The organism is Pseudofrankia coriaricola (assembly GCF_032027725.1).
Lineage (GTDB): Bacteria > Actinomycetota > Actinomycetes > Frankiales > Frankiaceae > Pseudofrankia.
Genome location: NZ_JASNFO010000012.1, coordinates 1 through 57,671, shown reverse-complemented (window position 1 = coordinate 57,671; position 57,671 = coordinate 1). Strand labels below are relative to the sequence as shown.

At 71.2% G+C, this 57,671-nt stretch carries 44 protein-coding genes; 20 read left to right on the top strand and 24 right to left on the bottom strand.

Going from position 1 to position 57,671, the window contains the following annotated elements; translation table 11 throughout:
• Positions 1-11: 11 nt before the first annotated feature.
• The 7 genes from QOZ89_RS08370 to QOZ89_RS08340 all read right to left on the bottom strand — a co-directional run bounded on the left by QOZ89_RS08370 (position 12) and on the right by QOZ89_RS08340 (position 8,301).
• Complete coding sequence (locus QOZ89_RS08370; RefSeq protein ID WP_071054556.1) at positions 12-776, bottom strand: hypothetical protein; 765 nt, start codon at positions 774-776, stop codon at positions 12-14.
• Between the two features lie 38 nt (positions 777-814).
• Entirely contained in the window at positions 815-1,339 is a 525-nt protein-coding gene (locus tag QOZ89_RS08365; RefSeq protein ID WP_083420118.1) for an OmpA family protein, read from the bottom strand.
• A gap of 449 nt (positions 1,340-1,788) precedes the next feature.
• Positions 1,789-2,592, bottom strand: coding sequence for a class I SAM-dependent methyltransferase (locus QOZ89_RS08360; RefSeq protein WP_083420122.1), 804 nt, complete (start codon positions 2,590-2,592; stop codon positions 1,789-1,791).
• Positions 2,593-3,091: 499 nt separating this feature from the next.
• A complete protein-coding gene (locus tag QOZ89_RS08355; protein ID WP_241842451.1) occupies positions 3,092-5,029 on the bottom strand; it encodes a protein kinase domain-containing protein in 1,938 nt (645 codons plus the stop codon).
• A 389-nt stretch (positions 5,030-5,418) separates the two neighbouring features.
• Entirely contained in the window at positions 5,419-7,170 is a 1,752-nt protein-coding gene (locus tag QOZ89_RS08350; RefSeq protein ID WP_312623464.1) for a hypothetical protein, read from the bottom strand.
• Positions 7,171-7,600: 430 nt separating this feature from the next.
• Positions 7,601-8,098 (bottom strand): hypothetical protein, encoded by a 498-nt coding sequence (locus QOZ89_RS08345; RefSeq protein WP_071054541.1) that lies wholly within the window; start codon positions 8,096-8,098, stop codon positions 7,601-7,603.
• Positions 8,095-8,301, bottom strand: a complete 207-nt coding sequence (locus QOZ89_RS08340; RefSeq protein ID WP_071054543.1) for a hypothetical protein — start codon at positions 8,299-8,301, stop codon at positions 8,095-8,097. Before QOZ89_RS08340 ends, QOZ89_RS08345 begins: the two co-directional genes overlap by 4 nt.
• Before the next feature lie 408 nt (positions 8,302-8,709).
• On the opposite strand from QOZ89_RS08340, the gene QOZ89_RS08335 reads away from it, so the two are divergent.
• A complete protein-coding gene (locus tag QOZ89_RS08335; RefSeq protein WP_312623463.1) occupies positions 8,710-9,408 on the top strand; it encodes an AMP-binding protein in 699 nt (232 codons plus the stop codon).
• A gap of 252 nt (positions 9,409-9,660) precedes the next feature.
• Positions 9,661-10,542, top strand: a complete 882-nt coding sequence (locus QOZ89_RS08330; RefSeq protein ID WP_071054547.1) for a TIGR03854 family LLM class F420-dependent oxidoreductase — start codon at positions 9,661-9,663, stop codon at positions 10,540-10,542.
• Here QOZ89_RS08330 and QOZ89_RS08325 read toward each other — a convergent pair.
• Both QOZ89_RS08325 and QOZ89_RS08320 read right to left on the bottom strand, forming a co-directional pair.
• Positions 10,539-11,300, bottom strand: coding sequence for an SDR family NAD(P)-dependent oxidoreductase (locus QOZ89_RS08325; RefSeq protein ID WP_312623461.1), 762 nt, complete (start codon positions 11,298-11,300; stop codon positions 10,539-10,541). The two genes, QOZ89_RS08330 and QOZ89_RS08325, sit on opposite strands and share 4 nt — an antisense overlap.
• 382 nt (positions 11,301-11,682) lie before the next feature.
• Positions 11,683-12,861 (bottom strand): YncE family protein, encoded by a 1,179-nt coding sequence (locus QOZ89_RS08320; protein WP_312623460.1) that lies wholly within the window; start codon positions 12,859-12,861, stop codon positions 11,683-11,685.
• A gap of 232 nt (positions 12,862-13,093) precedes the next feature.
• On the opposite strand from QOZ89_RS08320, the gene QOZ89_RS08315 reads away from it, so the two are divergent.
• The gene (locus tag QOZ89_RS08315) at positions 13,094-14,023 is read left to right on the top strand and encodes an LLM class F420-dependent oxidoreductase (protein WP_071047100.1); all 930 of its coding nucleotides are present in this window, start codon (positions 13,094-13,096) and stop codon (positions 14,021-14,023) included.
• A gap of 63 nt (positions 14,024-14,086) precedes the next feature.
• Here the strand turns inward: QOZ89_RS08315 and QOZ89_RS08310 are convergent, their stop codons facing one another.
• The gene (locus QOZ89_RS08310) at positions 14,087-14,518 is read right to left on the bottom strand and encodes a hypothetical protein (protein WP_198543092.1); all 432 of its coding nucleotides are present in this window, start codon (positions 14,516-14,518) and stop codon (positions 14,087-14,089) included.
• A 384-nt stretch (positions 14,519-14,902) separates the two neighbouring features.
• On the opposite strand from QOZ89_RS08310, the gene QOZ89_RS08305 reads away from it, so the two are divergent.
• The gene (locus tag QOZ89_RS08305) at positions 14,903-16,291 is read left to right on the top strand and encodes an ABC transporter substrate-binding protein (RefSeq protein WP_312623459.1); all 1,389 of its coding nucleotides are present in this window, start codon (positions 14,903-14,905) and stop codon (positions 16,289-16,291) included.
• Between the two features lie 110 nt (positions 16,292-16,401).
• Positions 16,402-17,178, top strand: coding sequence for an SDR family oxidoreductase (locus QOZ89_RS08300; RefSeq protein ID WP_116271425.1), 777 nt, complete (start codon positions 16,402-16,404; stop codon positions 17,176-17,178).
• Between the two features lie 91 nt (positions 17,179-17,269).
• Here QOZ89_RS08300 and QOZ89_RS08295 read toward each other — a convergent pair whose 3' ends face one another.
• Entirely contained in the window at positions 17,270-18,703 is a 1,434-nt protein-coding gene (locus tag QOZ89_RS08295; protein WP_241841525.1) for an adenylate/guanylate cyclase domain-containing protein, read from the bottom strand.
• Positions 18,704-19,213: 510 nt separating this feature from the next.
• On the opposite strand from QOZ89_RS08295, the gene QOZ89_RS08290 reads away from it, so the two are divergent.
• Positions 19,214-20,863 carry an ATP-binding protein gene (locus tag QOZ89_RS08290; protein ID WP_312623456.1) on the top strand — a complete coding sequence of 550 codons (1,650 nt, stop codon included), beginning with the start codon at positions 19,214-19,216 and terminating at the stop codon, positions 20,861-20,863.
• Here QOZ89_RS08290 and fdxA read toward each other — a convergent pair.
• Together fdxA and QOZ89_RS08280 are read right to left on the bottom strand one after the other, a co-directional pair.
• A complete protein-coding gene (fdxA, locus tag QOZ89_RS08285; protein WP_312623455.1) occupies positions 20,828-21,199 on the bottom strand; it encodes a ferredoxin in 372 nt (123 codons plus the stop codon). The genes QOZ89_RS08290 and fdxA overlap by 36 nt on opposite strands.
• 12 nt (positions 21,200-21,211) lie before the next feature.
• Complete coding sequence (locus QOZ89_RS08280; protein ID WP_071047110.1) at positions 21,212-22,552, bottom strand: amidohydrolase/deacetylase family metallohydrolase; 1,341 nt, start codon at positions 22,550-22,552, stop codon at positions 21,212-21,214.
• A 449-nt stretch (positions 22,553-23,001) separates the two neighbouring features.
• On the opposite strand from QOZ89_RS08280, the gene QOZ89_RS08275 reads away from it, so the two are divergent.
• Positions 23,002-23,889 (top strand): LysR family transcriptional regulator, encoded by an 888-nt coding sequence (locus tag QOZ89_RS08275; protein WP_241841526.1) that lies wholly within the window; start codon positions 23,002-23,004, stop codon positions 23,887-23,889.
• 66 nt (positions 23,890-23,955) lie between these two features.
• Here the strand turns inward: QOZ89_RS08275 and QOZ89_RS08270 are convergent, their stop codons facing one another.
• The gene (locus QOZ89_RS08270; RefSeq protein ID WP_131803791.1) at positions 23,956-25,032 is read right to left on the bottom strand and encodes a hypothetical protein; all 1,077 of its coding nucleotides are present in this window, start codon (positions 25,030-25,032) and stop codon (positions 23,956-23,958) included.
• A gap of 149 nt (positions 25,033-25,181) precedes the next feature.
• On the bottom strand, positions 25,182-25,820 hold the full coding sequence (locus tag QOZ89_RS08265; protein ID WP_241841527.1) for a response regulator: 639 nt from the start codon (positions 25,818-25,820) through the stop codon (positions 25,182-25,184).
• 811 nt (positions 25,821-26,631) lie between these two features.
• On the opposite strand from QOZ89_RS08265, the gene QOZ89_RS08260 reads away from it, so the two are divergent.
• From QOZ89_RS08260 to QOZ89_RS08250, 3 genes are all read left to right on the top strand, one after another.
• Positions 26,632-28,305, top strand: coding sequence for a long-chain fatty acid--CoA ligase (locus QOZ89_RS08260; RefSeq protein ID WP_071047113.1), 1,674 nt, complete (start codon positions 26,632-26,634; stop codon positions 28,303-28,305).
• 390 nt (positions 28,306-28,695) lie between these two features.
• A complete protein-coding gene (locus QOZ89_RS08255; RefSeq protein ID WP_071047115.1) occupies positions 28,696-29,523 on the top strand; it encodes a histidine phosphatase family protein in 828 nt (275 codons plus the stop codon).
• Between the two features lie 114 nt (positions 29,524-29,637).
• Positions 29,638-31,389, top strand: a complete 1,752-nt coding sequence (locus tag QOZ89_RS08250) for an acyl-CoA dehydrogenase family protein (RefSeq protein WP_241841528.1) — start codon at positions 29,638-29,640, stop codon at positions 31,387-31,389.
• Positions 31,390-31,660: 271 nt separating this feature from the next.
• Here the strand turns inward: QOZ89_RS08250 and QOZ89_RS08245 are convergent, their stop codons facing one another.
• From QOZ89_RS08245 to QOZ89_RS08235, 3 genes are all read right to left on the bottom strand, one after another.
• Positions 31,661-32,644 carry a hypothetical protein gene (locus QOZ89_RS08245; RefSeq protein ID WP_312623445.1) on the bottom strand — a complete coding sequence of 328 codons (984 nt, stop codon included), beginning with the start codon at positions 32,642-32,644 and terminating at the stop codon, positions 31,661-31,663.
• A gap of 592 nt (positions 32,645-33,236) precedes the next feature.
• Positions 33,237-34,466, bottom strand: coding sequence for a PLP-dependent transferase (locus tag QOZ89_RS08240; RefSeq protein WP_312623466.1), 1,230 nt, complete (start codon positions 34,464-34,466; stop codon positions 33,237-33,239).
• 119 nt (positions 34,467-34,585) lie between these two features.
• Positions 34,586-36,145, bottom strand: coding sequence for a cystathionine beta-synthase (locus QOZ89_RS08235; RefSeq protein ID WP_312623444.1), 1,560 nt, complete (start codon positions 36,143-36,145; stop codon positions 34,586-34,588).
• 1,012 nt (positions 36,146-37,157) lie between these two features.
• Between QOZ89_RS08235 and QOZ89_RS08230 the strand changes: the two genes are divergently transcribed.
• Entirely contained in the window at positions 37,158-37,415 is a 258-nt protein-coding gene (locus tag QOZ89_RS08230; RefSeq protein WP_071047127.1) for a UBP-type zinc finger domain-containing protein, read from the top strand.
• Between the two features lie 253 nt (positions 37,416-37,668).
• Here QOZ89_RS08230 and QOZ89_RS08225 read toward each other — a convergent pair whose 3' ends face one another.
• Positions 37,669-38,451 (bottom strand): hypothetical protein, encoded by a 783-nt coding sequence (locus QOZ89_RS08225; RefSeq protein ID WP_071047159.1) that lies wholly within the window; start codon positions 38,449-38,451, stop codon positions 37,669-37,671.
• 62 nt (positions 38,452-38,513) lie between these two features.
• Complete coding sequence (locus QOZ89_RS08220; RefSeq protein ID WP_349307996.1) at positions 38,514-38,744, bottom strand: DUF397 domain-containing protein; 231 nt, start codon at positions 38,742-38,744, stop codon at positions 38,514-38,516.
• A 1,666-nt stretch (positions 38,745-40,410) separates the two neighbouring features.
• Here QOZ89_RS08220 and QOZ89_RS08215 point away from each other — a divergent pair.
• Positions 40,411-41,277 (top strand): Sco1979 family transcriptional regulator, encoded by an 867-nt coding sequence (locus QOZ89_RS08215; RefSeq protein WP_071047130.1) that lies wholly within the window; start codon positions 40,411-40,413, stop codon positions 41,275-41,277.
• A 1,030-nt stretch (positions 41,278-42,307) separates the two neighbouring features.
• Positions 42,308-44,599, top strand: a complete 2,292-nt coding sequence (locus tag QOZ89_RS08210) for an EAL domain-containing protein (protein ID WP_312623443.1) — start codon at positions 42,308-42,310, stop codon at positions 44,597-44,599.
• 111 nt (positions 44,600-44,710) lie between these two features.
• Here QOZ89_RS08210 and QOZ89_RS08205 read toward each other — a convergent pair whose 3' ends face one another.
• The 3 genes from QOZ89_RS08205 to QOZ89_RS08195 all read right to left on the bottom strand — a co-directional run bounded on the left by QOZ89_RS08205 (position 44,711) and on the right by QOZ89_RS08195 (position 48,074).
• Positions 44,711-45,784, bottom strand: coding sequence for an SAM-dependent methyltransferase (locus QOZ89_RS08205; RefSeq protein WP_198543095.1), 1,074 nt, complete (start codon positions 45,782-45,784; stop codon positions 44,711-44,713).
• 216 nt (positions 45,785-46,000) lie between these two features.
• The gene (locus tag QOZ89_RS08200; protein ID WP_241841531.1) at positions 46,001-46,333 is read right to left on the bottom strand and encodes a metallopeptidase family protein; all 333 of its coding nucleotides are present in this window, start codon (positions 46,331-46,333) and stop codon (positions 46,001-46,003) included.
• 370 nt (positions 46,334-46,703) lie between these two features.
• Complete coding sequence (locus QOZ89_RS08195; RefSeq protein ID WP_312623442.1) at positions 46,704-48,074, bottom strand: peptidylprolyl isomerase; 1,371 nt, start codon at positions 48,072-48,074, stop codon at positions 46,704-46,706.
• A gap of 845 nt (positions 48,075-48,919) precedes the next feature.
• Here QOZ89_RS08195 and QOZ89_RS08190 point away from each other — a divergent pair.
• The 6 genes from QOZ89_RS08190 to QOZ89_RS08165 all read left to right on the top strand — a co-directional run bounded on the left by QOZ89_RS08190 (position 48,920) and on the right by QOZ89_RS08165 (position 53,733).
• Positions 48,920-49,561: a sulfotransferase family protein gene (locus tag QOZ89_RS08190; protein WP_071047137.1), complete on the top strand. Its 642-nt coding sequence runs from the start codon at positions 48,920-48,922 to the stop codon at positions 49,559-49,561.
• 361 nt (positions 49,562-49,922) lie between these two features.
• Entirely contained in the window at positions 49,923-50,186 is a 264-nt protein-coding gene (locus QOZ89_RS08185) for a hypothetical protein (protein ID WP_312623439.1), read from the top strand.
• A gap of 450 nt (positions 50,187-50,636) precedes the next feature.
• Positions 50,637-51,152, top strand: a complete 516-nt coding sequence (locus QOZ89_RS08180; protein WP_312623437.1) for a DUF6082 family protein — start codon at positions 50,637-50,639, stop codon at positions 51,150-51,152.
• Between the two features lie 48 nt (positions 51,153-51,200).
• Positions 51,201-52,652: a helicase-associated domain-containing protein gene (locus QOZ89_RS08175; RefSeq protein WP_312623436.1), complete on the top strand. Its 1,452-nt coding sequence runs from the start codon at positions 51,201-51,203 to the stop codon at positions 52,650-52,652.
• Positions 52,653-53,083: 431 nt separating this feature from the next.
• A complete protein-coding gene (locus QOZ89_RS08170; protein WP_312623435.1) occupies positions 53,084-53,341 on the top strand; it encodes a hypothetical protein in 258 nt (85 codons plus the stop codon).
• Positions 53,338-53,733, top strand: a complete 396-nt coding sequence (locus tag QOZ89_RS08165; protein ID WP_312623434.1) for a hypothetical protein — start codon at positions 53,338-53,340, stop codon at positions 53,731-53,733. Before QOZ89_RS08170 ends, QOZ89_RS08165 begins: the two co-directional genes overlap by 4 nt.
• 136 nt (positions 53,734-53,869) lie before the next feature.
• Here the strand turns inward: QOZ89_RS08165 and QOZ89_RS08160 are convergent, their stop codons facing one another.
• The gene (locus tag QOZ89_RS08160) at positions 53,870-55,255 is read right to left on the bottom strand and encodes an ATP-binding protein (RefSeq protein ID WP_312623433.1); all 1,386 of its coding nucleotides are present in this window, start codon (positions 55,253-55,255) and stop codon (positions 53,870-53,872) included.
• A gap of 333 nt (positions 55,256-55,588) precedes the next feature.
• Between QOZ89_RS08160 and QOZ89_RS08155 the strand changes: the two genes are divergently transcribed.
• Complete coding sequence (locus QOZ89_RS08155) at positions 55,589-57,529, top strand: DNA cytosine methyltransferase (RefSeq protein WP_312623432.1); 1,941 nt, start codon at positions 55,589-55,591, stop codon at positions 57,527-57,529.
• Positions 57,530-57,671: the final 142 nt, after the last annotated feature.

Genomic DNA, 57,671 nt, shown 5'->3' with positions numbered 1-57,671 from the left:
CCGCCGAGCGGCTAGCTGCAGTCACTGCTCAGCCGCCGACACAGTTCGCCCCTCAGATAGCGCGAGAGATCCTGCTGGGGTGCCGTCAGATCACCCTGGTTCGTGCCGATGAAACGGATCTTGGTGTCCTTGACGGCACTGATCTGTGAGGTAGCGAAACAGCGCTCGACGATGCCCTCGGCCACGCTCACGGTCGCCTGCTTGTCGTCCAGGTTCATGCAGTCGCCCTGCTCGCCGGTGCCCATCAGGTCGCTCCAGACGACCACGGTGACGTCGCCGAGGTTCACACCGGGGGTGTTGCGCAGGGACTGGACGTCGTCGTTGACGGCGCCGAGCAGGCTCGTGACGCTGCCGGTCGCGCTGACCGGGGTCTCCTGCACGACGTGGCTGAACTCCGTCTGCAGCGCCTCGCCGCCCTTGGTGCGGTCCTTGGTCTGCCGAGTGCTGTTGGCGCGCTTGACGAGGAACGGCGTGTCGCCGGTGAAGCATGGGAAGGTCTTCACGCCGGCGCCGGTGCCGCCGTTGGCGATGACCTTGACGTACTGGCCGTCGGTGAGCGCCGTGTCGATGTAGGGCCGCATGGCCGTCGCGACCTGCTCCCCGGTCGCAGCGGAGTTGTTGGACAGGTCGAGCAGGACGAGCAGGAGAGGCGTGGCCGCGTTCTTCTTTGGCTTCTCCTGGTAGGTCGAGCAGTCGCCGGCCTTCTTGCCGAGAAGGCTGTTCATGTCACAGCCGGCCAAGACCGGCACCAGGACCAGCAGACCGGCCAAGGCCATGGCGAGCCGGCTACGGAGGTGAGGGGTGCTGAGGGTGATCACTTGAGGACGATCTCCACCTTGCGGCGGGTGGAGTCCGGCACGCCGTCCTGCGCGCCATCCTCACCCTTCGGGACAACCTGAAGGACCGAGCCGTCGATGCCGTCCCCGACCAGGACCGCCTTCACCGCTTCCCCGCGGTGCCTCGACAGCTCCAGGTTCGCGTCGGTGGAGCCGAGACCGTCGGTGTAGCCGACGATCTCGATCCTTCCCGCGTGCTCGCGCAGGGTCGGCACGATCTCGGCCAGGGCCTGGGTCGCCTCCGGCAGCAGCTGGTCGCTGCCGACGTCGAACAGGTAGTCCGAGCTGACGGTTGTCACCTGGCTGCCGTCGGACTGCCTGATGAACTTGCCGATCGGTGGCAGCTCGTTGGGGATGACGGTGGGCTTCGCCCTTGTGCCCGCCGCGGCCGGGGTGAAGGTCGTGTCGTCGCCGCTGGTGGAGCACCCGGCCGCCGTGACGACAAGCGCGCCAGCAGCCAGGATGGCCGCGGCGCGTAGACGAGCTACCGGGGTGAGCCGCATCGTGGGCGATTCCTCCCCGGTAGTGAGGTTGGCGTGGTACACAGTCAGCCCCTAACTGCGAACGCGGGGCCAAACATAACGGGGCAAGCCGGATCGACCTGCGGCAGGCCGGCTCGTTGTTCTCCAAGTGGGGCGGAAGCGTGCGGCGTTGTCGAATAGGTCACTCATGGGTTGAGTGGTGCCAGTGCGACTCTTCGCCATCAAGCACCTTAGTCGGGCGTTTGGGGCCACCGTTCGTGAGGACCCCGCATCCTGGGTGACCTGGCGCGACCCTTTGCGGCGGGTCGGGGTGATCCCGCGTGACACGGCCGTGGCCGCGCCGGGCGCCCCGCGCCGCTGCGCGGCCTATCGATCGGTCCTGTCGCCGGGACCTTTGGCCTTGTTTGATCGCCCAAACGCCCGCGACGCCGGGCCGCTCGCCCGGCGGTGCTGAGGCCGAAGCGACTGGGCTACAGCGGCCTGGCGGTGACGAAGATCGCGGTGGAGGGGAGGTAGTGGCCGCGGACGGGCCCCCACTGGCCCCAGACCTCGTGGTTGTCCTCCGGCCACTCCGGCTCGACGACGTCGAGCAGAGTGAGCCCGGCGGCCACGATCTCGCGGACCCGGTCGCCCATGGTCCGGTGCGTCTCGACGTAGGCCGGCTGTCCGGACCCGTCGCGCTCCAGGTAGGCGCGCCGGTCGAAGTAGCTCTGAATGACCCGCATCCCGGCCTCGTCCGGCTCGTCGGGCAGGCACCAGATCATCGGGTGGTTGGTCGAGAACACCCAGCGCCCGCCGGGCCGCAGCACCCGGGCGACCTCGCGCATCACCGCCCCGCTGTCCGCGACGAACGGCACCGCGCCGAACGCCGAGCAGGCGAGATCGACAGACTCGGAGGCGATGGGCAGCGCGGCCGCGTCCGCCTGGGCGAGCGGCACCGGGATCCCGGTACGCCGGCTGAGCTCGACGCCATGGGCGAGCTGGCCCGCGGAGATGTCGACGCCGACTACGTGGGCGCCGTGCGCGGCGAGCCAGCGGGCGCACTGCGCCGCCCCGCAGCCGACCTCGAGCACCCGGCGGCCCGCGACGTCGCCGAGCAGGCGGACCTGGGACTCGCGCAGCCCCTCCGGGCACCAGCAGAAGTCGACGTCGCCGAGGAACGCGCCGTGCTCGCGCTGGTAGTCGCTCGCCTCGTCCTCCCAGTAGCGCCGGCTCGCGGTCCGCGCCGTCGCCTCGTCGACCTGCTCGTACCGCACCAGCGCCGCGTCACTCACCACGCCAGTCTCCCGCCCAGCCATGACCTGCGTCCGATCAGCCTGTGCATTGCACGCCGGGCCGGAAAGCGATGCGTTCACGCGACCCAGCCACCGCTGGCGACAGCGCGTCAGCGCACCGCTGACCCGGCCGCCTCTTCTACCCCGGAGCGGACCAGCCACCGCTCCATGCCTCACCCCAAAACCAGCGCGGGCCGGGCGCCCCCGGCATCCCACGGTTCTAACCGTCAAGCGACGAGGTCGGGCGCAACGCCCCTCTGGTGAGCTGCCACCGCGACCCAGCCACAGCAAGTGACGGCGCATTGGCGCACTGCCAACGCGACCACATCCCGACCCCGATCGACACCAGCCCCGGCCGTACACCTGGACTCAGCCCCGAAATCAGGCTAGGAGGGCGCCCTAGGCGCCCGATGGCGAAGCCGGGGTTCCTGCCGGATCTGCGGAGCAGATCTGGGAGGTCCGGAGCGGTCGCGCAAGCGACCTTCGAGCCGGCTTCGCCTTATGTCTGCATGACGGCCGCGCCGATGACGGCACGGTCGCCGGCGACGCTGACCGGGGTGTAGACGACCTCGGCGCCGCCCTCGTTGTCGACGAACCGGCCGCGCCGGCTCTCACCGACGAGCCGGGCACGGCCCTCCAGCGAGCCGACGCGTACCTCGTGGCCCGCGGGCCCGAACGGCCCCGTGCCGGACAGGCCCGACCCCGTCGCGACCGGTGTGGCGTATATCCGGACGACGGCGCCGGGCACCGTCGTCCAGCGCAGCACGGTGCCGCCGAGGGTCGCCCGGCTCTCCAGGTCGGTCACGGGACGCGGGCGGGGCACCGCGGTCACGGTCACCTCGGCGCAGCTGGACGGGTCGAACATGGCGCTGGCGACGGGCGGGGCCACCCAGACGCGGTAGCGATAGGTCGCGCCGGCCTGGACGTCGTTGTCGAGGTACTGCCCGCCGGAGCCGCGAAACCGGCGCATCGCCCCCTGGAAGGACGACGACTCGTCGAAGATCCGCTCGATGACGACCCTGTTGTGGCCGGGAATCGGACGCCAGGACAGGGCCACCGCGTCGCCGTCGAGGTCGGCGCGCAGCGCCGTCACGCTGGGCACCAGGATGCGGGGCATGGTGCTGACCGGGGTCGACGCGGCCGGCGACGGTTCCTGGCCGGTGCCGCCACCGCCGCCCGAGTGCCCGGTCGCGTCGCGGAACGTCGCGACGACCTGGTGGCGGAAGGGCACGCCCTTGGGCACGCCGGCGTCGAACAGCTCGGTGACCCCGGTGGTGCCCAGCCCGCGGGAGCGCCAGCCGCCCGGGGCGGCCGGGTCGGCGATCAGCCGGAACACCCGGTAGACGACGCCGGGCGTGGGCGACGGCGCCCAGCGCAGCGCGATCGCGCCGTCCTCCTCGAGGGCGGTGAGCTCCGCGGGCGGCAGCGGCCGGCTTTCCGTCGGCTGGGAACGAGCGCTGTCGGCCCGGGCGTCCCGGCTGGTCTCCCGGGGCTCCCGGACCTGCCGGATCGACTCCGCGGGCCCCGTTCCCACTCGCCCGGGCTCCGGTCGGCCCGTCGCGGGCCGACCCGTCGGTGGGAGGCTGGCGTCGCTGTCCGACCGGCTGGGCGGGACGTCGACGGTCGTGCCGCGGAGGCGGCGCGGCGTGGTGGCCGTCGCGTCGACGTCCACGTAGCTCGGGTCGACCGCGCGGATCGTGTCGAGGAAGATCTGCCGAGCGGCGGCGGGGCGCATCCGCGTCTTCGGGTCTTTCTCCAGCAGGCCGAGCAGCGCGGCGGTGATCGGCCCGGCGTTCCGCGGCGGTGGCGCCGGGGCGAGCACGATCGCCGCGAGCATCGCGCTGAAGCTCTCCCGCGCGAACGGTGCCTGACCTTCCACAGCGAAGTAAAGAGTGCCGCCAAGACTGAAAAGGTCGGCTTCCAACGTCGCTGGCTCGTTGTTCAGCCGTTCTGGGGCCATGTAAAGCGGGGTACCGATAACACCGGTCACGGTCAGTGTCGGATCGCCGTCGCCGGTCGCGATCCCGAAGTCGGTGAGGACGACCCGGCCGTCGTGCGCCATCAGCACGTTCGACGGCTTGACGTCGCGGTGGATGACGCCGAACTCGCCCGCGGCCGAGAGCGCGTCAACCATCGCGAGGCCGACGCGGGCGACCTCGGCGGGCGGCAGGGGCCCGTCCTGGCGGATGACGTCGAACAGCGACCGCGACTGCACCAGCTCCATGACGATCCAGGGCAGGCCGTCCTCCAGGACGACGTCGAGGATCGTCACGACGTGCGGGTGCGCGCGCAGCTTCGCGGCGTGCTTGGCCTCGCGCAGCGCGCGCTCGACCCGGTCGGCACGCTCCTCGTCGGGCACACCGCCGGCGAACTCGATCTCCTTGAGCGCCACCTCGGCCTCTAGGAGCTTGTCGAAGGCACGCCAGACGGTCCCCATCGCGCCCGCGCCCAGCGGAGCGAGAAGCCGATAGCGTCCCGCCACTACTCGGACTGCGGCTGGACCGGCCGTCACGTCACCCCCATAACCCCGTTGGGACGTGTGCCGCCGCGGGCACGGAGGGCGAGCATTTCCCCGCCCCTCCGGCCCGAACGGGCGTTCCCCCGGCCATTCCATCATCCCGGACGGCAATCTGGGCAGCCGTCTCGAACAGCTTCTCGCGTCTACCGCGGCCGGTCGTCAGCACCCATCCCGGCTCTCCCGGCACACTGACTCGCGTCTACAGAATGAATCTGGGTCGTCACTCAAAGACGTCGCTCGCCGCGCGCTACCGGCAGGCCTTTTGACCGTCCGAGTCACCGTAAGCCCGCGGGACGGGAGGGACCGCCTCAAGGCCGGAAAGTCTCGGCCCAGAGCGCGACGCCACCAGGCTCGTCGACCGGGCGGTGGCCGGTGAGGCCGTCCACCAGCTCGACCAGCGCGGCCCGATTGCGCGCCGGGCCGATGAGGACGGCGTCGGGATGCAGCGCCGCGTACGCCTCACGCAGGCCGGGCAGCGCCAGCGCCTCGGCGGGGGTCAGCGTGCCCGCCTCCACCCGCAGCATCGCGGTCGTCAGCGGGCTCGGGGCGCCGTGGAACTGCGCCCCGCCGTTCGGCGCGGGCACGGTGCAGTAGCAGCCCGCCAGCCTGAACCGGTAGTCAGCGTGGGCCTGCCAGAGCATCGCGGCCGGCGTGTCCGGCCGCGGGTAGGGCGCCACCAGCACCGTCGAGCCGCGCGGGATCACGTCCACCGCCGCCGTCGTGAAGAACTCCGGCGCCCGCATCTCGCGGGCGTGCAACGACGCCGGGACGAGCGGGAGCAGCGCGGCCGCGGCGAGCACCGCCGCGCCCGCGCGGCGCGGCGACGGCCGGAAGCGAAGCTGCTCCAGCCAGATGGCGAGCGCCAGCCCCGCGAACATCGTCAGGTAGAGCGACAGCCGGGACGGCAGCGCGCTGCCCAGCAACGGCAGCCTCTCGACGGCGGCCCACGGCAGCGGGACGCGGGTGATCCGGCCGTCGACGTGCAGGTGCCCGCCGAGCGAGAGCAGCGCGACGAGGACGAACAGCGGGATGAGGACCCGGACGAGCGGATCCCGGCGCAGCCGGACGGCGAGCACCGCGAGCAGCACCAGCAGGGGAACGCCGAGGTAGCCGCTGACCTCCACGGCGTTGCCGGTGAACCCGAGGCTGTGGTCGAGCACCTGGCCTGGCGCCAGCCACTGCAACGGCGTCGGCACGACGAAGGTGAACAGGTCGGCGACCGCGACGTCGTGCGGCTGGATCGCGCCGTGGACCCGGTGCGGCCCGAAGAACTGCACCGCCAGCGGCCAGGCGAGCAGCACGCCGGCGACGAGCGCGCACCAGCCCAGCATCCGCGCGATCTGGCCGGCCTTCGCCAGCGCCACCGACGGGTGATAGACGGCCAGGATCAGCAGGCCAAGCGCGCCCACCAGCGCGGATGTCGCCAGCAGCTCCTCGCTGATGAGGGCCTGCGCGGCGACGGCGAGGCCGAGCAGCAGCCCGGTGCGCCGCGCGCTGCGTCGGCCAGGGTGCCCGCGGTCGCGCGAGGCTTCGCCATCGTCGCGCGACCGCGGGCCGGGGCCGCGGACGAGCAGGTCATGCAGCAGCGCCAGGAGCAGCGGCGGGAACGGGGCGAACGTCAGATGCAGGTGGCCGAGGGAGGCGCCGACCATGTACGGGCTGAAGCCGTAGAGCAGGCCCGCGACCGCCGCCGGCCCGGTTCCCGCCCAGCGGCGGGCCACGCCGTACATCGCGATCGCCGAGACGGCCGGGGCGAGCGTGAGCAGGGTGTTCAGCGCGGCCACCGGGCCGGCGAGCAGCGTCACCGGCGCGACGAGGACACCGAGCAGCACCACCGGGGTGCTCCACAGGATGCTGACGCCGTCCGGCGCGTTGATCATGTCGGTGACGAACGGGTTCATCCCATGGCCGATGGCGTGCGGGACCCAGCCGATGTACCAGGTGAACAGCGTCGCGTCCGAGACGCCGTAGCCGCGGGCACCCGGGTCCACCCACAGCGAGCGCAGCATCAGCACGGCCAGCGCACAGTAGGCGGCGAACAGTAACAGCCAGCGCGGCACTCGTCGCGGCTCGTGGCGGCGATGCCCGGGCCCAGCCCCCCGGCGCCCCGTTCTGCCCGGGAAGCGGCTGCCAGGCTCGGACGCCGGCGAACTTGGCGACAACGGTGACGTTGGCGACAACGGCGACAAGGGCGCGGTGGATGTTGACGTCGGGGCCTCTGCCGGGCCAGCGGTGGCCGAGGAGCCACGCCCGTCGCGGGCAGAGGCGATCGGACGCTCGTCGGTGGCGGACATATCACCCCTAGACCGGCCCAGCGTGGCCATGCCGCGCCGTCACCCACGACGCGTCGTCCGGAACTTTACCGGTAATGGGGGATTGGTCGCTTTCGGTAAACCACCATCGATCAGGCCGTCTCTGACCGAGCATGGTCACGAATGGCCCGTACCGTGCCGCCGTAAGCGGATCAGTGGGGCGGTCCTGAGACGTACTTCAGGCGGCCTCGGACGAGGTGCCCGGGTGCCACTCCGAGACCAGGGCGCGCCATTCGCGGTAACGGGCCAGCTGGTAGGTGGTGGCGACGACACCGGCGGAGTCGAGGACGGCGACGGGGTACCCGAGCTCGGCGCGGTAGCCGCGCTCACCGACTATGACCCGCCCGCCGAGCCGGACGACACCGACGACTATCGGTAGCGACGTCCAGCGGGGATGCGGCGCCGCGGCCAGCTCCGCGGGGTCGCGCCAGGCATACAGCCCGCAGCCGCACTCCGCCTCGGGGATGCCACCTGAGCCGGTCTCGTCGCGAGCTCCGGGCGGCCTGTCGTGCTCACCCGGTGGCCTGTCGTGCGGGCCACGCAGACAGTGGGCGCGGGTGAGGCCGTCCGGTCGCCACAGCAGCAGCTCGGGCGGATAGGGCGACCAGGGCGTCCAGGCCGGCCGGAGCAGCCCGGCGCGGTCGACGGCCCACTGTCGCCAGCCCAGCAGGCTCATCGCCCGCGGGTGCCAGCCGTCGCCCCGGCCGGGACGGGCTCCGCCGGCTCGAGCGGTTCGGCCGGCACGGTCAGCGGTTCCTCATCCGGCCAGGAGATCGGCTCGTCCTCGACGATGCGTTCCGGCTTGCCGATGTCACCCATGCCTCCAGGGTCGGTCCCGGCCGGTGGCCGGTCAATCGCCTTCTCCCATCGGTCCCTCATCTCCCATCGACTTCTCCCACCGGCCCTTGCGCTCGGGGCGGAACCGACAGGCCCAGCCCGCCGGGTGACCGGGACGCCGGGCGGGTGCGGCCGGGGGGCGAGGCTTGGCCGCTGGCCCCGCGCCGAAGTTTGCGCGAAACATGTTCTTTACATGTGTTGCGGGTCTGGGAGTGCGCTGGGCGGCTGTGTGCGGGCTCCAGGTTCTACATCGTAATAGGACTTGATGGGCGGTGGCCGGATAGTTGAGGTCGTTTCCACAATGAACCGCCTGTGCTATATCTAGCCGTCAGCTCTGGTTAAGAAGAAACGGGAGAACTGCGGAGGTCCAGCGTGACGGCGACGTCGAGGCCGGCGGCTCCGAGGGGCACGCGCCCGCGGGTGTGAGTGCCACCAACCACCGCGGACGAGGTGGACGCGAACGTTCTCGAGCGGTTTCATTTCGTCGTTCGCCAATGCGCTGATGAAGTGGCACTTCGCTCACACAGAGGAACTCTCACCTTCGGTGAGATTGACCGTTGGTCGGATGATCTGGCCAACCGGCTGCTGGATCGCGCCAACACGACAACGGACGCCTCTCGTCCGGTTGCGCTGCTTTTCGGGCACGACCCGGCCGCCGTTGTCGCGATGATCGGCATTCTCAAGGCGGGTCGGCCATTTGTGCCGCTTGACGCGTACCTGCCGGCCGAGCGGATGGCCAAGATCCTCGAGCTCGCCGGCGCCGACCTGTGCGTGTGCGCGGGCCCGTCCACAGGGCCCACCGTCGGGGGCACCGGCGGCTTGGCCGACGGATCGGACGCGGCGCCCGACCCGGCCAGCCTGCTCCCGTTCTGGGTCGAGCCGTTCCCGATCGGCGACCGCCCCGGCGCCGGCTACGAGGCCCAGGACGCCCGCGCGCCCGACGATCTCGGCGGCCTCGATGATCTCGACGCGGTGGCCACCGCCGCGCGCCCGGCGGCCCGCGCGCCCCGCCGACGGGGCCATGACCCGGCAATGCTGATCTTCACGTCCGGCTCCACCGGGATCCCCAAGGGCGTGGTGTGGAACCACGCCACCTTTAGTCCTCAGCTCCTCGTCGATCCGCGTCATCGCGGCGGCTGCGCGGGTTAGCGTAGGCACGGGATCTGGCAGCTAGTTGAGAAGGCTGTGGATCTGCCTTCGCCCGGTGGGGTTCTTCGAGGCTTAGCCAGGCCCGGGGTCCCCCGGGGTCCCTGCCGGATCGGCGGACGGGGTCCCTGCCGGATCGGCGAAGCCGATCTGGGAGGTCGTGATCTGGGAGGTGCGGATCTGCCAAGTGGTCGGATCAGCGCCGAACGTATGGATCGGCGATGGGCGGAATCTGGCAGATCGGTGGGGAGGCATATGAAGGTCCGGATCGGGGTCGGGTTCGCCGGGGCGGCGGGGGATGAGCTGTCCGGGCTGGTCAAGCGGATCGCTCAGCTTGGCATCGACTCGCTGTGGCTGTCCGAGCAGCTCTCGTCGCCCGCCGTCGACCCGATGATGGGGATGGCCTGGGCGCTGGCGCGCACGAACCGGCTCAAGGTCGGCACCGGCGTCGCTGTGCTGCCCGGCCGCAACCCCGCGCTGTTCGCCAAGCAGATCGTCTCGCTCGCCGCGCTCGCACCGGGCCGTGTACTGCCGGTCGTCGGGCTGGGCCCGGCGCGCGCCTCCGAGCGCAGCGCCTTCCCGGTGCCGCCAGGCCGCCGCGGCGACGTCTTCGACGAGGCACTGACGGTGGTGCGCCGGCTCCTCACCGAGGAGTCCGTCACCCACCAGGGCGAGTTCTTCCACCTGGACGCCATCGGGATCGGCGAGTTGCCGGCCCGCCCGCTCGACCTGTGGCTCGGGGGCGCCGCCCCGGCGGCGCTGCGCCGGATCGGCCGGCTCGGCGACGGCTGGCTCGCGAGCCTCGTCACCCCGGCCGACGCGGCGGCGGGCATCGAGGTCATCAACGCGACGGCGGCTGAGGCGGGCCGCGAGGTCGATCAGGAGCACTTCGGGCTGAGCCTGCGGGTCGCCTTCGACGAGCTCCCACCGGCGCAGCTGGCCGGCATCCGGGCACGGCGCCCGGACGTCGACCCCGGCGTGTTCGTCCCGGTCGGCTGGGACGCCGCTCGCGCGTCCATCGCCAACCACGTCGCCGCCGGCGTCAGCAAGTTCGTGATCTACCCCATGATCCGGCCCGAGGGCCTGCCCGCCTTCCTGGACGACTTCGCCCGCGAGCTCATGCCGCTGCAGACTTAGGTGATGGAGAAGCCGCCGTCGACGGTGAGGACCTGGCCGGTGACGAAGCCGCCGGCGTCGCTGGCGAGGAAGATCAGCGCCGCGGCAAGCTCCTCGGGGTCGCCGGTGCGGCCCAGCAGCCGTCGGGGCGACTGGGCCTCCAGATAGCCAGGGCGGTACTGGTCGGTCATCTCGCTGGCGAAGAAGCCGGGAGCGAGCGCGTTCACCCGGATGCCCTTGCGGGTGCCCCACTGCTGCGCCAGGTCCCTGGTCAGGCCGAACAGGCCCGACTTGCTGGCGGAGTATGCCGCCTGCGGCAGGCCCGCGGTCGTGATGCCGAGGACGCTGGAGATGTTGACGATGCTGCTGCCCGGCTTCATGACCCGGCCGCATGCCTGCGCCATCCAGTAGCAGCCGTTCAGGTTGAGGTCGACGACGGAGCGGAACTCCTCGGGGGTCTCCCGGGTGGCTGGCACAGCGGTGCCGATGCCGGCGTTGTTGACAAGGATGTCCACCCGGCCGAACTCGGCCATCGCCGCGGCGACGAGCGCCTGGCAGTCGGCCGGCTCGGTGACGTCGGTCCGCACCGCGACAGCCCGCTGGCCGACGCCCTCCACCAGCGCCTTGGTCTCCTTGAGCCGGTCCTCCCGGCGAGCCCCGAGGGCGACGTCCGCGCCCGCCTCGGCGAGCGCCTTCGCGAACGCGACGCCGAGGCCGGCCGACGCACCGGTGACGATGGCGACTCGGCCATCCAGCCGAAAACGGTCAAGCACGGTCATGAATGCTTCCCCACCGATCTCTGCTTCCCCACCGATCTGCTATGGACCGGCTGGACGTGATTCTGCACGTTCCGCCCTGCCCAGTCTCGGCAGCAGATCGGCGGAGACCCCTCGCCTGGCTGCTGGTCAAGGAACTCATATGGGCTGCTGCTGAGCAGTCAGCGCAACCTGGCCACCACTGGTGACGGCGCCTCAGCGCTGGCGTTATCCCAGCCACGTCGTCAGCCCTGAACCAGGTCAGCCACCGTCATAGGCCGCAAGCCCGAACCAGGTGGCGAGCAGGGTCCCTGCCGGATCGGCGAAGCCGATCTGGGAGGTTAGGCTCAGCGCCTGAGGGCGGTACCCGGCGCCGGGCGCGGAGCGTCCGGCGCGGGGCCGCCCCTTAGCGGAGGATGCCGGTGTGGCCGAGGGAGTAGCGGCCGGGCTGGGGCCATACCGACAGGCCGTGCGGGCCGGCGCCGACGGGGATGCGGGCCAGCAGCCCGCCGTCCTTGGTGGAGATCGCGTAGACCTCGCGGTTGTAGCGGCCGGAGAGCCACAGCACGTCGCCGTTGACCGAGACTCCGCCCATGTCCGGGCTGCCGCCCGGGATCTCCCAGCGGTCGACGATCTTTCTGGTGGCGAAGTCGATGAGCGAGATCGTCCCCTCCCCGCGGTTGGAGACGTACAGCACCTTGGCGTCACGGCTCGGGTAGAGGCCGTGGGCGCCCTTTCCGGTCGGCATGAACCCGATCTGGCGGAAGCTCTCACCGTCGATCAGGTGGACGCCGTTCTGGTCCATGTCCGCGACGTAGAAAACCTCGCCCTGAGGGTCGAGCTTGATGTCCTGCGGCATCCCGCCGATCGTGAGGTAGCCGAGCACCTCCTGGTTCTTCCAGTCGACCTTGACCAGCTTCCCGGAGAACTCGCAGGTGGCGATCAGGTAGCTTTCGTCGGCCGAGTAGTCGATGTGATCGACGCCGGGACAGGTCACCGGCAGCTGGCGGTGGAGCTTCCAGGTGCGCGCGTCATAGAAGTCCAGCCGCTGCTGAGCCTCGGCGACGACGATCGCGTACGTCCCATCCGGGGTGAAGTACATGTTGTACGGGTCGGCGACGGGAATGTTCGAGCCCTTGACCCTCCCGGTGACCGGGTCGATCGGCGTGAGGCTGTTACCGGTGTTGTTCGTGGCGTACAGCGTCGACAGGTCCCACGACGGCACGACGTGCTGCGGCTTGGCGCCCGTCGTGAACTCGTCGATGACCTTGAACGTCTTCGGGTCGATGACCGTCACCGAGTCGCCGTCGCTGTTGGGCACATAGACGAGCGAGCGCTGGCCGGCGACCTTGGGGCTCAGGTCGCCGGCGCCGGTGTGGGCGTAGACGCCGCGCCCGCCGGCCCCCGTGGCCGGAGTGGACGCCAAGGTGCTCGCCGGCGGCATCGTCGTGCCGGCCGGCATGGTCATCGTGCCCATGCCGCTGGTGCCGGCGGCATGGGTGACCGTGGCGGCGCCGGCCTCGCCGTCGCTCGAGCAGCCGCTCGCCGCGGCGGCGACGAGCGTCGCCATGGCGAGCGCGAACATCAATCGGAATACATCTTCCGCATACCGCTGACCACGCACAGTCGGTCAGCTTTGCCGCCTCCGGGCTCTCTGTCATGCGTCCGCGCCGTGTCGCGCGGCCGCCGCGCGCACGTCCCGGCCTCCCTGCCGCCGCACACCATGGCGGACCTGCCGCCAGCGGCCCTCGTCACGTTGCGAAAAGAACGGGCTCCCAGACACCCGCGCGTCCGCCGGCGGTGGTAGGCAGGAAGACATGGACCTTCGGATCTTTGTCGAGCCGCAGCAGGGCAACACCTATGCCCAGCAGCTGGGCGTCGCGCGGGCCACGGAGGAGGGCGGGTTCGACGCCTTCTTCCGCTCTGATCACTTCCTGCGGATCGGCGGCGGGGACCCGGGCCCTGGGCCCACCGACTCCTGGGTGACGCTCGCCGGGCTCGCCGTCCAGACCAGCCGCATCCGGCTGGGCACGCTGCTGACCAGCGCCACGTTCCGCTACCCGGGCCCGCTCGCGATCTCCGTCGCCCAGGTCGACGAGATGAGCGGCGGGCGCGTCGAGCTCGGCCTCGGCGCCGGCTGGTTCGAGGCCGAGCACCAGGCGTACGCGATCCCCTTCCCGCCGATCGGCGAGCGGTTCGACCGGCTTACCGAACAGTTGGAGATCATCACCGGTCTGTGGGCGGCCCCGGCCGGCGAGACCTTCGGCTACGAGGGCCGGTACTACTCGGTCACCGACAGCCCGGGGCTGCCTAAGCCGGCCCAGCGGCCGCGGCCGCCGATCATCATCGGCGGGTTCGGGCCGGTGCGCACGCCGCGGCTGGCCGCCAGGTACGCCGACGAGTACAACGCGGCGTTCCAGCCCGTGGCGGACGCTTCCCGGCTGTTTGATCAGACCAGGAAGGCCTGCGAGGAGCTCGGCCGCGACCCGGGCGGCATGAAGCGGTCGGTGGCGCTGACGACCTGCTGTGGGCGGGATGAGGCCGAGCTCACCCGGCGCGTCGAGGCGGTCGGCCGGCAGGTGCCGGAGCTGCGGGAGAGCGGCCTCGCCGGCACCCCGGCGGAGCTGGTCGAGAAGATCGGTGCCTACGCCAAGATCGGCGCAGACCGCGTCTACCTGCAGATCCTCGACATGGACGACCTTGACCACATCGCCCTACTAGCCGCCGAAGTCCTCCCGCACGTCTAGCCCAGATGCCCCCGCGTCAGCAGGCAGAGGCGGGGCCGGGTCGCGGAGCGTCCTCGCCCCGTCCTAGCGCGCCGCCTTGCTGCCCGGGGACGGACGGAACATGACTAAGACGGTCGGGTTGCGGCGGGCGTAGCGGACGGCCGCCCGAGCGGCCGAGCCGGACGCCCACAGCAGCGTCCACTCGACCGGGACCAGGCTGACCACTCCCGAGACCCGCTCGTAGAGGTCGTCCTGGACGGCGCGCTCCGCGGTGTGCGACGCCTGCGCCACACCGTCCATCCCGAAGGCGCAGTACATGCCGGACGTCCAGCGGGCGAACCGGGCCCACCGGTCGCGTTCCGCGACGACCACCAGCTTCGAGCCGGTCCGCGCCGCGAGTTCGGCTGCTAGCAGGACATCCGCGAGCTCGCCGGGGTCACCCGCGCGCAGACCGACGATCACACAGCTACCGGACCCGACCGCGGTCGCGACCGCTCGGTCCTGCGCCTGTTCCACGGCCCCTCCTCAGGGGTACGCCGTCCGATCTGACTGAGCTCGATTGTGACGCACTTCATAGGCAAGTGTAAGGGCAAGTGAAGTGCGTCTCGTTCCTTGTGTCCATACCCGCATCCGGGCGCCTCAGTCGCGAGGGATCCGTCCAGAGGGTGGTCTAAGGACCCTGGCTGGCTGGGTCCAAGGACCTTCGAGCTTCCGCGAGTTCCATCGCTCTCCGTGACGAGATAGGTGCGCATTGCGGATTTAGCGACATATGTCACCACGAGTAGAAGTTTTTCGAGCTTCCTTCGATTGGCAGCATTCGGGCGGTTGGCCCGCGCGCGGGTGGCCGAAGGCGGCCGTGGGGGCGGGGGTGTCTTGGGAAGTCCCACGAAGGGGCGGTCGATGCGACCTGTTCGGACGGCCGCGGTGGCCATGGTTGCGGTGGCGCTGGCAGCGGCCAGCGCGTGCGGCGGTGGCGGGTCGGGCGGGTCGGGCGGCTCCGGCGACCCTGGACGGACCGTCAACCTCGCCGACTTCACCCCTGGCCCGCCGAAGGGCTGGGACGCGAACGGCTTCAGCGTCGACGCCTCCTCGCTGCAGTGCGCCGGCGCCGCGACCAACCCGACCCGGGGGATCACCGACACCTCGGTCAAGGTCGGCGGGCTCGCCGTCATCACCAGCCCGGCCACCAGTTCGATGGCCGGTGTCGATGTCGGCGCCAAGGTGCGCTTCCAGCGAGCGAACGCCGCCGGCGGCGTCGCCGGGCGCACGATCGACTTCATCGGCGTCAAGGACGACGCGCTGGACCCGGCGCGCAACGGCCAGCAGGCGCACGCGCTGGTCGAGCAGGACCAGGTCTTCGCCGTCGTCCCGGTGGCGACGGTGTTCTCGAACTTCCTCGACGTCTTCTGCTCGCAGCGGGTGCCCTTCTTCGGCTGGGGCATTGGCGGCGGCTTCTGCGACACCGCGAACGGCTTCGGCATCACCGGCTGCCTGCTGCCCGACCGGCCGAAGGTCGACGCGACCACCTGGGGCCTGATGGCGACCTCGGTGCTCGGCCCGGTGGAACAGGCGAAGACGAAGGCCGTCGCCGTCGTCGGGCTGGACACGGACGCCTCGCGCGCGGGCGTCGACGCCGTGGAGCGCGGCATCCGGCTCGCCGGCATTCCCGTGTCCTATGACAAGTCGCCGATCCCGCTGTCCGGCCTGAACGACGCGACCGCGATCGTGGGCGACATCATGACGTCGAACAAGGGCGCGCCGCCGGACCTGGTCATCTTCCCCGGCGACTTCGAGTCGACCACCAAGGTGACCGAGGCGCTCAAGGCCAACGGGTACAAGGGCGACACGCTCAACGCCGTCGGCTACGACCCGCGGCTGGCCGGCCTCGACGCGCTCGACGGCGCGCACACGCTGCTCCAGTTCGCCGTTCCGGAGACCGACACGCCGGCGATCCGGCAGCTGAAGGCCGACTTCGCGAAGTACGCCCCCGACCAGCCGCTCACCCTGCCGGCGATGGCCGGCTACTGGTCGGCCGACATGTTCGTCGCGGCGCTGACGGCGACCGGCCGCGACCTGACCGCCGACTCGTTCCTGAAGAAGCTCAACAGCGGCGACTTCTCCTACTACGTGCAGGACACCGTCGCGGAGAGCCGGTGGCCGCTCAACCACGCCACGGCCCCGCCCTGCTTCGCCATGGCCAAACTCAGCCAGCATCAGTACCAGGTCGCCACGAAGCTCACCTGCGGCAGCCTGGTCCCGCTGGAGCCCACGCCGACGCCGACGAGCTGACGCCGCTCTCCGCGGCCGGGCGCGCGGCTCGGGAGGTGAGAGGCTGCGCTCTGGAGTGAGAGCTGGCGTTCCGCCGGGGGTGGGCGGCGCACGGGGGAGCGGGGGCTGGCGTGGAGGCCGGAGCCGGATCGGAAACGGGCCGTCGCGGTGTGGCGGTGGTGACCGGGGGCAGCAGGGGGATCGGCGCGGTGACCGCGGTCGAGCTGGCGAGGCACAGATGGGACGTGTGCCTGAGCTACCGGGCGGACGAGGCGGCGGCGGCCGAGGTGCTGGCCGCCTGCGAGACGGCCGGAGCGCGCGCCGTCGCGGTGCGCGCGGACGTGGCCTCGGCCGATGACGTGACGGCGCTGTTCGTCGCCGCCGACCGGCTCGGGCCGGTGACCGCCCTCGTCAACAATGCCGGGATCGTCGACCGGCGGGCCCGCGTCGACGAGATGGCGTTCGAACGGCTGGAACGGATGATGGCGGTCAACGTCGTCGGCGCCTTCCTGTGCGCCGGCGCCGCCGTCCGCCGGATGTCCACCCGTCACGGTGGGAGCGGCGGCGCGATCGTGAACGTGTCGTCGGCCGCCGCCCGGCTCGGCAGCTCCGGCGAGTACGTCGACTATGCGGCCTCCAAGGGCGCCATCGACACGATGACCGTCGGCCTCGCCAAGGAGGTCGCGGCCGAGGGGATCCGGGTCAACGCGGTCCGCCCCGGCATCATCGACACCGAGATCCACGCCAGCGGTGGCCAGCCGGGCCGGGTAGCCGAGGTCGGCTCCACGGCCCCTGTCGGCAGGGCCGGCACGGCCGACGAGGTCGCCGCCGCGATCCTCTGGCTCTGCCTTCCCGAGACCTCCTCCTACGTCGTCGGCAGCCTCCTGGACGTCGCCGGCGGCCGTTGACTCCCCCACGCCGTCCCGCGTGACCTTCCCCCGCCCCTCCCGCGCCGCCCTTCCCCGGCGGCGAAAGGGGATGGCGTTTCCGGTACCGGCCTCAGGCCGTCAACGCAGCGAGTGCCGTGGGCTGGGGCAGGGCAGGGACCGGCCGGTGGGATGGGGACTGGGCCAGCATGGGCTCCGGCGTCGGCGGCGCAGGTGCGGCCTGGCTGGGGATACGGGCCTGGGCGTCCATCAGGTAGGCCACGACGGAGCCCGCTCGGCCCTTCACGGTCATCGGGGGCAGGGGCACGAGGCGGGCGCCGCACTCGCCGCGCAGCGCGCTGGCGGTCGGCTCCGACAGGACCGTCTGGCCGGCGCCGGCGAACGCCTGGAGCCGGGCCGCGAGGTTCATCGTGTCGCCGACCAGGGTGTACTCGCGGCGCGCGTCAGAGCCGAGCAGGGCCGCCGCGACCTCGCCGGTGCTCACCCCGACGCCCAGGCCGAACGGCGCGAGCCCCTCCAGCTCCCAGCGGACGTTGAGAGCGCGTTGCCGCGCGTGCATCGCGACCGCCGCCCGCGCGGCCCGGGTCTGGTGGTCGTCCTGCGGGTAGGGAGCGCCGAAGACGGCGATGACGGCGTCGCCGGCGTACTGCAGGACGGTGCCGCCCTCATTGAGGATCGCCGCGTTCATCTCGCGACGGTGCGCGTCGAGGAGGCCCGCCAGCACCATGGGGTCCGTCCGCTCGGCGATCGAGGTGTAGCCGCGGATGTCCGACATCAGCACGGTGACCACGAGGCGTTCGGTGCGCTGGCCGGCGCCGGCATCGGACCGCAGCTTCTCGGCGAGGCCGCCGGGCAGGAGCCGTGACAGCGCCTCGCCCTGCTCCTCGCGGCGCACGATCGCGGCATGCAGCAGCCGAAGCTGCCGCAGGGCCCCAGACCGGCCGTTGCTGGCCCCCTGGGCCAGGCGGAGCAGCGTCGCGTCGATCGCGGTGTTCACCGCCTCCGGGGTGTCGCCACGGCGCTCGGCGATCGCCCGGATCGACCGGCCCTCGGCGACATCGCGCAGGAGCTGTGCCTGATCCTCGCTGAGATCGCTCGCGTCGCGGACCGGGCTGAGAACGGCGGCGACGATCTCCGGGTCGAGCATCGACGAACCGGCCGCCACCTCTCGGATGGCCCGCACCAGAATCTCCGGGTCGGCCAGGCGCTCCTTGAGCAGGTAGGCACAGCCACCGGCGTCGGCACCCGCCAGCAGACCGACCGCGTACTCCGGCTCGTCGTACTGGGAGAGCAGAACCACGCCGGTCCCAGGCGCGTGCTGGCGGATCTCGCGGGCCGCCTCGATCCCCTCGTCCGAGAAGGTTGGCGGCATACGGATGTCCGTGACCACGACCCGCGGCCGGCGGGTGCGGGCGAGTTGGACAAGTTCGTCGCGGTCGGCGGCGACGCCGACCACGGTCAACCCAGGCACCCGGGCGAGCAATGCTCGTACCCCGGCGCGGACGATCAAGTTGTCGTCCGCCAGCAGAACCCCGATCTGCTCCATGGTGCTAATTCAGCCCTGTTGGTGACCCGATGCACAGGGCGGTGGGCTCACCGGCACGGTGGTGCCAGCACCACACTCTTCTTGAGGATGACTCGTGAGCGCCGACTCCGGTGCCCCGCGGCCCGGCAACCGCGCCCTCCTAGTGGGCCAAAGGGTGTGCGAAAATGATCTTCCTTTGCACACCCGGCGGCCGTTGTCCCCAGGATCACCAGCGGGACCAGGTGAATCGGGCAAGAGCGGCGACCGGTAACCGAGCCGCGGGCGCCGGCATGGTGTGGCGCCGGACGCGTCACCCGGATGGGCTAGTGGCGATTAGGGATAGATTAGGGATAATTGAAGGCGGTTCCAGAGGGTTATCCCTGTAATAGGAGCAGTTTTCCGGTGCTTGGGTACGCTCCGTGGCTAGCACGGGAGTGCGGTACCGGCCCATGGTCGTTCGCGAGCCCGCGCTCTGGCGTAGCGGGCGCGCTACGCTCCGACAGAGATTCCGGGGTAGTGGATATCCCTGGGATGGACGTGGCGGATCGCCCGGACCTGGCCGAGGGGGCAGCAGCCGGAGTCGACCGCGTAGACCAGGACCACATCGGGGTGGTGACGCTGAACAGCGAGACCAACTACGCCGCTCGTGGCTGGCTGGAGACGGTTCCCGACCCAGCGGTCGCGGTGGGCGCGGATGGCAAGATTGCCGCGGTGAACGCTCGCGCCGCCGCGCTGTTCGGCTATGCCGACGATGACCTGGTCGGCCAGCCTGTTGACGCGATTGTCCCCACCGGACTTACCGGCGTCGGTCTCCGCCAGGATGGTTCGCCTTTCTCCGTCGCCCGTCCCGGCGGCGACCCGGGGCGGCTGGAGAACCTTGGGCAGCTCGCCGGCGCCGTGGCGCACGACGTCAACAACCTGCTGTCGGTGATCAGGAACTACGCCGTGTTCGTCGCCGACGCGCTGGACTCGGCCGCCGAGGCGGATCAGGCGGCCCGGGATGCCGCGGCCGCCCACCCCTCCTCCCCCGGCGGCGCCGGGGCGTCGGCCGGCCGCTCCGGGCGACCGGCGGGGACTGCCGGGCCGGCCGGCCCGGTCGACTGGGAGGCGATGCGCCGCGACGTGGCGCAGATCCAGCACGCGGGTGAGCGGGCGGTCGAGCTCACGGCCCAGTTGCTGGCCGCCGTGCGCCGTAAGCCGGCCGAGATCGGGGCCGTCGATCTGCGCGCGGTGGTCCGTGAGACGGCCGGCATGCTGCGGCGCCCGCTCGGTGAGCGGATCGATGTCCGTGTCGAGGTCGACGACGACCTGTGGCCCGTGTGCTCAGATCCGGTGAGGCTGGAGCAGGCGATCATCAATCTGGCGATGAACGCCCGCGACGCGATGCCTCACGGCGGCACGTTGACGATGACGGCCGGCAACGTCGTACTCGACGGCTCGCCGGAGGCGGTCGCGGCCTCCCTGCCGCCGGCGGGAGCCACCGACACGGCCGGCGTCCAGGACGTGGACGACATACCCCGGCGGCGTTTGGTGAACCTGCAGGTGATCGACACCGGCACCGGGATGACGCCGGCGACGCAGGCGCGGGCGTTCGAGCCGTTCTTCACGACCAAGCCGGAGGACGCCGGCACGGGCCTCGGCCTCGCGGTGGTGCGCGACGTCGTCGCCCAGGCCGGTGGCGAGGCTCGGATCTCCTCGGCGGTCGGTGTCGGCACCGCCGTCAGCCTCCTGCTCCCCGCCTGCGATCCGCCGGCGCGGCGTGGGCCCGCCCCGGCGCGCGCAGGGGCCGGCGAGTCGGCGCCCGTGACCCCACCGGCATCCGTGACCCCACCGGCATCCGTGACCCCACCGGCATCCGTGACCCCACCGGCATCCGTGACCCCACCGGCATCCGTGACCCCACCGGCATCCGTGACCCCACCGGCATCCGTGACCCCACCGGCATCCGTGACCCCACCGGCATCCGTGACCCCACCGGCATCCGTGACCCCACCGGCATCCGTGACGCCATCGCGGCCCACGACCCCGCCCACGTCCACGGATCCGGCGGCCCCGGATGGGCTGTGGATCTGCCATCGGCGCCTCGACGGCACGCCGTCCCGGTCCGCTGGCACTCGCCGTCCTCGCGTTCAGCCCCCCGCGCCTTCAGCCGTTCCCCGGGGCGCCGGCACCCGTCCGTGACGGGATGGCCGTGACCAGGGCGGTGTCGATACCCACCGGGCCGAGGCCCGCGGCGCCGCCCGGTTCGCGCAGCGGCGCGGACCGGCCAGGGAGCGGCTGGTAGAAGAACGCCGTCGCGTCGGCGAGGTGGGTCGCGTCCGGGCTGGCCGGGTCGAGGTCGCGGTCCCAGGTGATCGCGTCCACTGGGCAGCTGCGCGCGCACGCGCCGCAGTCGATGCATTCCTCGGGATGGATGTAGAGCTTGCGTTCACCGGTGTAGATGCAGTCGATCGGGCAGTCGTCGACGCAGGAACGGTCCATGACGTCGACGCACGCCTCGCCGATGACGTAGGCCATCTCTACTGCCTCCTACGGCGAGGTCTGCTGGTAGGTCAGAGACTCGGCGGCCGCGCTCGCGGCGGCGACGCCGGCCTGCCTGCGTGGCAGCCCGTTCGCCGCCGCGCCCGGGTCGCCCGCCGCCCTGGCCGCGGCGCTGAACGGCCCGGTCGCCTCGATCCAGGTACCGCCGCGCACGCAGCCGACGGGGGCCAGCCGGCGCTCGCCCGCGATGGTCTCGAAGCCGTCGGAGAACGCGGCCGGCCCTTCCTCGACCCGCAGCACGCTCACCTCGGCCGCGCGACCGACGCCCAGGGTGCCAAGTTCCGCGGAGCGGCGGATCGAGGCGGCGGGGTTCACCGTCGCCATCGCGATCACGTCCGCGAGCGGGACGCCCAGCGACCAGATCTTCGACATCGTCTCGGGCAGCGAGTAGACCGGGCCGTCCTCGTTGAACAGGTTGAGGTCGGTGCTGATCGTGTACGGCGGGTAGCCGAGGTCGAGCAGCGCCCGCGCGGAGGCGAACCGGAAGTCCGAGCCCGAGTGGCCCACATCGAGGCGCACCCCGCGCGCCGCGGCCTCGGCGAACACCGGGTGGACGGCCGTCCCGTCGTTCACGAGCGCGCCGGAGTGGCCACGGAACGCGTGCGTGACGATGTCGCCGGGGCGCAGCGCCGCCAGCGCGTCCAGGTTCGTCAGGCTCTTCGTGTACGGGTACTTGCCCAGGTGGATCATGATCGGCAGGTCGCCGGCGATGGCCTTGGCGCCCTCGAGGAACGGCGAGACCCGGTCGTCCTCGGTGGTCGTCGCCCGCACCTTGAAGCCGATGACGTAGTCCTTGTGCTCCTCGACGGTCGCCGCGGCGGCGTCCAGGTCGAGGTTGCGCGGGTCGTTGGCGATCTCGAGGCGGTGGGCGATGAAGTCCTTCGTCGCCAGGTAGAGCAGGCATGGGTCCATGAACGCGAGCACGCGGGTGTGTATCGCTGGGCTCTGCGCGAACGCGCGGGAGATGCCGAGCGTGCGCACTCCCGAGGTGCCGCCGTCGACCACGACCGGGACGCCGACCTCGACGCCGGCCCGGTCCGGGTGCACGCAGAAGTCGCCGAGACCGGGGTAGGCGTGTACGTGCAGGTCGATGAGGCCGGGAGTGACGACGAGCCCGGCGCAGTCGATGATCTCGGCCGCGCCGCCACCCGTCGGGGCCCCCGCCGGTGGTGTCGTGTACGCGGCGCCCGCGGCGGGGCCGACGGCCACGATCTGGCCGCCCGCGCAGACCACGTCCGCGATCGTGTCGATACCGTTCGCCGGGTCGATCACCCGTCCGCCGGCGAGAACTGTGACGCTCGCGGCGTCACCAGGATTCGGGTCGCGCATGTCTCTCCGATCGAGCTTCCCGCCGAGGGCCGGCGGCAGCGGCCGAGGGCTGGGCGGCGATGCCCAGAACACATGTTCGCGCCCTCGCGAACCGAGGTCCAAGACGCAATCCCGCGCGGAGCTATAGCCCTTTCCTATAGTCCAGGCAGAGCCGGCGAGCGCTCGCCGGGGAGGGCGGTGCGGTGACGAGGCCAGGCGGCGAGAATGCGCGCGAACCTCCCAGATCGCTGACCTCCCAGATCACGACCTCCCAGATCGCCGACCTCCCAGATCACGACCTCCCAGATCGGCTTCGCCGATCCGGCAGGGACCCCGTCCGTCGATCCGGCAGGGACCCTGTCGCCGATCCGGCAGGGACCCCGTCCGTCGATCCGGCAGGGACCCTGTCGCCGATCCGGCAGGGACCCCGGACTGGCGCGCAGGCGCGGCCATGGCTGGATCTGCGGCAGGTGGGGTACTTCGTGGCGGTCGCCGAGGAACGGTCGTTCACGGCGGCCGCGGCGCGGCTGCTCATCTCACAGCCGTCGCTGTCCCAGCAGATCCGCGCGCTGGAGCGGCAGGTCGGCACGGACCTGCTGGAACGCTCCAGCCGCGGAGTGCGGCTCACGCCGGCCGGGCGGGCCTTCCTGGACGCCGCCCGCGGCCTGCTCGCGGATGCGGGCACCGCGGTGACCCGTGCCCGCGCGGCCGCCGGGCTCGACGGCGGCATCCTGCACGTGGCCACGCTGACGTCGCTGGCGACCTGGGTGCTGCCGGCAGCGGTCGTGGGCTTCCGGGAGCGGTTCGCCGACGTTCCGCTGCGGATCACCGAGCATCCCGACCGGCTCGGCCTGGAGGAGTTCATGGCCGAGGGACGCGCCGACGTCGCGGTGGGCGCGCGACCGCCCGACTGGGCCGGGCCGGTGCGCTGGCTCGGCGACGAGCGCTACGTGCTGGTCGTGCCACCCGGCGACCCGCGCGCCGGCCGGGTGGGCGTCCCGCTGAGCGCGTTCGCCGCCTCGGACTGGGTGATGTACGCGCCGGGGCACGGCCTGCGCACCCTGGTTCTGGAGGCCTGCGGCGCGGCCGGGTTCACCCCGCGGGCGGCGGTCGAGTCGCGCACCGTGGACGCGGCCGCGCGGCTCGCGGCGGCGGGGGTCGGAGTGGCGCTGGTCCCGGGCGTGGCCGTGGGCGCCGACCTGGCCGCGCGGCGGGTCGAGCTGGCCGATGCTCCGGTCGTCGCGGTCGTCGGCTACGCCCGAGCCGCGTTCCCGCCGCGGGCGGCAGCCTTCCTCGATCTGCTCGCCGAGCTCCCGGTCCCCGGGCTCGCGCGCCCGGGCCCCACCCCGCCGGGCTAGCGGGTGCGCCGGGCCGCCGCCTATCCGGGCCCGGCCGGCGCGGCGGCTGTCAGTCGGTGCCGGCTGTCAGTCGGTGCCGTCGCGGTCGCCGGCCGGGCGGTGCTGGTAGGCGGCGAGGCCGGGGCGCTGCTCGATGCGGGTGTGGACGACCGGGGGGCGCGGGGCCGGGCGGGGCCATGCCAGCGAGGCCCGCCAGGAACCGCCCGGCGTCTCCTCGATGATCTGTGCGCCGGTCAGCGCGGCGACCCGGCCCAGCCGGTCCGTCCTGGCGCTCGCGTCCCTGGCCGCGTCGGGACTCGCCGCGGCCGAGATCGGGTCGGGTGTCGCGCGCAGCGTCAGCGTCATGCCCTCGTGCCCCGACCGGATGGCCACGGCGGCATGCGCCGCCGGCCGCAGCGGGTCGCTCTCGAGCAGCAGGAGCTGGACGGCGCCCAGCAGCTCGGCGACCTCGGCGCGTGTCGGTGCCGGGTCGTCGACCTCGAGCACCGTCTCCAGCGTCCGCGCGAGCGGGCCGCGCACCCGGCTCGCCAGCGCCGACTCCAGGATCATCCGGGCGTCGTTGCTGGCCCGGAACGCCGGCGACGGCAGGCGCAGCGTGGCGATGGCGTTGTGCAGCTGGGTCTCGACGTCCGCCAGCCGCTCCGCCTCCGGCCCGGCGAGCGTGCGGCGCACGGTCGAGCAGGCCAGCAGCACGGCCGTGAAGTCCTGGATCGGCCCGTCGTGGAAGACGTCGCACAGGTGGCGCTGCTCGCGTTCCTGGTTCGCGACCAGCAGCCGCAGCAGAAGGCGGGTGTTCTCGCTCACCGGGTCCGCCGAGGCCTCCGAGGCGGCGGACGTCCACGGCCCGGCTGCTGGCGTCTCGTCCGTGGCGGCCTCCGGAGTTCCCTCCGGATCGGCGGGGCCCGCGGTCCCCACCGGACCGACGGCGGGGTCCCCATCGGATTGGCGAGGCCCTGGGAGGTCCGCCTGCGGGTCGGCGATCGAGGAGGTCGGCCGGGATGCCCGAGCCGCCGTGGCGGCCCGCGCCTCGGCGGTGGCCACCGGCTTGGTGTCGGGCGTCGGGCAGGGGGGAGCGGAGGCGGATACCGAAATGACGCCGGCCGCCCGCCGGCTGGCCCAGGTGCCGGCCGATCCGCCATCCATCGGCAAACCGTATCGGCCCGACGGCGCCCTTTCCATGATCGCTATGGGTCCGGCGGCCGGCGTCTCCCGGCCGGGGGGCTGATCCTGATGGGTGTCGGGTGCCGCGCGGCCGGGCGTGGCGCGGGAGAGGAGGCCCAGGTCCTGGCCGGTCACGACGACGACCCTCGAGGGCTGTCCATCGGCCGGGTGGCGGGCACCGGGCTGGCGGGTGGCGAGGGGATCATGGTGGTGGTCGCGACGCCCGTCGCCGCCGTGCCGGACTGCCCCGGCGGCTCGGCTGGACCGGTGGCCAGGTGCGCCGCGGGCCGCCGCCCGCGGCGCAGGCCGTGCACGGCGGTGATCAGCTGGTCGGCGCTGAACGGCTTGCGCAGCACGGCGACATCCAGCGGCAGGTCGTCGTCGATCCCGCCGGTCAGCAGCAGGCATCGGGTAGGGGTGGACGGGTCCTGGGCCCGCAGCCGCTCGATCAGGTCGGTCCCGCTCCCGGAGCCGAGCCGCACGTCGATGATGAGCGTCTGGTAGTCGGCCGTCGGAAGGGCCAGCGCATCCTCGACGGAGGCGGCCACGTCCACCGTGTGCCCCTCGTGGCGCAGCAGCCGGCTGACCAGCGTCCGGATCATGTCGTTGTCGTCGACGACGAGTGCCCGGGGCTGGGTGGGTTCGGTACCGGCGCTCCCAGCGGTCGCCTCGGACGCGGCGACGGCGGCCCGGGCCACCGTGCGCCCGGTGGTCGCGGTGGCGCCGCTCGTCGCGACCGCCGGCCAGCCCGGCCTCGCCGACGAGATCACCGGACGCGCCCGGCCAGGCGGGGCGTGGCGCCCGCCCCAAGGGAACGGGCCGTGCCCCTGGAGGCGCGGCGTACGGCGGGGTGGCTCGTGGTGGGGTGGCTCGTGGTGGGGTGGCTCGTGATGGGACGGTTCGCGGTGGGACGCGGCGGCTCCCGCCGACCCAGTGGCTGAGTTCCTACGGCTCGCACCAGCCCACCTCGCTCGCCTCGGCACAGCCCAAAGTCACCGAACGTCCGCCGGTCGTGCTTGCGCCTTCGGTACGCGCGCGACGCCCGACGACACCGTTGCGTCGAAAGTCCTGGTTGACAACCCCACGTGTGGGCCCAGGCAGGACCGGAGTGACGGAGCCGGGCGGCCCGGGTCGTAACGGTAATGGATCGGTTACACCATACGGCAGCCGCGCCGGCCTCGACATCCCGCTCGCGGGCCCCGGCGCCCCGCTCGACGGCGCCGCGCTGGATTCGTCGATAGGGACATTCGGTCCGACCGCCCTGATAGGGGATCTGGCTCAAGCGGGCGCAATACGGCAGACTGCCGGTGACCTGTCTCACATCCCGCCTGGCTCGAACGTGCCGGGTGGCGGCCGTGCCGCCCGCGTCCCGTCGCCCCCAGTGCGCCCCCTGGTTGGCCGTACCCCTTGGGCTGCCCGGGCCTCGGACGTCGAAATTCCGTTTGGTCCTGGTTCTACGGGTCTGAAGGGGGTAGCTCACCGGCCCGCGGCGGTCGAGATCGTTTGTCGGGTCAACGTTCCACCTCGTACGGTTTCGCGCACCTAACGGTCCCGCGCTCGAAAGGACGGAGGCAGCATCCGATGATCAGCACGATGCAGGACGTGCCGCTGCAGATCCGGCGGCTCCTCGAGCATGCCACCACCGTCTTCGCCGGCCAGAAGATGTTCACGGCGCAGCCCGGGGGCGGCCTGGTCGAGGCGACCTTCGCGGAGGCCGGCGCGAACGCCGGCCGGCTCGCGCACGCGCTGGTCGAGCTCGGTGTCGCCGAGGGCGACCGGGTCGCGACGCTGATGTGGAACAACCAGCAGCACGTCGAGGCCTACTTCGCCGTGCCCTCGATGGGCGCGGTGCTGCATCCGCTGAACCTGCGGCTGCCCGGCGAGCAGATCGCCTTCATCGCGGGTCACGCCGAGGACAAGGTCCTGCTCGTCGACGACACCCTGCTACCCCTGGTCAGCGCGCTGCTTCCGGCGATGAAGACCGTCGAGCACGTCGTCGTCAACAGCCCGGCCGGCGCCGGCACCGACCTCGACGCGCTCGCCCTGGCCGCCGGCCGGCCCATCGGCGTCCACGACTACGCCCGGCTCATCGCCGGCCGCGCGGCCGAGTTCGACTGGCCGGACGTGGACGAGCGCTCGGCGGCCGCGATGTGTTACACGTCCGGCACCACCGGCGACCCGAAGGGCGTCGTCTACAGCCACCGGTCGATCGTCCTGCACTCGATGGCGTCCGCCCTGCCGTCGATGATCAACCTGTCGGCGGCCGACCGGGTGCTCTCGATCGTGCCGCAGTTCCACGTGCTCGCCTGGGGCCTGCCCTACATCGCGTTCCTCGCCGGCACCGAGATGGTGCTGCCCGGCCCGTTCCTGCAGGCGGAGCCACTGGCGAAGATGATCGAGGCGACCCGGCTGAACAAGGCGGCCGGCGTGCCGACGATCTGGCAGGGCCTGCACGCCTACCTCACGGCCAACCCGGGCGCCGCGGACATCTCCTCGCTGAAGGAGGCCCTCGTCGGCGGCGCGGCCTGCCCGCCCTCGCTCATGGAGGACTTCGACCGGCTCGGGATCACGCTGCTCCACGCCTACGGGATGACCGAGACGTCGCCCATGGTCACCGTGGCCCGGCCGCCGGCAGGCCTGACCCCCGAGCAGGCCTGGCCGTACCGGCTCACCCAGGGCCGGTTCGCCGCGAACGTGGCGGCTCGGCTGATCGGCGCGGATGGTTCCGAGCTGCCGTGGGACGGCCGGAGCGCGGGCGAGCTGGAGCTGCGCGGCCCGTGGATCGCCAGCAGCTACTACGGCGGCGGAGCCGAGGACGCCGCCGGCGCGGACAAGTTCCGCGACGGCTGGCTGCGCACCGGCGACGTGGGCCACATCAGCCCCGAGGGCTATCTCACGCTCACCGACCGGGCCAAGGACGTCATCAAGTCCGGCGGCGAGTGGATCTCGTCGGTCGAGCTGGAGAACCTGCTCATGGCGCACCCCGCGGTCGCCGAGGCGAGCGTCATCGGGGTGCCGGACGAGCGCTGGGGTGAGCGCCCGCTCGCCCTCGTCGTGCTTCACCCCGACACGGAGGTGACCTTCCCCGAACTACGCGAGTTCCTGTCGGGCAAGGTCGCGCGCTGGCAGCTGCCGGAGCGCTGGGCGGTGATCCCCGAGGTGCCGAAGACGTCGGTCGGCAAGTTCGACAAGAAGCGCCTGCGCCAGCAGTACGCGGTCGGCGACCTGTCGGTCGAGACCCTCGCGACCAGCTGATTGGCGCCGGGCCACCGCCCGGCCACCGCCGGGCCGGGATGCCCGGCTGGCTTCGTACCCATCGCACCTGGGGATGCAGACCGGATAGCTTGGGCAGCCGGACCGCTCGGCCTGACGGTCAGGCGGCGGGCGTGCCACCGGCACCAGGGCCCGGGGTTCCGGGGTTACCAGGGTTCCGGGGTTACCAGGGTTCTGGGGCTGGCAGGGTTCCGCCCTGACCGGCGAAGCCCGTCAGGACAGTCGTCGGATCGGCGAGCCCGACCAGGGTGCCGCCGGCTCGGCGGCGCTGATCCGGGAGGCCTGCTGGCAGGTCCGCGATCTGCCGCGCCTCGGTCGGGCTGAGCCTCGGAACCGGGCAACAGCCGGGCAGATCGATGGGGAGGGCTGGCGTTGAGCGTCATCTACCTGGTGCGACACGGCCAGGCGTCGTTCGGGACCGCGGACTACGACGTGCTCTCCGAGCTCGGCTACCGGCAGGCGGCGCTGGTCGGCGCGGAGCTGCGTGCCCGCGGCGTGCGGGCCGGCCTCGCCACGACCGGCACTCTGCGCCGCCAGCGGGAGACCGCCGCCGCCGCGCTGGCCGCGATCGCCGAGGGGCCGGCCGTCGGGGCCGCGGAGGGCGGTGGCGTTCTGGCGGACGGCGCCGCCGGGGCGGTCGCCCTCGCCGCCGCCGGCACGGACTCCGCCGCCGGTGCGAGCCTCGCCGCCGGCACGGATGTCGCCGTCGCCGGTTGGTCCGGGGACGTCGAGACCGACAGCCGGTGGAACGAGTACGACCAGGACTGGATCATCAACCGGCACGCGGACGTGGGGAGCGCGCCGGCGGGCGAGGGCCAGCTGCCGCCGTCACGGGGCATGTCGTCCCGTTCCTTCCAGGGGCTGCTGGACGTGGCGCTGTCGGAGTGGATCGCGAGTACGAACGCCGGGCCGGGCAGCTACGTCGCGTTCAGCGACGGGGTGGGTGACGCGCTCGACGGCCTGGTGCGCCGGCTCGGCTCCGGTGGCACCGCAGTGGTCTTCTCCTCTGGCGGACCGATCGCGGCGGTGTGCGCGCGCCTGCTCGACCTGCGTGTCGACGGCATCATCTCGCTCAACCGAGTAATGATTAATGGAAGCATCACCAAAATTGTTTCTGGTCGGTCGGGGACGAGTCTCATCTCGTTCAACGAGCACAGCCACATCGATGCGGCGGGCCGCGAGTTTCTTAGCTACCGCTGACACACGGGCATACCCTGTTCGCTGAGCCCGCGTGGCCGGGGCTCAGCGAGCCCGCGCCCGTGGCCGGCGGCGTTGCCGGTCGGCGGCCGGTGGGCAGGTGGGGAGGCGCGGCTCATGACGGTGGCACCCGAATCGATGGCACCCGAGTCGATGGCACCCGAATCGGCCGGACGGATCGGCGCGCCACCCGGGCGGGGGCCGATCCGGTCGCGGCCGGCGACGACGCACGAGGTGACGAACCAGGCGCCGCCGCTCGTCGACTACGACGTCGCGGACGACCCCGTGCTCGTCGAGGGCGTCGAGCGAGAGAGCGCCGGCTTCTATCTCGACGACCTGCACCGGCTCGGGTGGCTGGCCGGCTCGGAGCAGGCAGCCCGCTGGGGCGACGAGGCGAACCGCTTCCCGCCGGAGCTGCGCACCCACGACCAGTACGGCAACCGGATCGACGAGGTCGACTTCCACCCGTCCTGGCATGCGCTGATGGACGTCGCCGTGCGTGAGGGCCTGGCCGGCGCGGCCTGGAGCAGCTCGCGCCCAGGCGCCCATGTGGCCCGCGCCGCCGGGCTGCACGTCTGGAGCACCGTCGAGCAGGGCCACACCTGTCCGGTCTCGATGACCTACGCCGTGATCCCCGCGCTGCGGGCCGAGCCCGACCTCGCGGCCGCCTACGAGACGCTGCTCGCCAGCCGCGTCTATGACCCGGGCCTGAACCCGCCGCTGAGCAAGCTGGGTCTGATCGCCGGCATGGGCATGACCGAGAAACAGGGCGGCTCGGACGTGCGTGCCAACAGCACGGTCGCCATCGCCCACCCGGATGGCGGGTACCGGCTGCGCGGCCACAAGTGGTTCACCAGCGCGCCGATGAGTGACCTGTTCCTGGTCCTCGCGCAGGCGCCCAGCGGGCTGTCCTGCTTCCTCGTGCCCCGGGTGTTACCGGACGGCAGCCGTAACACGTTCCGGATCCAGCGGCTGAAGGACAAACTCGGCAACCGCTCCAACGCCAGCAGTGAGCCGGAGTTCGACGACACTGTCGGCTGGTTGGTCGGCCCCGAGGGGCGCGGCGTGCGGACGATCATCGAGATGGTCGCGATGACGCGGTTCGACTCGGCGCTCGGCTCGGCCAGCGGCATGCGGGCCGCCCTCATCCAGGCGCTGCACCACACCCGGCACCGGTCCGCGTTCGGCGGGCTGCTGGTCGACAAGCCGCTGATGCGCAACGTCCTGGCGGACCTGGCGCTCGAGTCGGAGGCGGCGACCACGCTGGTGCTGCGTCTCGCCGGCGCGGTCGACCGGGGTGTGCGCGGCGACGCGGGTGAGCGTGCATTCCTGCGCCTGGCGACGGCGCTGGCGAAGTTCTGGATCTGCAAGCGCCAGCCGGCGTTCGTCGCCGAGGCGCTGGAATGCCTGGGCGGCAACGGCTACGCCGAGGAGTCCGGCATGCCGCGGCTCTACCGGGAGGCGCCGCTGAACGGGATCTGGGAGGGCGCGGCCAACGTCAACGCCCTCGATGTGCTGCGCGCGCTCGGCCGGGAGCCGGTGGCGTTCGCCGCCTACCGCGCCGAGGTGGAGCTGGCGGCCGGCGGGGACAAGCGGCTCGACGCCGCGTGGTCCGCGGTGCGCGCCGATCTGGACGAGCTCAGCGGGCTCGGGCCGGACGAGCTGGAGTTCGGCGCGCGCTCCCTGGTGGAGCGCCTCGCGCTGGTACTTCAGGCCTCGCTGCTGGTCCGGCATGCGCCGTCGGCCGTCGCGGACGCCTTCTGCGCCACCCGCCTCGGCGAGGCTGGCGGCCGCGTTTTCGGCACCCTGCCCCGCGGCACCGACGTCGACGCCCTCATCGCCCGCGTCCCACCCGCCACCCGCGGCTAAGGCGGATCTGGCTCGAAGGTCGCTTGCGCGACCGCTCGCCGATCCCGCCATCGGACGCTGAGCGTCCTCCCTGCGTGGTGCCGGATACAGGCGTATGACGGTGGCTGGTCTGGTCGGTGGCAGATGAGGTGGCCGAGTTGGCGCTGCGCCAATGCGCCGTTACGGTCGGTGGCCCGGTGGCGTGCGTTGCGCGCCAGTGCGAAGTCATACCCACCGGGTGGCCTGTCGGGGTGGAGGCGCCAGCCCTGCCCCGACAAGCCACCATGCCCGACTAGCTGTTGCTCCAGGTCCAGCGGAAGCCGACGACCGCGTGGTGGACGGCCGGCAGGAAGCGGTGGACTGTGCCGTCCGCGGAGAGCGTCACCGGTTCCTCGTCGACGATCAGGCCGCCCTCATGCGTGCTCCACACCGTCCAGTGGAGATCCCGCGGCGGAAGGCCGGGATCGAACTGGATCAGCATGTCGACGTTCTCCGTCTTGGCTCGCGCGGCGCGGCGTACCTCCTGCGTCGGCAGCTCCGTCGGATAGCGGGCGAGGAGCTCCAGCGCATGCCGCTGGCCCCTGCCGAGCGCCCGCTCGAGCTCGACCTCGACGAGCGTCAGCCGGGAGCTGTATGCGTGCCGGGCACCAGGCGCGCCACCGATGAGAACCGCGCTCTCGATCGCATCGGTGCGCAGCACCCATGGGTAGATCCCGACACCGTCCTCCTGTGCGGAGATCACCTGAAAGGTGTGCTGCTGGACGAGCGAGCCGGTCGCGTCGAACCGGTAACGCTCGAATACGGCGACGGTGCGATGTCGCTGCGGCATGATCATGGCTGGGCCGCCGCGCAGGGTGCCCGAGCTGACGTCGACGCCCGGGTCGGTCAGGCCGGCGAACGCCGCCCACAACCCGGCCTCGTGCCGGCGCATCCCGAACGCCTCGATGAACCATTCCATCGTCTGCGCGGAGATGCGGCCACCGCCGAGTGCCCGGCTTACCCGGTCTTTGAGTGCTCGGTCGAGTTCCTGGTCCTCCTCGGAGACGATGCCGGCATTCCACAGGTACTCCGCGATCACCCGGGCAACCGCGGCGAAGCTCGGCTCCTGCGCGCTCGCCCGGCGTACCCGGGATTCCCACATGCGGCGGTATTCAGCGGTGCCGGTCAGTAACTCGCGCAGCAGCCGCCCGGCGCGCTCGCCGGTTGACAGCGCCTCGTCGCCCGCGGTCCCCGCCGGGCCTCTCTGCCTGGTAGCGCCGGTAGCCGACGGGGTCATGCCCCCGGTCTCGTCACTGTTCGAGCGCGGGTCCGGCGACGGTGCCGCCGGCCAGGCTCCAGTGACTGTTGGGTTTCCAGGCCCCACGCCCCACCCCTCCCGATAGCGCTGCGTGGTCGGTTAGCAGTGGGCGCCCCGTGGCGCTGATCGCGTGGTCCGCGCGGTTTGCATGGCTCTGCGTCACCGGCGGTCCCTGCGACCTTTGCTCGCACCACTGCTGCGACACCCAGCCTGGACAGTAGTGCGTCGGCGGTTTCCGGCATCGCCGGCATGCCCGTTACCAGCGAGTATGTGCCCCGGCGACTACGGGTAGTGTTCTTCGGGGCCATTTCGAGCAGGGAATGTTCCGGAGAGAGCCGTGAGGCTGACGGGCGCTGACCTCATCAAAATTACGTTGCGTGTCCATCCGAACGTGGTAGCGAACTCGTTTTGCTTACCTTCAGTAAACAGTTTGGGGGTCCGTGATGGACTTGTAGGCGCCCGCCACCGCCCGCCATCCGTCCTTGATCGTCGCGGAGTGTAGCGGCGGCCGAAAATGCCAAATGGGCATGTGGAATCGGGAACCCTTGCGGCCCGGGCGGCGGACAGCCCCTCAGGCTCCGGGGGCGGTGGGGGCAGCGGTGGCATCGAGGGCCTGGCGGAGGTCGGCGACGAGGTCATCCGCGAGCTCGATCCCGACCGACAGCCGGACCAGGTCGTCCGGCACCGCGAGCGGCGAACCGGCGACCGAGGCGTGTGTCATCCGGCCCGGATGCTCTATCAGCGACTCCACCCCGCCCAATGACTCGGCCAGCGTGAACAACCTGGTGCGTCGGCAGATCTCGGCGGCGGCATTGGCGCCGCCGTGCGGCCGGAACGACACCATGCCGCCGAAGCCGCGCATCTGCCCGGCGGCGACCTCGTGTCCCGGATGCGAGGAAAGGCCCGGGTAGCGGACCTCGGCCACCCCGGGATGACCGGCGAGCATGTCGGCGACGGCCGCGGCGTTCGCGCAGTGCCGATCCATCCGAATTGCCAGCGTCTTTATGCCACGAAGCACCAGCCACGCATCGAACGGACCGGGAACGGCGCCCGTCGCGTTCTGGAAAAACCGAACCCGCTCGCCGAGCCCGGGGTCGTCGACGACGACAGCTCCGCCGACGACGTCGCTGTGGCCGCCGAGGTATTTGGTGGTCGAGTGGACGACGGCGTCCGCGCCCAGCGCGAGCGGGCGCTGCAGGTAGGGCGAGGCGAACGTGTTGTCGACGGCGAGCAGCGCGCCGGCGGCGTGCGCGAGCTCGGCGAGCGCCGCGACGTTCGCGATCGACAACAGCGGGTTGGTCGGCGTCTCACACCAGATGAGCCGCGTGCCCCGCTCGGTTCCGCCGGCCCCGCTGGGCGGCCCAGCCCGGCCGGCCCCGCTGGCGGGGCCGAATCCCGCCGGTCCGTCGCCGGGGCCGGGGCGAAGCGCCGCCTTGACAGCGTCCAGGTCGGACAGGTCGACCGGGGTGTACTCCAGGCCCCATTCCGCGTAGACGCGGTGGAAAAGCCGGAAGCTGCCACCGTATGCGTCGAGAGGAATGAGGACGTGGTCGCCGGGGCGGCAGACGGCGCGCACCAGGGCGTCCTCCGCGGCGAGTCCGGAGGCGAACGCGAGCCCGAACCGGCCGCCCTCCAGCGCCGCGAGCGATGTCTCCAGCGCCGCGCGCGTCGGGTTGCCGGAGCGGGCGTACTCGAAACCGGCCCGCAGCCCGCCGATCCCGTCCTGCGCGAACGTCGACGCCGGGTGGATCGGGACGACCACGGCCCCGGTCGCCGGGTCCGGCTCCTGGCCGGCATGCACCGCGAGCGTCTCGAAACCGCCCCAGCCGCGCTCGGCCGCCCCGCTGTCTCCTGCCCCTGCCGGCTGGCCGCGGTCCGCGTGCCTGTCGCCGCCGGGGCTCGCGCCAAGGCCGGCGGCGGTCACCGGGCCGCCAGGAAGCTGAGCAGGTCGGCGCGGGTGAGAATGCCGACCGGGTTGCCGTTGTCGAGCACGAGCACGGCCGGATGGTCGCCACCGAGCGCCTCGACCAGGGTGGACAGTGGCTCGCCCGCGCCGATCGTCGGCAGCGGCGCGGACATGTGTGCCGACACCGGGGCGTCGACCGCGGCCCGGTCGGCGAACACGGCCGCGAGCAGCTCACGCTCGAGCACCGCGCCGGCCACCTCCGCCGCCCGCAGCGGCGGCTCGTGCCGGACCACGGGCATCTGCGACACGTTGTACTCGCGCAGGTAGGAGATCGCCGCGCCGACGGTCTCGTCCGGGTGGACGTGGACCAGCTCCGGCGGGCCCGCCTGGCCCACTCCCCGGCTGGCGCCGGCGAGGCTGGCGGTGCGTGCGCCCGCGGGGTGGCGTTCGCCGCGCTTGTTGGTCAGGATCTCGGCCACGACCGGCTCGTCCGACGGCGGCTCGAGGAAGCCGTAGTCGTACATCCACTCGTCGTTGAAGATCTTCGAGAGGTAGCCGCGGCCCGAGTCCGGCAGCAGGACGACGACCAGGTCGCCCGGGCCGAGCTCGCTGGCGAGCCGCAGCGCGGCGACGACCGCCAGCCCGCAGGAGCCGCCGACCAGCAGCCCGGCGCGCCGGGCGAGCAGGCGGGTCATCAGGAACGAGTCCCGGTCGCTGACAGCCTCGACCCGGTCGACGACCGTCTTGTCGAAGGTCGCCGGCCAGATGTCCTCGCCGACGCCCTCGACCAGGTAGGGCCGCCCGCTGCCGCCGGAGTACACCGAGCCCTCCGGGTCCGCGCCGATCACCTGGACGCGGCCGCCGCTGGCCTCCTTGAGGTACTGGCCGACGCCGCTGATCGTGCCACCGGTACCGATACCGGCGACGAAGTGCGTCACCCGGCCGTCCGTGTCCCGCCAGATCTCCGGACCGGTGGTGGCCCGGTGCGCGGCCGGGTTGTCCGGGTTGGAGTACTGGTCGGGGCTCCACGCGCCGGGGGTCTTCCGGGTGATCTCCCGCGCCACGGAGTAGTAGGAGCGCGGGTCGTCCGGGTCGACGGCCGTGGGACAGACGACGACCTCGGCCCCGTAGGCGCGCAGGACCGCCCGCTTCTCCTCGCTGATCTTGTCCGGCATGGTGAACACGCAACGGTAGCCGCGGATCGCGGCGACCATCGCGAGCCCGACGCCGGTGTTGCCGCTGGTCGGCTCGACGAGGGTGCCTCCGGGGCGCAGCCGGCCGTCGCGTTCGGCCGCGTCGACCATGGCGAGGGCGATCCGGTCCTTCACCGAGCCACCCGGGTTGGTGTACTCGAGCTTGCCGAGGATCTCGGCGCCGCGGCGGGGGGCGTGGCGATGCTCCCCGCTGGGGCTGGCCAGCAGGTCCGCCGCGGCCTCGGCCATCGACGTCAGCCGGACCAGTGGGGTGTCGCCCACCAGGTCGATGACCTGGTCGACGATCCGGGCGCCGCCGCCGCCAGCCGCCGGGGCGCCGCCGCCGCCAGCCGCCCCGGCGGGTTCGTCATCAATCCGCATCGCTGCCACCCCGCCTGCCTGGTCGCATACTCAGCCGTCCCCGCGCGGTAACCATCGGTCTCGACGTTACCGCTGTTGGTGACTGTGTTGCTGGTTCGCTGTGTTGCTGGTTCGCTCCGTCCGGGCAGCGCGCTCCGGCCTCGTACTCGCTTCGCTCCCACGAGACCTCCGCGCGCTGTCCTCCTGCGCTCACGGGCGCTGCGGCGACCTCGCTGCGGCCCCCCTACGTCGCTTCGCTCGTAGGAGGGCCTCCGCGAGGCGCGCCTCCGCGCCCAGCGCGGTCGCCCGCCGTTGCACCGTCACCAACCCACCACCGCGGCACTCGCGGGGCCACTTCGCTTCGCTCGTAGGAGGGCCTCCGCGAGGTGCGCCTCCGCGCCCAGCGCGGTCGCCCGCCGTTGCACCGTCACCAACCCACCACCGCGGCACTCGCGGGGCCACTTCGCTTCGCTTGTGGTGGGCTTCGCGTCTGATCGGGTTCGTGACGTGCAAGCGGGTCGTAACTGGGCGCGGAGGCGTGCCTCCGCGCCCAGCGCGGTCGCCCGCCGCTGCACCGTCACCAACCCACCACCGCGGCACTCGCGGGGCCACTTCGCTTCGCTTGTGGGTGGGCTTCGCGTCTGATCGGTGGATCCCGCAAGGATCTGGCTCCGGATCGGGTCCGGTCTCGGATTCGTGACGTGCAAGCGGGTCGTAACCGGGCTGGCGCGGAGGCGCGCCTCCGCGGAGGCCCTCCTACGAGCGAAGCGACGTAGGCGGGCCGCAGCGGAGGTCGCCGGAGCGCACGTGAGCGGAGGAGGACACGGCGCGGAGGTCCCTTGGGAGCGAAGCGAGTAAGGGGCCGGAGTGCCGTGCCCGCACGGAGCGAACCAGCAACAACCTTCCCGGCCAACCCCGGCCAACCCCGACCCCGACCCCGACCCCGGCCCACCTCCGCCGGCAGCTCGGGTGCGAACTGCGGTTCGGCTCGGGAGGGGTTGTCCTCGGGCTCTCGACGTCGTTGGGTGGAGGTATGACGGTCGACCCGCATGCCGAGATGATCCAGGCTGTCGAGCCAAGCACTCAGGACGGGTGCGAGGACTGCCTGCGCGAAGGATCCAGGTGGGTGCACCTGCGACTGTGCCTGACCTGTGGGCATGTCGGGTGTTGCGACTCGTCGCCGCGCCGGCATGCGCGCGCACACGCGGCCCACGTCGGGCACCCGATCGTGCGGTCCTTCGAGCCAGGCGAGGACTGGGCCTACTGCTTCATCGACGACGCTTTCGTCTGACCAGGCTTGGCCGGAGACACCGGCGCCGTCCCCGGCCCGCGTGCCGATCATGCGTTGTTCGGTGGGCGTGACACTGGTTCGCGCCGTCGCCGGGGGAGCGCTCGGCATACCCGCGTGGCGCGGCGCCTGTGTCTGGGAAATGCCAGAGCCCCGGCACGCCGCTGTGCCGGGGCTGGACTCTGGCGGGGCTGGCTGGCGGCGTCGGCCTGGCCAGCGGCCCTGCTGAGCGGGAAGTGCTTTCAGAAGGTGCGTCTCACAGAGACCCGCGCAGCGCCCGGGTGGCGACCGGGAGGATGACGCGCGGGTAGCGGAAGATCTTCTGGGCGGTGAGCTCGCCGCCGTCGAGCACCGCGGCGAGGGTGTCGGCGCGGGTGCGGTCCAGGCGACCGGTGCGCCACAGGTGCCGCAGCCGCAGCAGACCGGGCAGCGCCGCCTCGATCGCCGTGTGGTCGGGCCGGGGCGCGCCTCCGAGCCAGGCGTCGTAGCGTGGGCCGCTCATCACCTGCCAGACAGTGGTGTCGGCGACCGTGCCCGTCCCGTCGGAGACGGTGACGAAGTGCGGGACCCGGAAGAGTCCGGGGGCACCAGCGAGCTCGGGGCGGACGGCCGCGGTGACGACATCAGCGCCAAGGCCCATCCGATGCTGCCGGGTGCGCAGGTAGGCGCTGAAAGCCAAGGCCAAGGCGGTCCGTCCGGGAGGGCTGGACTTGGCGTGCAACACCACGGCGTCGACGGCGCGGGTACGGACCCGGTCCATGCCCTCCCGGACCAGCCAGGAGCGGTCGACCACGACGAAAGCCACCTGGCCGGGACCCCGCTGCCCCAGGCTCTCGTCGTCGTCAACCGCGGCTTCCGCCGTCCACCCGGGCCGGAATGTCTGAGTCGGCGCGCACCAGGCCGGTCGGCCGGGCGTCGAATCCTGGAACCACCGACAGGTGACAAGGCCGTCGGCGTCCGGCAGCGACAGACCTGGAAGGTCGCTCGACGTGAAGATGCGCTCTCCAGTCAGCGTCTTCTCCGATGTCAAGGTTTCCATGCGGCCTCCGTACCGGCGCGGAGTGCTGTCAGACGTGGCGTCGATGGCGGCGGAGACCAGCATCAGCAGAGGAGGTTGTCGAAGTCGCCGTCCTTGGCGCCCAGGATCAGGGCCTCGATCTCGGCGAGTGTGTAGATGAGCGCCGGGCCCCGCGGATCCCGGGAGTTACGGACCGCGACGGCGTCGTCCGAGAGCCGCGCCATCTCGACGCAGTTTCCCTGGGAGTTGCTGCGCTGGCTCTTCTGCCAGGTCACGCTCTTCAGCGCGGCAGCGGACATGCCGTTGTGGATCATGGTCAAGGCGGTCTCCTGGGGATGCCGGGGAGGGCTGCCGCCATATGCGGCACACCCCGAATCCGTGTCCAACGTTTCGGTCGGGCCGCCTGCTTCTGGCGAGCGAATCGACCTCTGCGAGCGGTGCCAGACGTTCATGCCGGGCCGCCGTCTCGGGAAGGACTCCCGGTCAGTAGGACCAGGAACGCCGGTGTGGCGTTGCGCCCCGAACCTCCCAGACCTGCCAGCAGACCTGCCAGATCGGCTTCGCCGATCCGGCAGGAACCCCGGACTCCGCAAGCTCCATCGATCCGGCAGGAACTCCGGATCTGGCAGGAACCCCGGGCTGGCGGCGGCGACACGCACCGAGGAAGCGGCGGCCCCTTGGAGCCGCTGACCCGGAAGTCGAGTCGCGTGCACCAGCCCACCCTCCTCCGTGCCTCGGAAGTCGCGGATACACCGTGCTTCTTGCTTGCAAGAACAGTATGGCACGGTCGCATGCACGTGCATCTGCCCGGGAGAGGACGTGTGCAAACGTTGGGCGCGAACGGAGGTCACATCCGCAGGCTCAGATGCCGGGCCGGATGCGCCCGCCGGCCGGGCCTTGCCAGCTGCAGGCCCATGACCTGCGCGGTCTGGGGCGCGGCCTTCCTCAAACGCCGTCCGCCGCGGGCTGTCGCCTCGTCGCGCGACCCACGCGCTCGTTCATCCCGCGCCCTCGGATGGCGACGGGGCTAGGGCGGCGTGGCGGGCGCGCGGGGCCGGGGGCTGGGGTTCGGCTCCGCGCTCGGCCATCTAGTGGAGGAGAGGAGGCCATTCCCTGGCCGCGAGGGAGACGACTGCTATCCCTTGTGGAAAAGTGCGCAGCCCGCGGCCGCTGTGGAAAGGCGTCCGCGTGGCTGTGGCCGCGCGGCGCGACTGCCTGCCTACCGTCGCGACTCGGTCGCGTCACGTAATCGTTATCTGCGCGCAACGTGATAGATCAGGTCGCTGATGCCAACCAGCCGCCGATGGTGTAGGAATCTCCAAGCGACGCACCGTGGCCGGTTGGGTCTGGTGAGTCGGGGCGTGGGACGAGAGATCTCGCGTCGTGACCGCGACGGAGGGGTCAGGTGGCGGACGAGGGCGCGACGCGCCCAGGGGCGGTCGTCCCGACCTTTGGCGTGCCCGTCGACGGCGTGGCGCCGTCGACGCCCTGTCGCGGCTGGCTCGCGGCGCCTGGCGCCGCCCATCCCGCCGATGCCGTGTCAGCGAGGGCAACCTCGCGTCCGCGGGTGGCGTCTGGGAAGGCTATGAGGCCGATCATCGGTGGGGTCCCCTACCCTGGCCGCGTGGACATCCCCGTGGGGAGGACCTCCCAGGCAGGAGTTACTGGCGCCCGGGTCGTCCGCCCAACTATCGGAACCGTTGGGCGGGCTGGCAGAATGGCTCCGTTCGGCGGATCCGCGCGGGTCGTGGCGTCCGGCGAGGTTGTGGCAATAGTCCATGGTGCGACAAATGTCGGATTTGCTCACCAGGCGCCCGCCTCGACGTGCCCGACGGCGCCGTGGGATCGCGGCCGGAGACGTGTCTGGGACTACCGAGCCGGGCAGTCGAGATGGCTTTGTCCGGATCGGCTCTGGACGGCGGCAACGAACGCGGCCAAGCTGGCTAACCGTTGTGACGACTGGATCAGAGGGAGCGGGACGTGACGACACCCCCGGCGGGCACTGGCCCGACCGTTCGTCGCATCCTGCTCGGGTCCCAGTTGCGACGGCTGCGTGAGGCAAAAGGGGTAACCCGGGAGGAAGCCGGCTACCATATTCGTGGTTCCGAGTCAAAGATCAGCAGACTCGAACTAGGTCGTGTCAGTTTTAAGGAACGCGACGTCGAGGATCTGCTTACTCTTTACGGCGTGACCGACGAGACAGAGCGGGCGCCGTTCCTGGCGATGGTCCGTGAGGCAAACCAGCAGGGTTGGTGGCAGAGCTTCTCCGAGGTCCTGCCCAACTGGTTCCAGCCATACATTGGTCTGGAGGAATCAGCTTCCCTGATCCGTACCTACGAGCTCCAGTTCATCCCCGGGCTGCTGCAGACGGAGGACTACGCGCGAGCGGTGATCACCCAGGGCAACCGCGGTGTGCCCAGGGACGTCATCGACTCACGTGTCAATGTCCGGATGAACCGGCAGAAGGTCCTGACCAGGGACAACGCGCCTCGCTTGTGGGTCGTCATCGACGAGGCGGCGCTGCGCCGCCCGATTGGTGGCACCAAGACCATGAAGGCGCAGATCGAGCACCTCCTCGACCTGATGAGCCAGCCCTCGCTGACGCTGCAGGTCATGCCGTTCGACTTCGGCGGCCACGCGGCCGAGGGTGGCGCATTCAGCATCCTGCGGTTCCCTGAAGCGGACATTCCGGACGTCGTCTATATCGAGGTTCTCGGCGGCGCCAACTACCTGGACAAACGCGAGGACGTCGACCGGTACATGGAGGCCATGGACCGGCTCTGCGTCGACAGCACCACCCCGGCCCGTACCGCCGACGTCCTGAGGAAGATCGCCTCCAGCCTGTGACAGTCGTGTAACCAGCCGCCATGATCCTTGGCGGCGGTTCGTGATGTCCGTGAACGCCCGGCGAAGCGCGCCTCTCGTCCGGCCGCGGCACTAGCCGTGGCACGGTGATCCGGCGGCTTGTGCCCGTGCCATCCGGTGGCCCGCGTCCTGGCCAGGCGTGCCTCCCGGCGTCGGCTCGCCGGAGTTGTCGCTGGTGACGAGCCTCTCGGCGCGCTCCCGCGGCTGTCTTGGCCTCAGCCCGCGCTGGCCTGGCTGGCGCCTCCTAGAGGGCCAAAGGAGGTGCGAAAATGCTCCTCCTTCGCACCTCCGGAGGCCCCCGTCCCAGAAGGACTCGTGGAGGGCCGCGCGGCGCGCGGCGCCGCCACCCGCGGCCGCCGACCGCCGTTACCCGCGGGCGGCCGACCTGGCCTGGCTCATCCGTCGCGCGGCCGACTGGCCCGCGGCGGCGGCCGACGGGTCCGAAGAATCCTCGGCGACGTGACCGTCCGTGTGAAGAATCGTCCGCGGCGCGGCGGCCAGCCCAAATGATGCCGGGTGCACGTGCAGGCGGCGTGCATATCGCGCGTGCATTCCACCGTGCATTTCAGGCGCGCATCACGCCGGGCCCGGTGCGCCATTTGATTCGGCATTGTTAACGGGCCGGGAGCGCTCGGTAATCGACATCGCTCCGTGATGGCCCGTCCACCGGGTCGCGGGGAGCTGTTCGATGGGCGAGGCATCGAGGCCGGGGTGGTCGGCCAGATTTTCGCGGCGGCCCGACTTGTGCGGGTGTGCGCGGCCCGTCCGTCCGCCGGCACGGCAATTCGGGAACCGGTGCTCCGCTTGGCGGGCGGCCTCGCGGTTCTCCATGCGGCGGCATGCGGCGGCATGCGGCGGCGGGGCCAGGGAGCGGGCACCCCACGGCCGGCCGGGAACTGAGGCGCGGGTCTGGCGCAGGCCGCGGCGAACCCGGTGCCAGTGTGCGGCCCGGGAACGGCCTCTGCGACCATAGGCGGAACACAATGAGCTCCCGGAACGCAGGGAAGGCGCCGTGGACGACCGGATCGCCGATCGCTGGTACGACGCGGTGTCGGTGACGGCGGCGTGGCCGCCGATGTCACCGACACAGCTCACGTCGCCCGTACCCACCGCCGAGCACCTGCCCTGCGTCACGGTGCGCATCGACCCGTCTCCCCGCGTGGAGCCGTCGTCGCTCTCCGGATCGCCCGACCCGTGCGCGGGGACCACCGCGGACGCCACGGCCCAGGGCCTGGTCGTGCCGGCGGATGCCTGCCCCTCGCCCATGGCGCCCGCGCCGCCCGCCTCCGAGGGGCCGGGCGACGACGGAGCGGCCGGGATGCGCGCCGAGCTGCGTGAGCTCACCGGCCAGCTGCTCGGAGCGCTCGCCGCCGACCCGGTGGACCGGGCCGCGGGCCGTACGGTCGGAGCCCGGCTTGCCCGGGTCGGCTTCACCGGCCCTGACGCCCTTGCCCGCACCGTCGAGGTGCTCGGGCCCCCGCTGTCCGCCGCCGCGGGCCCTGGGCGGGCGCAGGCCGCGTTCGCCGTCCTCGGCGCGGTCGCCTCCGGGCACGGCGAGGCGGTCCGCAAGTGTGCCCTGGCGGCCGTCCGCGACAGGCACAGCGCGGAGCTCACCGGCCTGCGCCGGGCCGAGCGTGCCCGCCGGCTGGGCGACAAGCGGTTCCGGTCCGTCTTCGAACACGCCGGCATTGGCACCTTAGTGGTCGCCGACTCGGGGACGATCCTGGAGGCCAACGACACCGCGCGCGCGATCGTCGGGCGCGACCTGACTCGCCTGTCCATCGGTGACGTCTGGGACCTGGTCCCGCCGCGTGACCGAGCCGGGCTGATCGACATGTGGGCGGCGGTGCGCGCCGGCCGGCCGGGGCACGGCTTCTGGCGGCTGGACCGGGAGGCCGACCCGGACGGCAACGAGGTGTGGGTCAGCCTGACGGCGGCGATGGTCGACGACGAGACCGCCGCCGGCGGCTCGTACTACGCCGTCACGATCGAGGACGTGACCAGTCGTCATGACCCGCGGGCAGGGGCCGGCCACAGCGGCGGGCTCGACCGTGGCGACGCACCTGGCGGGGATCACGGCCGTCCACCGGGGCGACTCCTGGGTACGGGAGCGGACCGGCCGGTCCCCGGCTCTTCGGCCTCCCGGCAGGGGGCGGCCGCGGCGGCCACGGCGCGGCTGACCCGCTCGATCGCGGCGGCGCTGCGCACCGGCCAGTTCGTCGTGCACTACCAGCCGATCGTGCGGCTGACCGACGGGACGATTCAGGGCGCCGAGGCGCTCGTGCGCTGGGACCACCCGCGCCAGGGCCTGCTCTCGCCCGAGGAGTTCATCGGCGTGGCCGAGGAGTCGGGCCTGATCGTGCCGCTCGGCCTGCACGTGCTCGAAACCGCCTGCCGCGACGCCGCCCGCTGGGCGGGCGCCGCCGCGGCCACCCGGCTGGCAGCCCCCGACGGCGAGGCGGTCCCCGGCCTGCCCGGTGTATCCGGCGCGGACTGTGTGGATGGCGTGGGCATGCGCGGCGGGGCCGTCCCAGACCCCTTCGTCAGTGTGAACCTCTCGGTGCGCCAGCTGGAGGAGCCGGACCTCGTGCCGGTGATCCTGGGCATCGTCGAGCGCGCCGGGCTGGACCCGCGCTGCCTGCAACTGGAGCTGGTCGAGAACCTGATGATCGACGCGTTCGGCCGCCAGCCCGAGGCGTTGCACCAGCTCGCCGACGCGGGCATCCGGATCGCGATCGACGACTTCGGCACGGGTTACTCGAACTTCGCGTACCTACCGACGCTGCCGGTCGGTGCCCTCAAGCTCGCCGGCCAGTTCTGTGCGCGGGACGAGGACGACGGGGCGGACGAGACGGACGACGAGGTGGAAGCCGACGCCGATGCGGGCTCGGGCGCCGGTGTGAGCTCGGGCGCCGGTGTGGCTGTGGGTGACCCGGCCTCCGTCGTCGCTCTCGCCGCCGGCGGCGGTGGGGAGCGGGCTCGGCTGCTCGCCGAGCGGTCGGAGACTGAGGCCATGGACCAGATGGTCGAAGGGATCGTCTCGATCGCGCATCGGCTGGGGCACATCGTCACGGCCGAGTCGGTGGAGACGCGCGCGCAGGCGGCGCGGATGCTGGCCCTTGGCGTCGACCTCGGCCAAGGCCACCTCTTCGGCCGTCCCATGTGCGCCGACAAGATGGCCGTCGCGTTCGCCGCGGGCGGGGCGACCGTCCCCTTCCCGGGGGCGCCGGACGTTCCTGGCGGCCCGCTGGTCCCCGCGGCGCGCGACGGCCACCGGCACCGCGCCGCCCACCGCCACTCGTAGGCCAGCACCCCGCCCCGCACCCAGCACCCCGCCCCGCACCCCGCACCACGCGCACCCCGCAGCCCACAACCCCGCACCACGCCCCGCGTACTGGCGGAGAGCGGTGGGGAGCTACCGCATGCCGATGCCGGCGAGGGCGGCCCGGAAGCCCGGTGTAGCGCCAGCCGCGCGGGCAGGGGAGGTGAGGCGGTCGGCGTCGTCATCCAGATACGGGCGCCAGTCCTCGAGGAAGACGAGCCCGGGGGCGACCAGTTCGAAGCCGTCGAGGAGGGCGAGGGTCTGGGCGCGGCCGCGCAGCGAGAGCCGAGGCGCTCCGCGTGCGTAACCGTCGTTGTAGGCGTTCGTCCCGGCTCCGCCGGTGTCAGCGCGGCTGTTGACCGTGCCCTGGGAGAGAGCGAGGAAGCTGCCCGGGGCGAGGCGTTCGCGGATCTGGCCGATGATCCTCGGCGGGTCGTCCGCGTCCGGGATGTCGTGCAGGACGCCTAGGATCAGCACCGCGGTAGGCCTGGCCAGGTCGAGCAGCCGGCGGGTGTCCGGATGGTCGAACACCGTGTCCGGGTCGCGCAGGTCGGCCTGGATGATCGTTGCGTCCTGGTTACCGGCCAGGACGACGCGGCTGCGGGCGACCGCCGTCGGGTCAAGGTCGACGTAGACGACGCGGGCGCCGCCGTCGCGGCGCCGCCGCGCAAGCTCATGCACATTGCCGGCGTGACCGTCGTCCGTCGGAATGCCGGAGCCAAGGTCAAGGAACTGCTGGATGCCGGCATCCAGCAGAAAACGGACCGCCCGGCGCATGAACGCCCGGTTCTCCCGCATGATCGCGTCGATGTCGGGAAGCGTGGCCGACAGACGAGCGGCCAGCTCCCGATCGACAGGGAAGTGGTTCGACCCGCCGAGGAAGTAGTCGTAGACCCGCGAGGTGCTCGGTCGCCGGCAATCGACCGTCGGCTCATGGCGCCATGACGCCCGGTCATGGCGCCATGACGTCCGAGGGTCCGTTCCGAGGCCTGGCTGGGATCGCTCAAGATCGATCTGGTTCGCATCGGCACGATTGATCTTGTTGGCATCGGCGGGATGGGCGCGGTAGCGGTAGGCGCGGTCGGCCTCGGCCCGGCCGAGGCCGCACTCGGCGGCTCGATCGAGATCGCGGTCGGGTCGGTCCAGATGCGGCTCAGTGGATGCCACCGGTACCTCCGCCCCTCGGGCAGCAGATGTGCTCAATGCCTACCCCGGCCGTACACCGCCACCCGCGGCGGGTCACTGTCGGCAACCAGTTTGTTCGGCCCGTGCGCATCTCTGGTCGCTAGAGAGCCAAAGGAGGTGCGAAAATGCTCCTCCTTCGCACCTCCGGAGGCCCCCGTCCCCAGAAGCACTAGTGGGAAGCGAGATCGACGGGGAGGGCTAGGCCCAGCCGAGCTCGTGGAGGCGGTCGTCGTCGATGCCGAAATGGTGGGCAATCTCGTGGATGACGGTGACCCGAACTTCGCGGACGACCTCGGCCTCGTTCGCGCACATCGCGCAGATCGGTTTCCGGTAGATCGTGATCCGGTCGGGGAGAACCGCGCTGTACCAGTCCCCCCGCTCGGTGAGTGGGACGCCCTCGTACAGCCCGAGCAGGCCATCCGTCGAGTCGTCCTCCACGAGGACCGCGACGTTGCGCATCCGCCGGCCCAGCTCCGGCGGCAGGCTGTCCAGTGCCTCGACCACCAGTTCCTCGAACCGATCCAATGGCACATCGACGCCCATGCCACCAAGTCTGCCGCCGCGCCCAGCCCAGGTCCGCCGGACTGGCCGAGGCGGCCCGTAACGTAACAGGGAACCGCTCGGGCCCGTGACCGGGAACCGCTCGGGACCCGAGCGTCGGCCAGATCAGGGGTGAGGGCGCCTTGAGCCGGGCCCAGAGCGCGGACCCGGCTCCTGGCGAGGACAGACGTCAGTCGATGCGGTGGGCCTGCCGGAGCGGCCGGACGCGTCGGGCTCTCGTCGGTTGGACGGAGCGGTCACCCCGGCATCGTCGCAGAGATGCCGGGGTGACCGCGATGACCATTTCGTCGCGCGTTACCGCGAGTTTGTCACTGGATGATCATGCCCGGGCCGCCAGGCGTCACTGGGTGACCGTGAGCGAGAGGATCTGCGGCTTGGTGACCGGCGCGCCATCACCTGTCTCACCCTCGGCACCAGGACTGGTGATCTTGTCGAGGATGTCGAGTCCCTCGGTGATCTGACCGACGACCGTGTAGCCGCCGGCGAGCGCCTGGGCACCCTCCTCCGACGGATCGGCATAGTTGATGAAGAACTGGCTGCCGTTCGTGTCCGGGCCGGCGTTCGCCATGGCGAGTACGCCACGGTTGTAGTTGACGCCGGTGATGTTCTCGTTCTTGTACTGGAACCCGGGCGAGCCGCCGCCCGTGCCTGTCGGGTCACCGCACTGCAGAACGAAGATCCCAGCGTCGGGACCAGAGGTCTCCCGGTGGCAGGTCGTTCCGTCGAAGTACTTCTTCTCGGCGAGGTAGCTCAGCGCGTGCACGGTGCACGGCGCCTTGGCCGCGTCGAGAGTGGCTGTCATCGTGCCGAGGTTGGTGGTGATCACCATCTTGGCGGGATTCGTGTCGACGCTGGGCCCCGCGGGCGGAAGCGTGACGTTTCGGGCAGGCGTGTTCCCGTCCTCGGTGTAGACGCAGTCCCCGACCTTCGATGTCGCCGGCGGCTTGACGCTCTGGGTCGCTTCCGGGGTGACGCTCGCAGTGTCGCCGGATGACGACGAGCCGCCGAGCGACTTCGAGAGCGCGATCGCGCCGACCGTCAGCAGCAGGGCCGCGAGGACGCCGAACGCGGCGACCTTGACCTCCGGGGCGAGCTCGCGACGTCGCGGGCGCTCGCCGGAGACGTTCTTCTGCCAGCTCGGCGAACCGTCCTCGCCGTCGTCGCTGTCCTCGTCCTCGTCATCATCGTCTTCGTCGTCATCGAAGTCCGGCTCGTCGAGGTCGGACGAGTCGAGGTCGAGGTCGTCGTCCGTGTCGAGGTCATCGTCGCCGTGGCCAGTGCCCGAGGCGCGGCCGGTGACCTTCACGCCGGCCTTCTCGCCGCCGCGAAGGGCCTGGTGGTCCTCGGCCGCGTCGTCGACGTCGTTGTCGTCATCGACGTCAGCCTCGTCGAGGCCAGAGGCGTCACTGGACGATTCGGGCTGGTCACGGTTCGTAAGAGTAGGGGCGGTGAGCCCCCATGGCCCGGAAGCAGGGTCCCGGGGTGGCGGCAACAGGGCCCAGCCACCAACGGCCCCACCGGCCGCGTCCGCACCCTGAACCATCGGAATCCCCGAGGTGGACAGGATGATCGGCGGTGGCGCGGTGGCACCCTGTCTCTTGCCGCTCTGTCCTTGCTTCTCTTCCTTGGCGTCCGTGTCCGCCGGCGATGCCGGCGCGCTCGACTCATCAGACCGTGCATCCGGCCCGGCTGGGTCCTTCTCGTCCGGCATCAGCACCTACCTCCCGGCGCCGCAGCCTAGCAACCAAACCTGTACAGCAGCCGCTCACATCGGCCTTGTCAATGACGGTTGGTAGCCGCTTCGTCGCCGCCACTCCACCTCCGTCGCGGCGAGGCGGCCCTCGATGGCTCCAGGCGGGAGACCGGATGCCCCCAGGCAGGAGACGAGCCCGACCATCCGCCCTCTGCGCTCACGCTGTGACGCGCCGAGACGCGGATCGCGCGTGCGTACGCCGGCAGTCGGCCGGTCGCTGGCAGTCGGCTGGCAGTCGGTCGCCGGTCGCGGACGGGCGGCGGGGTCGCCCTCGCCATGCGCGTGCACTCGGCGTGTGTGTCGTTCGTGGTGCCCGCGAACCTCCGCGGATCGCCGCCGACGGTCGCGGACCGTCGCGGATCGCCGCTGGCCCGGCGGTGGCCGTGCCGAGCCGGGCTGGACCGAGCCGAGCCGAGCCGAGCCGGGCTGGACCGGGCCGGGCTGGACCGGGCCGCGGTCATCCATGCGGCTGTCCTTCAGATGTTGGTGGCACCCTGTCGTTCGCGCGTGAAAGCTGAGCCGAACGTCCGGCCTACGCATCGGGTGACTGTCAGTTCCGAAAGTCCGAGCGAGACGGCGCCATATTGCGTACGGTACACAGATAAACACAGCGCCTGCGTTTTATCGTAATTCCGGTGAGGAAAGCGGTTTTGTGGCGTGACGGGCAAGGTTACCATGCCGTCGATCACCCCCGAGCATTGACTCCCGACGAGCGTTCTTTGTTCTCGGCGGTGGGGGGTTCCGTTCCGGCCCGAGCGCCCACTTCGATAGCGTTGCGTCCAGGTAATCTATGGAGGAGGGAAATGGTCGACATCGTTGGCGCGGGCTTCGGGCGCACCGGAACTCTCTCACTCAAGGCGGCCCTCGAGCAGCTGGGATTCGGGCCATGCCATCACGGCTTTGAACTGATGAAACGGCGTGAAACCGTTTTCGACTGGCTGGACGCGGTCGAAGGAAAACCTGTCGACTGGGATTCCATGTACGCCGGGTACAGGTCGACCGTCGACTGGCCGGGCGCCCGTTTCTGGCGGGAGCTCGCCGCCCACGACCCAGCGTCGAAGGTGGTTCTTTCGGTACGCGACCCGGAGAAGTGGTACGAGAGTGTGAAGAACACGCTCTACCAGGCGATCCTGAACGTCCCGGAGCATCTGCCGGCCGAGGTCGAGCCGCTGATCAAGCTGCTCAGGCTGCTGATCTGGGACGGCATCTTCGACGGGCGCTTCGCGGACAAGGACCACGCCCTGCGGGTCTATGAGGACCACATCGCCGAGGTGAAGCGGGAGATCCCGGCGGATCGCCTGCTGGTCTTCGACGTCGCCGAGGGCTGGGAGCCGCTGTGCGCCTTCCTCGGCGTGCCGGTCCCGGCCGAGCCCTTCCCCCGCCTCAACGAACGGGACGCCTACGCGGCCCAGCAGCAGGCCCGCGTCGCCGCCGCCGCCGCATAGTTCTGGCGGTACCCGCAAAGGAAAGCAATCAGGAACCCGCCCCGGCGACTCCCCCCGCCGGGGCGGGTTCGCTTCTTGCTGACAGCCAAGACCTAGGTTTCGGGCCGGCGGGGCCGGCGGGACCAGCGGGTTCAGGGTCGAAGGGCGAGGCTCGTCATCAGGTCCTGACGTTTCGCGTCTCGTCCGCGCCGCCGACGGCGTCGTCATCGAGCATACGCAGCGGCCCGCCGTGGCCCGAGGGTTTGCGCAATGATATGAGCATGCCTCACCTTCGTACTAGGATTGGCATAACCCGGCACCCGGCAGGGGCGCACGCGTGATGCCTGGGTGTGGGCAGTTGCCATTATTATTGGAGCGGCGCATGGTCTGGAACGCGGATCCGAAGGCCGACTTCAGACGTCGGCTTGGACTCTCGGCGGCTGAGCTTGGCGCTACGGACGCCACTCCCAAATGCCCTGACATCTGGGAACTCGACAACGGGGACATCGCAATCGTTGGCTGCGATCTGACCGCCACCTACGAGCACCGCCTGCCGGACGGGGTGCATGTCGGCTCGGACGAACGACTGGTTGTGATCCCTCGGGAGATGCTCATCGCCGCGAAGCCGGACATCCCGGATGCCTGAGCGTCTCGCTGAAGTCAGTGGCGTCCCACTCGGCGAGCCGTCAGTGCGCCAAGTGGTCTCGGCCGGAGCCTGATCCTGTTCCTCCGGAGCTGACCGCCGCGAGCAAACTGTGGTTGGTCGACTGTCCAACGGCGGGGTCTGATCTACCTTTCAGGGCTCTGACCGCGGCGGATCAGACGTGTCGTCGCAGAGCCGCGTCCGGCGCCGCACCCTGATCCAACACAAACGACAAGCCAGATTCGTGTCCCTGAGCCGGCTGCTGCGACCAGCACCGCTGCCCAGGGGACGTTAGACCTCGCTGCGAGCCAGAGGCTCTCACCGTCTTGATCACATTCGTTGCCATCGGAAGGTTCCTCGGCAACGACCGCTCCTCCTCGTCGTCATAGTGATGACTTATGCGCTGTCTGGTGAGACAGTGATGGCTACGTCAGGGCGATGAAGGGGAGGGCGGTGGCGGGCGCAAGGCATGGAGCGGCCAGGGCGCTGCTGCCAGTGGTCGCGCTCGCCGCGGCGGTCTGGTCGGTGGGGCTGCAGGCCCGAGGGGCGAGGGCCGGGTGGGACCAGGCGCTGCGGTCGTTGCATGTGGATCTGTTGCGGATGGCGATGGACGACGAGGTCTACCGGCGCTGCTGGGGCGACTTTTTCGACTCCGCCGATCCGGAGGAACAGCGAGCCCAGCTGTACGTGAACATGATCTTTTCCCACTGGGAGCTCATGTTCGAGTTGAACGCCCTCACGGAGGTGGCGCTGCGCGAGGCCGCTCGCATCGTGCTGGCTGGATCCGACGGTCGCCGGTTCTGGGAGGGCAGCCGTGACATCAGGGCCAAGTCGGCCAGCACCCGCCGCAAGCGCCGCTTCCACGAGATCGTCGACGGGGAGTACCTCCGCCTCCCGCCGCCGACGTCTGCTCCCACGCCAGGCCCGAGCCCACCCCCAGGCTCCAACCCGCCGTCGGGCGCCGGCTGACTCCCCTCCATGTCCGAGGATCGAGTGAAGCGTCCTACTGTGACAGTCATGGCGGTGCGGGTTCAGATCGTCGAGGTCGACGGCGATGGGGCAGAGTCAGGCAGCGGCGCGGGCGCCGACGTAGCGGTGGAACCGCTCGGCGTGACCGATGAGGCTCCGGACGACGGGGAAGAGCTCACCGAGCGGCTGACTGCTCGGGATGCGCTCGCCGACCTGCTGGCGGTGCTGCGGCTGTGCGCGGTCGGGAAGCTGCGCTGCAGTGAGAAGACCAGCCGGCCGTCGGCCGTGACGGTGACCGCGGTCGCCGAGGTGCTGCGGCATGGCGACTTCTACGTTGACGACCCCATCGCGGCCTTCGCGTGGCCGTTGTTGCTGCAGGCCGGCGGCCTGGCCGAGATCGTTGGTGGACGGCTGACGCTGACCGCGAAGGGGCGGGCGGCGCTGACGAAGCCGCCGGCGGAGACCATCCGGCTGCTCTGGAAGCGTTGGCTCAGCCACGCGCTCCTGGACGAGATGAGCCGGATTGAGGAGATCAAGGGCCAGCGGTCGGCTCGGGCGTTGACGGCTGCTGGACCGCGGCGCAAAGCCGCGGGCGAGGCGTTGGCTATGCACTGCGCGCTGGGCGAGTGGATGCCAGTGGACCTCCTGTTCGGCTCTATGATCACGGAGGGCCCGCAGTTCGGCGTGGCGCGTGACCTGTGGAAGCTGTATCTCGACGACCGGGAGTACGGCAGCCTCGGGTATGACGGCCACCATGGCTGGACGCTTCTGGAGGGCCGGTACACCCTGTGCCTGCTGTTCGAGTACGCCGGCACCCTCGGGCTCTTCGACCTGCGCTACGGCTCGGCGGCCGGCGCCCGGGATGACTTCCGCGACAACTGGGGCGCGGACTGGATCGACTGCCTCAGCCGTTACGACGGGCTGGCGGAGATCCGCCTCAATAGGCTCGGCGCCTACGTGCTTGGCCTCTCCGACCGGTACGAGCCTGACGCGGCGGCGGGCGAAGATGACGACCGCCAGGGCGAAGATGACGATGCAGACGACATCCTCGAGCCGATCAAGGTGCTTCCCAGCCTTGACGTCGTCGTCACCGGCCGCCTGGTGCCCAGCGAGGAGCTCCTTCTGGATGCCTTCGCACGGCGCCGATCGGAACGCGTCTGGGCGCTGAGCCTCGCGTCGCTGCTGGTGGCCATCGAGCAGGGCCGCCAGCCGGAGGAGCTGCGGGCGTTCCTCACCAGCCGCGCGGCGGTTGACGAGCTGCCCGCCGCGGTGCGGACGCTGTTCGCTGATGCGACAGCCCGTTCCGGCCAGCTGCGGGATCTCGGGTACAGCAAGGTGGTCGAGTGCGCCGATCCGGCGCTGGCGGCGCTCATCGGCGGCGACCGCAAGCTCCGCGCGATCTGCCAGCGGATCGGCGACCGCCACCTCGCAGTCTCCCCGGAACGCGAGGCCGACTTCCGTGCCGCCGTCCGCAAGCTCGGCTACGCGCTGCCGCTGTAGAGGGCACCTCGACACGGCAGCGATCAGGATTCCCAGCAGGCCGGGCGACTGGGCGGTGGAGGCCCGGGCTGGGAGCCGTGCGCCTGCGGAGCTGGATCAGGGCGAGCTCTGGCCGAGCGGTACCCGCCGGTCGATCCGCGCGGCGGCGACGTGGACTCGTCAGGCGTTGCTCGGATCTTCTCCGCGGGAGACCCTCCTCGCCCGCCGGGTCGAGGTCGACAGCATGTCCCACTCCCTCCGAGCTTGATCAGAATCGTCGGCCCAGGTACTGTCGCACCAGACAGTGTCTAAGTTATCGGGCCAAATGGGGACGTCGGGAGGCGCACATGACCCACGTCTTGTCGGTGGCGGTATCGGTCGTGGACCATCGTGGAATTGGTAGGTGTCCTGACCCGCCAGATCGGGTCGGGTCCGCCTCGAGGAGTCCGTTCATGTCCGACGTCACCGTCGAGATCCCAGCCGACGTATGGGACAAGCTGTCCCAGGTCGCGGCGGACGAGGGCCTGTCGTTGCGGGCCTACCTCATCAGGCTTGCTGGATCTCTGGCCACTCCCACCGAGCGGGCCGCCCACGCGGAGCAGGCCAGCGACATTCTCCGCGAGTGGGGCTACGACCCGACCGAGGAGGAACTGGCGGAGCACTATGCCGACCTCGAGCGGCGCATAGCCCAGATCGGACGGGTCAGGTGATCAAAGAGCGTCACGTAGTCCTGGACGACTCGGCGATGGTCGCCGCGGGGCGCGGCAGCATCGCCGCGTCCACGCTGATCCACTACGCCCACCACACCCCTGGCTGGTTCCTCTATGCCCCGACCTGTGCGTTGGTAGAGGCGGAACGGGTTCGACGCGGCATAGCTGAGCACTTCGCGTCGATGAAAGGGATCAGGGTTCTCGACTTGGACCTACCAGCCGCGCTCGCCGTCGCCCGCGAGACCAGTTGGGCCACGGCGCACGCCCGCTTTGCGGCTGAGCCTGACGCCGAGCGGAACGCTGGAGCCGCCATCGCCACCGCCGACCCGACGCGCTGGCGCGGCCAGTCGATCGAGATCCTCAACGTCCGGTCAGACCAGCCGCCGCCCTGAAACGGGCGACCAGGGACCGGCGCCGTGGACCCGCCGTCAGGCCCAGGCAGCGTCTCGCTGGGCTGCCTTCCGGCGTCGGGGTTGAGGCCGGGCCGGGCCGGCGACGGTTGGAGCGCGGCGGACCCTGTGACTCCGCTCAACTGCCGAGGCCAAGGGCGGTGGCAATTTCAGGTGCGTCACGGCGGATGATGGCGAGAATGCTCTCGAGAGCTTCGTAACGGCCGGCCTGCATAGCGGCCGAGCGGAGGGCGAGGCCGGCGAGTGCAAGGTCGGTGCTGGGTGCCGAGGTCGGCTGACGAGCGCCCATGTGTAGGGGCATGTTGCCGCGGTGCGAGGAACGGCGGTAGGCCGCGTTCGCGGCCAGGCATAGCTCATTGACTGAAGTTTCGATTATCTGGCGGAGTTGCGGCGGCATCGAGACCCGCATCTTTGAGACATTGATGTTGAAGGCGGGGTCGAGAGAGGTGTCGAAGTCGAGCGAGGCGCGGGCCAACTTGGTGTGCTCGTCGATGCCGCGGATGCCGGCCCAGCCGCCCCACTGGACCAGACGGTCCGCGCGGTAAATATAGAGGCCCTGCTGCCGGTTCCAGTTCAGCGGGCCCGAGAGGCGTTCGAACTCGCCTTGGGACGAGAACTGGGTGCGTGCGGGGAGTACAAAGCGCCGAAGACGTGCAGTACCGGAGGAGTCGCCAACGGTGATCTCGAATTGCTGTGCAGGAAACTCGCGGCAGTGCTCTTCACCGGACGCGAACGGGTTCCAGGGGCGAACCTTCTCGCCGTTTACCGAGATGGCGACTCTTCTGCCGTCCGGCAGCCCTTCGAGAAAACGATGGAAGACGATGGCGAGATGCTCGGCGGTCTTGCGGGCATAGTTGTCGATCCGCCGGCGTGCCCAGCCACCGTCGGGGCGCTTCTCGGGCAAGACGCGGTCGAGATCGCGCCAGAGGACCACCGTTCCGGTCTCGTCGCCGAGCAGCTGACGTGCACGGTCAGTTTCAGCCGAGCGTCTGGGCGCGACGACAAGCCATTCGTCAAGATCCTGGATCAGGTCGAGGTTGAGTTCACGGATGAAGACGCGGTCGGCGGAGACCGACCGCCGTGTGACGACAGTGACGGACCTGCCCTGCGAGAGGGATGCGGTCTTCAGCCCGAGCCCGTACCGGCCAAGGTCGCTCTCCTGGTAGGTGCGGCGCGAGCCGAAGCGGAGGGCCTCGACCAGCGCGTTCTCGCTCATTCCGATTCCGTCGTCTGCTATGAAGACCCGGGAGTCGGTGCCGTCGAACTCGACGATGACCTGAACGTGAGTGGCCCCAGCGGAGATGCTGTTGTCGACGAGGTCGGCGATGGCGGACGGGAAGTCGTAGCCGACGTCCCGAAGTGACCGGGTGAGCCGCGCAGCCGACGGCATCACCTCGTACGTTCGTCGGCCTGTCATCCGGTCCTCCTTGGTTGCCTCGACGTAGGCGACCCCCAGGCTCTCACATGCATCCCCGCGGAGAAAAGCGCTGGTGAGGCCCGGCATGCCTGTTGCTCGCTCGTCATGATGTGGTTGGCGCGTGGCGGGGTTGAGGACGTCTCGGAGCCCCGGCGGCCGGAGGCGGAGCAGGCGGATGTCCTCCCACGGCGCCGCGAGGCCCCCGCCGGGCGCGCTGGGCCCGGCGCCGGGAAGCTGTCGCAACCTGCTGGTAGAACGTGTGTACGAACGTGCAGGTAGTAGCCGGTCTGCGCCGTGCGAGTGGGCGCCGCGGGAGCCGTACCGTGTGGGGCGGCGTGACTGTTATTAACTACTACCGCGCGTCGGCGGTTGCTTCGGGTGTGCCGGACCTGGGCTGGCGGTTCTAGGGGAGGGCGGGCGGTGGCTACCTACGGCGTGCGGCTGGAGCGCAGCGACTTGCTGCAGCTTCCGCCATGCCAGGGCGGTCCGTCGGACGACGACTTCCTCGTTTGGTGCCGGGCTGAAGTGGCGTCCGGTCGGCGCCTCGCGGTCGACCTGTTCAGCGGTGCCGGTGGCCTCAGCCTGGGACTGGAGGAGGCGGGCTGGGCTGTCGTCACGGCCGTGGACCACGACCAGCGCGCTGTCGAGACCCATCGTGCCAACTTCCGTGGCAAGGCGCTGCAACTCGACCTGAGCGACCCCGACCGCCGGGCCGAGCTCGTCTCGTCATTCGACGGCGTACCGATCGACCTCGTCGCTGGCGGCCCACCATGCCAGCCATACAGCCGCGCCGGGTCGAGCAAGATTCGTAGTTTGATCTCACAGGGGACGCGTTCCCACCTCGACCCGAGGCGCGAGCTGTGGATGGCGTTCCTCGGCATCGTCCTCGACCTCAAGCCGCGGGCCGTGCTGATGGAGAACGTCCCGGACATGGCGCTTGGCGATGACTTCCAGACGGTCCGCCGGATGGTCGGAGACCTGGAGGAGTCGGGCTACGCCACCGACGTGCGCATCATCGAGACTTGGCGATACCGGGTTCCTCAGCATCGTCGCCGGCTGATTCTGCTTGCCCGCAACGATGGCGGCCCGTTCACCTGGCCAGCCGAGGACGACCATCCCCAGGTCATGGTCGGCGACGCGATCGGGGATCTTCCCTCGCTCGGTCTGACGACCGGCGAGCGGGAGATGGACTATGACGAGGTCGTCGCGCGGAACGAGTTCGTGCGCAGGATGCGACAGCGCGCCAGCGAGGGCAAGGTCCACGACCACTTCACCCGTCCAGTCCGGGACGACGACCGTGAGATCTTCACGATGATGAAGCCCGACTGGCTTTACACCGACGTCCCGGAACGCCTGCGCCGTTACTCGACGAGGACCTTCGACGACAAGTACAAGCGACTCGCCGAGGACCAGCTGAGCCGAACCATCACTGCGCACATCGCGAAGGACGGATACTGGTATATCCACCCGATGGAGGCGCGGACGCTTACAGTCCGTGAGGCTGCGCGACTCCAGACCTTCCCCGATCGCTTCCGATTCGCCGGCCATCGCAGCGATGCCTTCAAACAGATCGGCAACGCGGTCCCGCCGCTGGCAGGAGCGGCTGCCGCCAGGGCGGTTGCGCCGCGGTCGGAAAAGGACTCGGCGATAGCGGGGCTGCCGTGCGCCCAGAACTGGCAGGACGTCCACCAACGGCTCGCCGCCCTGGCTACTGAACTGCGGCGATCCGAGTCGTGGACAGCGGTCCCCGACGAGGCAATGACGCCGCTGATCGCGGTCGCCTGTGCGCTGCTGTCGAGGAATCAGCCAGTATCGCCGGCCGACACGCCTGTGCTGGACGTGTTGCGTGGACATGACCGCCTCGACGAGACGACTCTGCATGATTTTCTTCATGTCGCGCCGCGCGCCGCGCGGCGGAGGCTGGAGCGGCTACGACGCCTGGTTGACGTCGATCTCCCGGGCGACGCCGGCGAGGTGGCCAAGCTGCTCAAGCTGGGGCCGGCAGACGAGAAGGTCTTCAAGATGCTGCTCGGCTATGACGTGCTCGCTGCCGGCATGAGCGCCGTCCGGGTCGCCGCACGGTTCCGCGGGACCAGGTCTCACGAACGGAACCAGCTGACCGACGGCCGTATCGACCTCGCCCGTCTGGTTGGTACCGGAGACGAGGCACCGCTGCGAATGGCGGCCATCCGGTACCTGGGGATGACGGACTGTGGGCCCGGTGTGCCCAAGTGCGGCTCCTGTCCGCTTGCGGAGGCCGGCTGCGCCTACCCGCGTGAGGTGGCCGTGCGAGCTGAGGAGGAAGGCGCGCGCTTGGCGGCCGAACGGGAGGCGGCCATGAGGGTCGGCTTGTTTGCCTGAGCGGCTTCCCGCACCAGCGTCGCTGCATCGTTGACGCTCCTGCGGACCTGGCACTCCCAGACCCGCAGGACTGCCCATCCAGCCTCGTCAAGCACGGCGTCGTTACGGCGGTCCCGGTTGCGGTTTGTCTCCATCTTCTGAC

Bases quoted from the DNA above. Each gene is read 5' to 3' on its own strand.
- QOZ89_RS08370 (WP_071054556.1), bottom strand. From the start codon at position 776: ATGGCCTTGGCCGGTCTGCTGGTCCTGGTGCCGGTCTTGGCCGGCTGT.
- QOZ89_RS08365 (WP_083420118.1), bottom strand. From the start codon at position 1,339: ATGCGGCTCACCCCGGTAGCTCGTCTACGCGCCGCGGCCATCCTGGCT.
- QOZ89_RS08355 (WP_241842451.1), bottom strand. From the start codon at position 5,029: ATGGGGACCGTCTGGCGTGCCTTCGACAAGCTCCTAGAGGCCGAGGTG.
- QOZ89_RS08345 (WP_071054541.1), bottom strand. From the start codon at position 8,098: ATGAGCCTGCTGGGCTGGCGACAGTGGGCCGTCGACCGCGCCGGGCTG.
- QOZ89_RS08340 (WP_071054543.1), bottom strand. From the start codon at position 8,301: ATGAGGGACCGATGGGAGAAGGCGATTGACCGGCCACCGGCCGGGACC.
- QOZ89_RS08330 (WP_071054547.1), top strand. From the start codon at position 9,661: ATGAAGGTCCGGATCGGGGTCGGGTTCGCCGGGGCGGCGGGGGATGAG.
- QOZ89_RS08325 (WP_312623461.1), bottom strand. From the start codon at position 11,300: ATGACCGTGCTTGACCGTTTTCGGCTGGATGGCCGAGTCGCCATCGTC.
- QOZ89_RS08320 (WP_312623460.1), bottom strand. From the start codon at position 12,861: ATGTTCGCGCTCGCCATGGCGACGCTCGTCGCCGCCGCGGCGAGCGGC.
- QOZ89_RS08315 (WP_071047100.1), top strand. From the start codon at position 13,094: ATGGACCTTCGGATCTTTGTCGAGCCGCAGCAGGGCAACACCTATGCC.
- QOZ89_RS08305 (WP_312623459.1), top strand. From the start codon at position 14,903: ATGCGACCTGTTCGGACGGCCGCGGTGGCCATGGTTGCGGTGGCGCTG.
- QOZ89_RS08295 (WP_241841525.1), bottom strand. From the start codon at position 18,703: ATGGAGCAGATCGGGGTTCTGCTGGCGGACGACAACTTGATCGTCCGC.
- QOZ89_RS08290 (WP_312623456.1), top strand. From the start codon at position 19,214: ATGGACGTGGCGGATCGCCCGGACCTGGCCGAGGGGGCAGCAGCCGGA.
- fdxA (WP_312623455.1), bottom strand. From the start codon at position 21,199: ATGGCCTACGTCATCGGCGAGGCGTGCGTCGACGTCATGGACCGTTCC.
- QOZ89_RS08280 (WP_071047110.1), bottom strand. From the start codon at position 22,552: ATGCGCGACCCGAATCCTGGTGACGCCGCGAGCGTCACAGTTCTCGCC.
- QOZ89_RS08270 (WP_131803791.1), bottom strand. From the start codon at position 25,032: ATGGATGGCGGATCGGCCGGCACCTGGGCCAGCCGGCGGGCGGCCGGC.
- QOZ89_RS08260 (WP_071047113.1), top strand. From the start codon at position 26,632: ATGATCAGCACGATGCAGGACGTGCCGCTGCAGATCCGGCGGCTCCTC.
- QOZ89_RS08250 (WP_241841528.1), top strand. From the start codon at position 29,638: ATGACGGTGGCACCCGAATCGATGGCACCCGAGTCGATGGCACCCGAA.
- QOZ89_RS08245 (WP_312623445.1), bottom strand. From the start codon at position 32,644: ATGACCCCGTCGGCTACCGGCGCTACCAGGCAGAGAGGCCCGGCGGGG.
- QOZ89_RS08235 (WP_312623444.1), bottom strand. From the start codon at position 36,145: ATGCGGATTGATGACGAACCCGCCGGGGCGGCTGGCGGCGGCGGCGCC.
- QOZ89_RS08230 (WP_071047127.1), top strand. From the start codon at position 37,158: ATGACGGTCGACCCGCATGCCGAGATGATCCAGGCTGTCGAGCCAAGC.
- QOZ89_RS08225 (WP_071047159.1), bottom strand. From the start codon at position 38,451: ATGGAAACCTTGACATCGGAGAAGACGCTGACTGGAGAGCGCATCTTC.
- QOZ89_RS08220 (WP_349307996.1), bottom strand. From the start codon at position 38,744: ATGATCCACAACGGCATGTCCGCTGCCGCGCTGAAGAGCGTGACCTGG.
- QOZ89_RS08195 (WP_312623442.1), bottom strand. From the start codon at position 48,074: ATGCCGGACGAGAAGGACCCAGCCGGGCCGGATGCACGGTCTGATGAG.
- QOZ89_RS08190 (WP_071047137.1), top strand. From the start codon at position 48,920: ATGGTCGACATCGTTGGCGCGGGCTTCGGGCGCACCGGAACTCTCTCA.
- QOZ89_RS08185 (WP_312623439.1), top strand. From the start codon at position 49,923: ATGGTCTGGAACGCGGATCCGAAGGCCGACTTCAGACGTCGGCTTGGA.
- QOZ89_RS08175 (WP_312623436.1), top strand. From the start codon at position 51,201: ATGGCGGTGCGGGTTCAGATCGTCGAGGTCGACGGCGATGGGGCAGAG.
- QOZ89_RS08170 (WP_312623435.1), top strand. From the start codon at position 53,084: ATGTCCGACGTCACCGTCGAGATCCCAGCCGACGTATGGGACAAGCTG.
- QOZ89_RS08160 (WP_312623433.1), bottom strand. From the start codon at position 55,255: ATGCCGGGCCTCACCAGCGCTTTTCTCCGCGGGGATGCATGTGAGAGC.